The organism is Rubripirellula obstinata, assembly GCF_001642955.1.
Classification (GTDB): domain Bacteria; phylum Planctomycetota; class Planctomycetia; order Pirellulales; family Pirellulaceae; genus Rubripirellula; species Rubripirellula obstinata.
In genome coordinates this window covers 1-57,671 of record NZ_LWSK01000023.1, presented here as the reverse complement: position 1 = coordinate 57,671, position 57,671 = coordinate 1, and the positions used below count along the sequence as shown (strand labels likewise).

Below are 57,671 nucleotides of genomic sequence, written 5' to 3'. Positions count from 1 at the left end.
CCTAACTTTGCCGACGCGATGCAACAGCTTGGCCGATTCGCTGACCGACTGTTTGTTTTGGATCGGGAATACTTGCTCGATGCGATCGGCATCAAAACCGGCCACCAAATCAATCGCAGAATCGGCAAGCGAAACTGACGCGATAGCCAAAGAAGCAAGTGCCAATAGGGAACTGTCCCGAAATAACTTCCCGGTTTTCCCGTAGCTGGTCCCGCCAGGGTTCAGTTCACTGCTAGCTGTACCCGACTGAACCCTGGCGGGCCCAGCTACGAAAGATTTCGCCAAATACGGAACTTGTTTCAGGACAGTTCCTAAGTTAAATCGCATGGGCAACGCCGAACGCCGTGAAGGGTTTCTAAATTGTTTAACCGCGTGGGCATCGCCCCGCGCGTCCACGCGGGGCGAAACTCGCGGAACGAAACTCGCGGGGCGATGCCCACGCGGCTTAACAAATCAATGGTTTTTGCTGGACCAAATCTCTTCACGGCGTCGGGCAACGCCCCACGCGTCATCCGCTGCCAAACGCGCGGGGCGTTGCCCACGCGGTTAAACAAACCGGCCCAGTATCTTGAAGGATGGAAATGCTTCACAGCGTTGACCTGGGCCTAGGGGTGGTTTGATTTTACGACTGGATCTTCGAGGTTCAGATCTTGAAGTTTTGGCGGAACAATCAAGACATCGGAATCGCGATCGTGCCTGACCAGCCGCGCACGTTTGGCCGACGCCGCGGTCCGCCAAACGACCAAGCCCGCCAAAACGATTCCGACGAAAATCGCTCCAAGTATGACGACAAACGGGCGGATCGTTCCGACCTCGTTGGCGTTTTTGGATTGACCGACCGATGCAGCCGCCATGGATTCAGGTTGCCAGAGTTTTCCAACGACCACCGGTGCCAAGTCAGCGCCGATCGAAGACTGATAAGCTAGCCGTTTGAAAAACGATCCTTGGACAACAACGCGTGGAGCATCATTTTGAGAACCACCTTCTTGAAAACGCTTTAGCTTGTGAAAACGCTTTAGCTTGTCGGGCAGAGACGTCACCAGAGCCACCACAGGCCGATCGGCTCCGCTGGAAGGTCGAATCCAAAGCTGCCAGTAATCTGGCAACGGATCGTTTTTGTTAGAACCTTCACTGATCAACTGAACCCTTGCCACTTGGCCGTGGATTCGGACCGCTTGCCCACGGAACGCTTCGGGTTGCTGCAACAGCGACAAGACGCCAACGATCGCGGCGGGCGGAGTGTTCGCAGCGACAATTTCTTGCCCGATCATCAACAAACGCAGTCGCAATGCGTCACGATCCCCGCTGCGCCAAACCGCTCCATCGACGACTCGTTTTTCGGCCTCGACGATCAAAGACCGGATCAGCAACTTGGTCATCGAATCCAGCGGAATCTCGGCTCGATCAATCGGGATTTGGTCGAACTGTTTGGCTAACGACGGATTGGGTTCGTTGTTCTGGAATCGATCCAGTGAGCGAATCAGCGATCGAGCCAAACTGATTTGTTCGTCCGCGGAAAGCGATGCTGCGTATTCGGCTGACTGTTGTCGAACCTGTTCAGGGATTTCGACCTCGGGTTTGCTGGCCTTCGATGGATCCAACAACGAAGCCTGATTCAAACTCGCTGGATCGACAGCAGGCGGAACAAAGAACGGCTGATAGAATTCGGGCTTAGCGGCTGCGTTGATGACGACCATCACCAGAACGAGTGCTAAGATCATGCGGACGACCTGGCGATGTTGATTTCCGAGCCAACCGCTTTTCTTTAGCCGCGTTTTCTTCAGCCGACTCGACGCACCCCCCGCTTCGGGACGATCCTGTCGCTGGCTGTAAAGGTTACCGTCGTTAAATTGAGAAGGGATACGCACGTGCGCTCACTTTTGATGGACTGAAACACCGGATTCATCAACAGATCGCTTGAAGGGCGACATCCACCACTCTAACCTTAGGACATCTCCTTTGAGAGTTCAGCAGTTATTCAGCACTCAAACTTAATCGCCAACAGTTTTGATTGCCCACCATGATAACGGACGACGCCCATGCTTAGCACCCTGATTCGTTTTGCGATCAGTTGTTTCATCGTTGTCGCATGGCATGGCACCGTTGTTCATGCCGCTGGCGAGCCGGCCGAAGCATTCTTGAAGCAACTGCGTGCTTCTGGGTACTTCGAGATGGCGGACAAGTATCTGGATCGACTGGAACAGTATCCCGGCGTGCCGGCGAAGTTAATCAAAGCAGTCGAATTGGAACGGGCGCAAACGTTCATCGATGCCGCATCGTCGACTCGCAATTCAAAAACTCAGGACGAGTACTTCAAAAAAGCCGAAGAGTCGCTTGAGAAGTTTTTGAAAGCAGGAACTTCGCCGAGACAGTCCGAGGCTCAACTGCGACTGGGGAAAATTCAAATGATCCGGGCCGCTCAATTGATGAGCGGAGAACCATCGAAAGAAAAACGCGAAGCAGCACGAGAATCCTACGTTCGTGCGTCGGGAACCTTTGAATCGATCGTTGAATCACTGCGTCAAAAATTGAAAGAGATGCGTGGGGCAAAGATCGACGCCAAGAACAATCCCGAACAAGCGGCTCTTCGGGATCAACACAAAGCCGAATTCCTGGAAGCGATGATGCGAGCGGGCGAAGCGTTTCGCTACGCGGCATCGACCTACGACAATCCGGGCAAACAAGCCAAGCCGCTGCTCAACAAGGCCCTCGCTCAACTAACCGACCTGAGCGAAAAGTACGACGGATACATGCAAGGTGCTTTGGCACTTTTATACCGCGGTTTGGTCGAAGAAGAATTGGGAAAGCGGGACCGAGCACTCGATAGCTTCACGCGAATGATGGAAGCGGTTGACGCGCCGGAACTACGTGATGCCAAGACGCAAGCCACCAGCGGGCTGATTCGCTTAGCTTTGTCCGACAAACCGCCTCGCTTTCAAGAAGCGATTGATCGCGGTGCGCCGATGCTGAAAGATCTGCGACCCGACGAACGCCGTTCCACTTCGGCGGGCGAATTGCAACTGCAACTCGCAAAGGCTTACCTCGCGAAGTCAAAGGACAAGAAAAATCAAAAGCCAGCCGAGATCAAGCGATCCCAAACGGAAACACGATCGTTGTTGCTGGCCGCATCCAAGGTTCCGGGATCGCATGCTGAAGAAGTCAAGAAGATGTTAGCGTCGATTGGGATCGACAAAACCGCGGTCGTCGAACCGCTGATAAGTTCAGCGGAATCAAAGACGTTTGAGGAAGCTCTGCAGAAATCACAACAGCTCTACCAAGCTGCCGAGCAGTTGAACCAATCAATCGCAGCGATCAAAAAACAAAAGGACGACAAACAAAAAGAAAATTTGCAAAAGCAACTGCGCGAAACGCGAACGATGGCAATCGAAACGTTGCGTCGTGGTCTGGGCATGGTAACTCAGCGATCCGAAGACAACCTTGTCAATCAAGCGAGGCAATTGTTGGCTTATCTTCTGTACCAGAGCGAGCGTTATCGCGAGTCTTCGGTCGTCGGCAATTTCCTGGCCAGGAATGCACCGGCGTCCGATATGGGATTGCGTGGCGGACTTTTGTCACTGAACTCATTGCAATCTTTGCTTCGAGATAATCCCGGGGCCGCTGGTTTGATCGACCAGTTGAAAACGCTCGGTGATTATTTGTCACAAACGTGGCCGGACGATCCGCAAGCCTCCGCCGCCAAGAATGTTCTGATCGGATTGGCACTTGAATCAGAGAACTGGAATGAAGCTCGACGATTGATCGGGGAATTGAGCAACGATGCCAGCAGGTCGCAGTCACGAACGTTGCTCGGGCAATTTCTTTGGGCAGAAGCGATCAAGAAAATACGAGCGGAAGAGCCAGATCAAGCCACGGAGCTGATGAAGGAAGCACGTGAGGATTTGCAGGCCGGGCTGGATGGAATCCAGGGTGCGTTGGCGGACGAGCGTGCCATGAAAGCCTCGCTGGTGCTAGCCAAAATTTTGCTTCGCTTGGACCAGGTTGACGAAGCGGCAAAAACGCTGAAGCATCCGGTTTATGGTGCATCGACGCTGTACCCAACATTCGGCATGTCGGATGCCTCGTTCGCCAGCGATCTGCACGGTACCGAATTGCAGATCATTGTCGCGCAGATGACGGACGATGGCGTGGACATGGACGCGTCGCTGAAACGTGCCAGTCAGACGATGGATAAACTTCGCGAGAGCGTCAAAGGCGAAGGGGCTGATAAAAAACTCGCTGCGATCTATCTGAGGCTAGCGAAAAACATTCGTGATCAATTGAATGTTGCGACGCCGGTTAAAAAGACAAAACTGACTCAAGCATTTCGCGTGTTCTTAGAACGTGTTTCGGCAACGACAAAGGACGATGCAACGTTGCAGTGGATCGGACAAACGTTGATGGAATTATCTGAATCGTCGCTGGAACCGGGGCAAACGAAAGCCACCGGTCAGGCAGCCGATTTGTTGACAACTGCGGTGGAGACATTTGACCGCTTGTCGGATGAGAAGAAGAGTTCGGCGATTGTCACCTACCAAATTGGTCGTGCCCAACGGTTGCTTGGTGAATATGGCAACGCAGTCAAAACCTTCGCGTCGCTGCTAAAGACCAAAGAAACCATGATCGATGCTCAGGTTGAAGCAGCTTTGGCTTACGAGCAGTGGGCGCAAACGCTGCCGCCCAAGTTTGCCGCGAAGTCTTTTGGCAGGGCGATCGGAGGAGCCAAACCGCAAAATGGCAAGAACGTGATTTGGGGTTGGGGCAAGATCAGCCAGTTGACCAGTCGCAATGCCGACAACCGAGACACCTTTTTTGACGCACGCTACCACTTAGCTCTTTGCCGTTACCAATGGGGAAAAGCGGTGAAGGATAAGGATCTGATTCGCCGATCTTCCGGTGACATTACCAAGGTTGCCGCGTTGTACCCCAAGTTGGGCGGACCGGCTCAATTGCGAAAGTTCGATACGTTGCTGAAACAAATCCAAAAAGACTTAGGTGAGCGTCCGACGGGGCTCGACAAATGAACGGCCCATCAAATGACTCCGATGCTCGCATGACTCAAACTCCTTCCTCTCAATCAATGTCATTGATGATCCTTTCGCAATGTTCAAAACGTTTTCCCTGCTTCGCCATCCGGTGCCTGCTGCTAGGCGTGTTTGTTTTTGGCGCTGGAATTTTTGGCGCCCAGACGGCGTCGGCAGTCGATCGGTTGTATGAAAAGTCTGGTGGAAACGTCACGGGGGAAGTGACCGCGACGGACAAGAAAGGAGTTCAACTCAAAAAAGGTAGCAGCACGAAGACCTACCTTTCAGGCGAGATCCTAAAAATCCTTTTCGAGGGCGATCCGTCGGGTCTAACCAAGGGCCGCGAATTTGCACTCGATGGTCAGTATGACCAAGCACTCGAAGAACTCAAAAAGGTCGATTCGGACAGCATCAAACGGGAAGTCATCAAGGCTGACTGGGTTTTCTACACTGCGATGAGTCAAGCAAAATTGGCGCTCGCCGGCAAAGGTGCAAAAGATGCTGCCGCCACGGCGATGGTTTCTTTTGCCGGCAAGTTTCGAGATTCCTGGCACATCTTCGATGCCGCCAAGTTGCTTGGTGACCTGGCGTTGGCTCTGAACAAGCCCGAGAATGCGATGTCGTACTACAAGTTGCTTTCGCAGTCACAATCGCCCGACACCAAAGTCGAATCCGTTTACCTGCAAGGCCGGGTGAACTTGATCGAAGGCGATGACAAAGAAGCATTGGACAAGTTCGATAAAATCATTGGCATCGCTGCGGGAACCACCTCGATCGCTCGCATTCAAACATTAGCCAAGGCAGGCAAGGCCGTCGCATTGACGAAGTCCGGCAAGTCGGGCGAAGGACTAAAACTTGTTAAAGAATTGATTGCGGAATTGAACCCAGACGACATTGAAATGGCGGCGCGGATCTACAATGCCCAAGGAGCCAGCTATGAAGCAAGCGGCGATAAAGAGGGCGCGATCCTGGCATACCTGCACACTCACTTGATGTTTTCGTCGCAGCCAGACGCTCACGCGGAAGCTCTGTTGCGATTGATTGAATTGTGGCCGCAAGTTGGCCAACCCCAACGCGCAGCCGAGGCTCGCGGCGAATTGCAACAACGCTATCCTGGCGTGAAATAGGTACAACCAAAACGAAAATACTCTAAGCTAGCGATCAAACCAAACAGTATGAAGTTGGCGACAACTGACGCTGGAGTCTAGCCTTTAGGCGATTTCCCGAGGGCGCGGAAGCGGCTAAAGCCTGGACTCCAACATTTAGATTACCCCAAACCTTTCTCCACTCTCCTACTCGCAAGAGTCCATTTGATGATCATCGCTCGCGGCCCGCTGGCCAAATTCCTTCACGCTGGCGTTTTTCTCGTCGCCCTGATGGCCTGCTTCTCAGCGTCCCCCATTGCCTACGCGCAAGACGATGACGCCATGGCAGAATTCGCAGACGATCCCATGCCCGAAGCGATGGATGAACCGGCGGCGGATGCAGGTGACGAAAACGCGGATGCCGGAAACGATCCGGGTGGTGCGGCACCGGCCAAGAAAGACAACATGTTGATGTGGGTCATCAACTCGCTCGGCTACGGTTACCTGTTCATTTTCCTCGCGCTTTCGGTCACGCTGGTGGCATTGTTTGTCACCAACATGTTGGCGGCTCGGCGAGACACGCTTTGCCCGCAAGAGCTAGTGGACAGTTTTGAAGAACGCCTGAACGAAAAAGATTTCCAAGGGGCCTACGATCTAGCCAGGACTGATGAATCGGTTTTGGGCCAGGTTCTTTCGGCCGGACTAGCCAAATTGTCGCGAGGCTACAACAAAGCACTCGAGGGAATGCAGGAAGTCGGCGAAGAGGAAAGCATGAAGCTGGAACATCGCTTGTCGTACATGGCTTTGATCGGAAACCTGTCGCCGATGATTGGTTTGTTTGGAACCGTGCAGGGGATGATTGCGTCGTTCCAAGTCATTGCAACCGGCGGATCAACCCCCAAGCCATCGGACTTGGCTGCTGGTATCTCAACCGCGTTGTTCACCACATTGGTCGGCTTAGCTGTGGCGATTCCAGCGATCGCGGCCTACAACATTTTGCGAAATCGCGTCTCGCGTTTGCTGTTAGAAGTTGGCGTGACTAGCGAAGATTTGATGAGCCGTTTTGAAGACGTTCAACCCAAAGCGACCAAGAAATAATGCGAGTCAAACAAAAAAAGCCGGACATGCACGAAGGCGACATGACGCCGATGATCGACATGACTTTTCAGTTGATCGCGTTCTTCATGGTGCTGATTAACTTCGCGCAAACCGAAGCAAACGATCACGTCAAACTGCCCAGCAGCCAATTGGTCAAACCGCCCGAGGTGGCGTTGGAATTTCCAATCGTGTTGCATGTCGGCATCGATGGAGCGATCTACTTGGGCGGTGACGACTACACCCCTGAAACGCTGTTGGTTGGATTGCGACAAGAACTTAGCGTGATCAAAGCCGAAGGCAAAACACCGGCGGACGCCAACGTCGTCATCCGAGCTCACAAAGACGCGGCGGCTGGTGATGTGCAAGAAGTGATTCGCGTTGCCCAGGAACAACAGCTTGAAAACTTTGCCCTGCGTGTGAAGGAGGATCGATCATGAAGATCCGCAATCACCAGGACGCCGAGGGCAGCGAGCTGAACATGACCAGCATGATTGACATCGTCTTTCTGCTGCTGATCTTTTTCGTGATGACATTCAAGATCGTTGAAATGGAGGGCGACTTCAGCGTCCGCATGCCGCTGGCCGGCGGCGGAGCGGCATCGGATCCCACCGACTTACCGCTGAAATTGCGATTGCGAGCCGACGAAAATGGCAAGCTGACTGGAATGGCGATGAACGAAATTAGCTTGGGAACGGATTTCGACAAACTCCGCGGACAAGTGGTCTCGCTGATCGGATCCACCACTCCCGGCGACGCCGAAGACGGCCCCGAACTAGAAATCGACACCGATTACAACCTTCGCTACGCCTATGTCATCGAAGCCATCACCGCCGTATCGGGCTACAAAGACGGCGACCAAGTCGTCAAGCTGATCGAAAAGATCAAGTTCGCAAAGCCTAGGCGCTAGCCCTTCACAGGCTCATTCGTTGCTTAGGCACCATCACGCCATAGCGGCGGCAGCTTGTCCTTAATTTCGATTGCCGACGGGCAATGCGTTGGAGTCGGGATTTCATTCTCGGTTACGTGCTGCACCGTCGCCTTCAGACCTGCTTGAATTGACACGGGCGAGCGATGTATTTCGGGGAAAAGTTGATGGGCTTTCTTGTGATCCGCATGAGCATGCAAAACCTCTTGGCGGGGTGCTAGATGTTGGATGTTTTCATCCACGCCAACCGTTTCGCAAACGCGTTTGGCTAACTCGATCACACTCATCGGTTCATCGCCGCCAACATTGAATGTTTGGTTTTTTGCCGCCTCCGTCCAACCGCTAGCTGCAATGCACTGGGCAACAGAATCGATGTACGAGAACGAGCGTGTTTGCTGGCCATCACCAAAGATCGTCATGGGCTGCCCCGAAATCGCTTGCCGTATAAAAATACCGACGACGTTGCGATACGGATCGGAAACGTTTTGCTTTGGCCCAAAGACGTTGTGTGGGCGAATGATCGTATAGGTCGGTCCACCGTAGTAATCAAAAAACGCTTGTATGTGATGCTCACAAGCGAGCTTTGCAATTCCATAGGGATCACAAGGGCTGCAAACATCGTCTTCGGTCAGTCGTTCGCGTTGTGGGCCGCCTGCATCACTGTTCGATTTGCGAGGGTGTCCATAAGCCGCGATCGAGGAAGTGAACACAAAGTGCTTGGCTCCGTGGCGATAAGCTGACGCGAGCACGTTTGCAGTGGCGACAATGTTGTTTTGGTAGTTGAATACAGGAATATGGTGACTCAAACCTTCGGCGGCGTAGGCGGCTAAATGATAGACCACCTTTGGCTGAAACTCAGCCATCAAATCATCCAGATCTAATCCAACATCGCGATTGATAAATTTAGCATCCTTTGGAACATTCACCATCGTTCCGCCCGATAGATCATCAATGCCCATCACGTCCCAGCCCTGACGCAATAATCCGTCGGCGACATGAGACCCGATAAAGCCTGCGACTCCGGTAACCAAGGCACGCATAGAAAGTCCTTTGAAAACAACTTGATCGCCCGATTCGGTTCAAGCGAAAACTAACTTATGATAGTTGGTAAATACGATAGCTGTCCCACGATGTAGAGCAATCCACCGTTGGATTCCGCGATGCTCTCAGCTTTCCCCCCAGGTCAAACGGCGTTTCATGCGTTTTCTGTTCATCGCCTCTGGCCGACGAATGCCATCGACGCGTTTCCGCATTGATCCCTTCATTGATCCGCTTCAATCCGCTGGCCATCGCTGTGATGTTTTCTACAGTTTTCCTGAAAAGTACGATTCACTTCCGTGGCTAGGATGGCGTCTCAGCCAAAGACTCAAGCGAACAGTTCGTCATTGGCACGCATTCTTGGCGGCTCGTCGCCATTACGACGCGATCTTGATCGAGCGAGAAGTGTTTGATGATGACACTTCGGAGTTAGAAGAAAAATTTCGCCAAGCGACGCCACGGTTGATTCTAGATGTCGATGATGGAGTCTTCCTTCGACATCGCGAGAAATTTCATCGAATTGCGGGGCTTTGTGACGTTGCGATCGCTGGCAATAGATTCTTGGCAGAGTACATGGAACCGTTGTGTCAGAGCATTGAACTAATCCCGACCTGTATCCATCTAGCGGAGTATCCGCTGCGTCCCGACACCAGTCCCGACCGTAAACCGACGATTGGATGGATGGGGACCACCCACAACGTCCCGTTCCTCGAAGTCGCCGCTCCAGCTTTGCGACGAATCGCCAGCGAAGTTCCGTATCGATTACTGGTCGTTGCCAACACCGACGAACGGCTCAAAGAACTGGAACTTACAGGCGTCGATGTCGAATTTCGTCGCTGGAGCCCCGATCGCGAGATTGCTGATTTGCACGAAATGGATATTGGCCTGATGCCATTGCCGCCGGATCAAGAATGGATGAAGTACAAATGCGGGTTAAAACTGTTGCAGTATCTAGCGGTAGGAACTCCTGGGATTGCGTCGCCGATTGGGGTCAATGCCGAGATCATTGGTGATGGCCTTGTTGGTCGGATCGCTAGTGATGAAACACAATGGTACGAATCCATCAAAAAGCTGCTTTTGGACACCGAGTTGAGGAAAGAACTTGGGCGAACCGGGCGGCAGTTGGTAGCAGATCAATACAGCATCGAGGCGAATTGGCGTAAACTCCTGGAAGTGCTCGCTGGTTGACGCCGATCGCTTGAAAAACTTCACTGCTAAATTTCCGTATCATTATTTTGATCCTTCTGCTCGACAACCAAGATTCTTTTGTCCACAACCTGGCGCGGTATTTTCGGCGACTGGGGTTGGAGACAGCGGTGGTTCGCAGCGATGCGATTGATCTGGACCGATGCCGTGAATTGGAACCTGACGCGATCGTGATTTCGCCGGGACCGCGCAGGCCCGAGGATGCTGGATGCAGCTTAGATGTGCTTCGCAGTTTTGATTCCCATGTTCCGATGCTAGGCGTTTGCCTGGGGCACCAAGCAATCGCGGTCGCCTTTGGCGGACGGGTGATTCAATGCGAACCGGTGCATGGAATGGCCAGCCAGATCAGTCACGATGGCCAGGGTGTGTTTGCGAACTGCCCGGCATTGATGAATGTCGGCCGCTATCATTCGCTGGCGATTGACCGCGAATCTTTGCCTGATGAACTGATCGTCACTGCGTCCGATGCCAGCGGTTTAATCATGGGGGTTCGGCATCGCACCAGGCCGATCTTTGGCGTTCAGTTTCATCCTGAATCGATTCTGTCGTCCGACGGCGAGCAGATTATCGAAAATTTTGCCACGATTGCGTCGTCCACGAAATCAAGAGCGGCATCGTGATCTTGGAATCGATCGTTACGACTGTCGATGGCAACGGTCGGGTCAACATCGCGCCGATGGGCCCAACCGTCCAGGGAAACGGTCCGGGTGATTTGATCGCTGAGATTACCCTGCGTCCGTTCGGTTCATCAACGACTTATGCCAACTTAAAACCGGGCAACCACCAAAACAGTGGCAAAGCCGTCGTCCATGTCACGGACGATGCAATGCTGTTCGCTCGTGGTGCAGCCGGTGACATCGCGCCTGAACAGGCAGCCAAACTGGTCACGTCGATCGATCATCATGGCTACCGACGCTTGATCGATTGCCATCGTTGGTTCGCCGTGGAAGCTGATCATTTCAGCGAAGATGACCTGCGAGCGACGGTCATCTGCCGAATCATTGATTCCGGTGTCGTGCGACCGTTCTTTGGATTCAATCGAGCAAAACATGCCGTGATTGAGGCAGCGATTTTGGCAACGCGAACTCATTTGATTGCAGCGGAGAAAATCGATCAAGAATTAGAGCGATTGCGACCGCTGGTTGACAAAACCTGCGGCCCGCAAGAACGAGAAGCATTTGATTTCTTAGTTCGCACGATCGAGAAGCGATGCAGTCGGGAACGGACATCCGGTCATGGATAAAAACGATCACGGTTGCATCACTGTCACGACCGGTTCGCGACTACATTTTGGGTTGCTTCGCACCGGTTCGCCGTTTGGTGGGTTGGGGGTGATGATCGATCAACCACAAAACGTGATCAGCATTGAACCGTCGGATTATTGGCAATGCGATCGACAACACAGTGACCGCGTGATGCCGATCGCTCGGCGACTGGCCGAACATCTTGAATCGGATCAATTGCCTGATTGCAAATTGAGAATTCAGCAGGGACTTAATTCGCATTGCGGACTTGGCAGCGGCACTCAGTTGTCGCTTGCGGTTGCCGAAGGCCTGTGCCGGTTTGCCAACATTGAAATTCCTCCCTTGGAAATTGCCATCGACATTGCTGAGCGTGGAAAACGTTCGGCGGTGGGTGTCCATGGATACTTTTCAGGTGGTTTGATTTACGAATCACCATCACTTCAAGATCAATCATCCGAAAGATCACTCAATCGTTTGATACAACGGATCGAGCTTCCTGATTCATGGCGAATCGCGTTCTTGCTGCCTCCACTTAGCGATGAATCCATCAGCGGCGAAGATGAAGCAGAGTGCTTTGCGCGGTTGGGGAACGAAGAAGCAAAGCAAACCAATCAACTGAGACAGGCGATCGAAGAACAAATTATCCCGGCTGCCAGGACATCAGACTTTGAAATGTTTTGCGATGCGGTCACCGACTACAACCAGCGAAGCGGAAAACTGTTTGCCGACGTCCAAGGCGGTTCGTACAACGGCGAAGAAGTCACAACGCTGATCCAAACACTTCAAGGCCTGGGTTTGAAAGGTGTCGGACAGAGCAGTTGGGGGCCGGGGGTGTTCACGTGGTTTGATTCACAGGGCTCACTGGAACAATTTCAGCATCAATCACCCGGCGATCGCTATCGAATCATGGCGACGTCAAGAGTCAAGAACGTCGGCCGAACATTGGTTGATTCTCGCTAGGCCCAAGTTTTCCGAAGCCTATCGGCAGACTACAATGCAGAACGGGATGTCAAAACACGCTTCATTTTTCGGGACCGCGAAGATGTCATCATCACAGATACCTGACGCGATCGACTGCAATCCTACATGGGCGGTCGCTCACTTGTTCCCGTCGCAGGGTGAATGGACCGAGAGCGATTTTTTTGCTCTGCATGCCAATCGTATGATCGAGCTTGTTGATGGAAACTTGGAGGTTTTGCCGATGCCGACTTGGTTGCACCAGTTGATCGTTGATTTCTTAAGTGATGTCGTCAAACAAACCGTTTGCTCGCCTTCCGGAGGCCGCGTTCTGCAAGCCCCGCTTCCGATTCGTTTGTTCGCGAACCACATCCGCGAGCCGGATCTGATGTACTTCGCACCTGGAAGTGAACCGAACGATCCTCGCGGATATCCGACCCGAGTCGACCTTGCGATGGAAGTTGTTAGCGACGGTGCTGAAGCCCGACGACGAGACTACGAAGACAAGCGACGTGACTACGCACGAGCCGGGATCCCAGAATACTGGATCGTAGATCCCGAGGATCGTCGCATCACAGTACTAACGCTTGAATCAGACGCGTACCGGGTTCATGGCGAATTTGTTCCCGGCCAAATTGCCTCGGGGTTATTGCTGCCGAAATTGTGCGTCGGCGTCAACGAGGTCATGCGTTTGGCGGACCCGGCAAACTAAGCCTTCATTCCTCGCTTCCGAAATGGTGACCGGTTGCTTCATCTGTTTCATCGTCTTCAATCGGCGGGCCAACCGTGGGCAAGAACGACCAGGCGAAAAGCATGACTGATACGACGACGTAACCGCAGACGAATTCCAACACCATTTTACGGTTGCCCGCATCAAGCACGAGGTCGCCCCAGCTTTCGGGTCCGAAAGGCAAGAACAGGCGGTTGCCCGCCAGCGGCGAATGCATGACTCCGAAAAGCGTTAACACGGCTGCCAACAAAAAGATTTTGCCGGCCAACACGAGCTTGCGATCGATGCACGATGCTAAGGCCCAAGCCCACAGAAGACTGGTCAAAACAAAACCGCTGCTCAACATGCCAAGCGTGCGAAGGTTGTCTTTGAGTCCTTCGTCGGCCAGCGTATCGATATTGATTCCAGCGGACAGCAGCGCCGGGTCGCCGAACAGACGTCCGGGCAAATTGATTGCCAAGAATGCGAGCGCCGGAAAGCAGGCAATCGCAACCGCGGTGTAGTGACGTTTTGGCGTTGCAAGAAAACTCTGGGCGGTGATTTCCAGTCCGATGAAAACCAAAATGGGATAGACCGCTGGCGCGGGAATGTACGCGTTGAGCCAACCAAAGTAGCCGACCAAGCCGGCGGAACCGACTAGCAGTGCCGTCCCGAGCGTGTAGCCGGCGCGACCGCCCATCGCCTTGTAAGCTGGATGGCCGATGTAAGGCGTCGTTTGAATCACTCCGCCGGAAAGCCCCGCGATCAACGTCGCGACGGCTTCGACACCGATGACGGTTCGCGTGTCGTAATCGTCGCCCGCTGCTGCGGCACTCTCGGTGCAATCAATTCCGCCCACGACCGTCACAATGGCGAACGGCAAAGCGATCGGCAGGTAAGGCAGGGCGTCACCAAAGTTTTCTAGCCATCCGAATTGCCAGGCTTCTAACCACTGGCTAGGAAACCACATCACTTCCATGGGTTCAGGAAAGTGATAGCCGGTTCCGTCAAACATGCACATCAAATAATACGCTGCACCGGCGATCACCAACGCCCCCAACGTGCCCGGTGTTCGACCAGGCAAAGGGATGCGAGCGACCAGCGTGACCAGCACAATCACAAGTGCCAACATGCCCGGCAGCGGATGACCCATGATTTCCAGCAGCGGCAAAAAGCTGATCAAGACCAATGCGATCGCTCCCAACGATCCCAGCAAGCCCGCGCGGGGCACACTGCGGCGGACCCAATCGGTCAATGGCGATAACATTAACTTAAGCACGCCGCTCAACACGATGCACCAAATTCCGATATGCCAAGTTCGGTAAGCCGCTGCGGTTTGGTCGAGCCCCATTTCCAGGCCCTGCAAATACGAAGGCCCCAGCACAAATAACACGATCCCGAAAGTCGATGGCGTGTCCAAACCAAGCGGCATCGCCGTGACATCGTTGCGACCAGTTTGCCGCGCCAAACGAAACGCGTAATAAAAGAAAAGCAAATCACCAATCAGCACACCCAACGCTGTGCCGGGAACCATCGCTGAAACCGCAAATTCGACCGGAAATCCAAAGCCTGCCAGCAAACCGACCATCAAGATCAGGCCGGCAATGTTGTCCAGCATCAACCCAAAAAACGCATTGATGTCGCCAGGAGCCAGCCAGTCATACTTCGTCGTCGAGTCGGTGTTTGCCGGTTCCAAAACGCGATTCCCCATACGAAAACCCCTCTAAAGAGTGATTGCATTGCCAGTTTCTTTGCATCGCAGTTGATTTGTGCGATCCGCCCGCTCTGCTACAATAACGAAAAGAAGTGGTGGAAGGCTTTGCTTGCTTACGCGTTCTTCTACGGACAATTTATTAACCTTTATTCTCGTCTCTGGTCCCTTATTCCGCTTTTCTAGGTGGAGACAATCGCCATGAAAACATCCAAATCAACAGACCCGAGCAAGACGAAGACTCGTGTTGCGAAGATACAGAAGATGCAAGGGAACCAGACCTCTGATTCGCTGGTGAGCGATGTTGCTGACGAAAGTTTGATCGTGCAGTATCGCGATTCGGGCGACCGAGCGTTGTACGAGACTTTGATCGCGCGTTACGAACGAGAGATCTACAATTATCTGCGGCGATACATCGGTGATGCCGAACTGGCCGAAGATGCGTTCCAGGGCACGTTTTTACAGGTCCATCTGAAGTGCCAACAATTTGATTCTTCGCGTCGTTTTCGCCCTTGGCTCTATGCGATCGCCACCAATCAGGCGATTGACATTCAGCGTCGAAACAAACGCCACCGCATGATCAGCATGGACCGAACTTCGGGTGCCGATCTCGGTGAACATGGTGGCTGGTCGGACAGCCTCGTCGGCGACTGCCCCGATCCTCTTTTGGTTGCTAGCGAGCAGGAAAACAGCCGCTGGGTCCATCAATCGGTGGATTCACTGGGCGAATCGCTCAAACAGGTCGTGCATTTGGTTTATTACCAGGGCATGAAATACCGCGAAGCCGCCGAAACACTGAACATTCCCGTCGGAACCGTGAAAAGCCGGCTGCATGCTGCGGTTGGACGATTAGGATTGATGTGGGACGAAAGCCATTCGCCTGATCACGATGCGTAACATTTGTTCGATGCGTTGAACCATTGCGACAGATACGGCGTAACATTCAGAAGACGGAGTCGCTGAACGAATCAGCGGTCACTTCTTTTCGACGGATGGTTCCGCCAGTCTTTCAATCAATCGGTCACGCATGCACGAAGACCTTCTCGGATATCTGCTGGGGGCACTTGAGCCCCATGAGATGGAACGAGTTTCGGCGCTTTTGAAGCAAGATCCAGAGGCTCGCCGCCAACTGATCGAGATCCAGCGTTCGTTGAAGCCGCTTGAGGATTCTTACGAACCCGGTCAATCGCCACCGTCGGATCTGATAGCCCGGACGTTGGATCAAATCGGACCGTTGGACCAGGTTGGGCCCCTGGACCAGGTTGGACCTCTGGGCGAACCTGAACCAAGCTTGCCCGCGATGCATGCGAGCAATCATCGACCACGAACTCGCAGCGTCACTTGGTTGGACATGGCTGCGCTTTCTGCCGCCGCCGCGATTTTGTTGGCGTTGTTGGTTCCGGCAATCGCCAATGGAAGATTTGAAGCACGGCGGGCGGCATGCCAAGATCAATTACGCGGGTGGGGAATAGCGATCACGACGTTTGTCAATCGTAACGAGCAACATCGTTTGCCGGCCGTTGCCGAATCAGGACCGGAAGCTTTCGCTGGTGTCTACTCGATACGCCTGAGCGATCTTGGGTTGCTGGAAGACATTAACACGCGGTGGTGCCCATCGCTTGATGCACCGGGCGACGACCAATTGCAGTTTGCCGCTTTGAACAAATTACCGACCACCCAGCAATTGCACGAATCGTCCGCTGACTTGCTCCGGCGTTTCCAGAAGTTTTCCGGTGGACACTACGCCTACACGCTTGGCGTTGTCGACAAAGACCGCTTTGAATCACCTCGATTTGAATCGCGTGCATCATTTGCGGTCATGTCCGACGCCCCGATGGCGGGCACCCCGAACGAGGCGAACGTCCGCGAATCGATCGGCCATGACGGCCGCGGCATCAACGTGTTGTATGAAGACGGGCGTGTACGTTTCATCAACGTCAGCTCATTGGACGTGCTGCCCGATCATCCGTTTTTCAACCACCGCGGACAGGCAGAAGCCGGCGTCAACGTCGATGACGCTTCGCTGGCACCGAGTTGGCGACCGCCGTTCGTTGAAGTGTTTCAGCGATAGTGGACACTTGCTCTTGAGTGTTTGGTTACGGTAGACTGTTCGCCCAGACGTAGCTGATCCCGCCAGGGTTCAGGCTCAATTGATTTCGCAACAACTAAACCCTGACCACTGACCACTGACCACTGACCACTGACCACTGACCACTGGGGAACGAGCGGGAAATTAGTGTCGCCTTTCGCTCCGCGAAAGTAGCGAATCCGCTGCTTTCGCGGAGCGAAAGGCGACTATAAAAAGTCGCACGTTCCTAAACCCTGGCGGGATCAGCGACGCAACTTGCTCCACCAGCCGATTGCCCCTGAAGGCGAACCGATGTCCGATCTCTCACAACCGAACCGTCGAGAATTCATTGCGACTTCCGCTGCCGCCGGCCTGGCGATTCCGGCGTCAGCAACGGCCACCGATACGACCGAACTTTCAGATTCTTCGATGAAGCCAGCGGCGACCTCTACGTCTGCGGAGAGCCTCGCCTGTCAGCTTTTCCAAATGCTAAACGACCGCCAACAGCGTGACGCCTCGCTTTCGATGGCACCGAAAGAACATGAAATTCAATTTCGGGGGCAGCAATCGATTCCTGGTTTACCGGTGACGGACATGACACCTGACCAGAAAGAATATCTGCAAGCGGTCCTGGTAACGCTGGTGGAAATGTATCGACCGACCGACCAGACCGACGCAGTTGCCTGCTTGGCGAACCAGGGAGGACTTGACGCTTGTTTCTTGTCGTTCTTTCGCGACGAAGACATTGGCTGCGACAAGGTTTGGGACAACTGGCGACTCGAGGGCCCATCGTTCGTTTGGCATTATCGCGGAGCACCTCACGTCGACGTCTGGGTCAACATCGCCAACGATGCGGGCGTAAAGACAAACTCTCATCTAGTGGGATAGGCTTGCAGTCGGTCAATCTGCAACAATGACGACGTTCGGTTCCACCAATTGATTCACCTGGGAAATCCAATATGCGACGTTGTCTCCTGACCATTCTTTCCATCGCAGCCGCAAACGCCGCGTACGCTCACCCTGGCCACGGTACCGGCGAATCGGCCAGCGGTACAACTTGGTGGCACTTCATCAGCGAACCCGTTCACATGCTTCCGTTGTTAGCTGTCGTCGTGCTTGCGATCGCAGGCATCAAGCTTGCTAAACACTTCGGTGCATTCGAATCCAAATCGCATGTTGGCTAGCTTCGGACACACTATGATGATGGCTGACCGCTAACGAGAAGAACTCACACTGTTCTTCTAATTCGTTTCACCGGGAAGGCATCAGTGATGAAAGACGACTCGGCGGAAACACTTCCTCAGAAACCGCTGCCACGCTTTTCGATACGCTGGCTGATCGGCTTGATCACCGTCGTCGCGTTATTCTTTACTGTTTGCCAATTGGCGTTCAGCGGTGTCCATTGGGCTCAGGTCATCGTGCTGTTGGTGGGCATCGGCATTGCCACGTTTTTCGCGTACGCGGCTTTTTTCCTGATCGGGATGGTTTTGGATTCAGCGTTTGTACGACGTAGTCTGGTGATCAATCCAGACGACAAAAACACGCCCGCGAAAAACCAGAATTCAAAGACCGGGACGACCCCGATTGTCGCCTGGCTTGCGGCAACTATCTTTTTTGCCTCGGCGTCGAACGTTTCAGCCGATGTGACTTGGCTGGGGACCTATCCCACCGGCCCCAACACTCTGGATTATCGGCTGCAGGTCGGCGCTGAAAATCAATTTGGTCCGGGTGGCTATGTCAATTTGCATTTGCAATTCAAGCCGACGGGCAGAACGTTTGCTACGGATCATGATTTGACGGTCACCGTTTCTGGCCACGACAATTACAAATCTAACTTAGCAGCGACAACATCCCAATCGTTCAGATTGAATCAGTCGTCGGCTTCGGCTATGCATCAGATGTTGATACCGCACTTTGCGGCGACAAAATTGTTACGAGTTTGGGTCACGGAAGACGGCAAGGAAGTCGCTCGCAACCGACTGCGAGTGAACTTCGCGACTCGCCCGCAGATCTATTCCGGCCAACGCTGGACGATCGGAATCGTTGATCCCGAAACTGATTTCAAAACCAATCCCGGAAACCCCAATCCCGGAAACCAGGGTTCGCCGTTCCCGGATGTGCGATCGATGACGACCATCTTTGGCGAAAACGGGGCGGCCGCGGCACCTATTCCCGAAGATGCTGACAGACTTCCTTTGTCCGCAAGAGAATTGCGGCGTTTGGCCGAACAACCTCAACCAGCGTTCGTTCAGTATCGCGTTTTTCAGAAACCCGATTTACCCATGCAGTGGTTGGCCTACAGCGACCTGGACTTAATCATCATCGACGGTGCGACGTGGTCCGACCTGAACCAGAACAACACTCTCGTTGTCGATCCGATTCAAAAATTCGTGGCGGCTGGTGGTTTGCTGTTGCTGTACGGCAAAGATTCAGATTTGGAAGTCGCCAAGAAATCATTTGGTTCGCCGAACCAGGCTAAAAACAGCGCAAGGTTCAAAGCGTTACCAAAAAACTCGGTACCGAAATCGCAAGATGTAATCAAGCAATTGCGGCTAAGCGGCGTCAATGATACGTCCTTGATCACCGCCCGCACCTGGAATGGCGAATTCATCAAAGAGTCTGAGCAAACGGGAAATAGCACCTTCCGTGGTCGCCAAAACGTCTACGATGATTTGGTGAAAGCGGATAGCGAGATGACTAAGACGCTACCCAACAATGAACTGGCTGCAAAAATTGAAACGGCCTCGCTTGGACTGGGGAAAGTCGCGGTCATTCATGACGAAGATCCTTTTCCCGGATCGTTTCAGCTTTGGATGACTTTGGAATCTGCTTTGCTGGAAACCTCCACCTCGTCACCGTGGATCGAGCGTCACGGTTTGGATTACAACGTTGGCAACACGAACTATTGGCGATGGTTGATCGAGTCCGTTGGCGGCCCGCCGGTTAAGTCGTTCTTGACGCTCAACACGTTATTTGTGTTGACCGTAGGTCCGATCGCTTACTTTCTGCTTCGTCGGTTTGATCGGCTGTACTTGCTGTATTTTGGTGCGCCCGCGATGGCGGTTTTGTTTACGGGCGGATTGTTTGGTTTTGCAGTCTTCTCCGACGGTATCGGGACAAAGCTGCGCAGCCATCAATGGACTTGGGTGGATGCGGCCAGCGGTGTCGTCGTTCATCAAGACCGGTCAACGATCTTTTCGTCTTTCGGGACCGACTCTCTGCGGTTCGACCGGCAAGCGTTGGTGCTTCCAGTGCTCCCAACCGGCGTCCTGGACTACAGTCGATATCAAAACGATGCCCCAGCGAATGGACGGGTGCTGTGGCGAGATGACGCGCAGATCTGGTCCGGCGAATTTCTTCCCACACGTTCTCAGGTGCAATACCAAGTCACGCGACCGTTCACGGGCACTGCATCGCCGGTCGAGTTCGACGTCAATCCTGACGACGGCCGAACCATCGTTTTCAATCGGTCTGAATTGGCGATCAGTCCGCTGATTTATCGCGACTCAAAATCTGCTTATCATTTTGTGGCTTCCGTAGGATCCGGCGCATCGGCAACCATGCAGCCTTCGTCTCAACAAGCTGTTCAAGATTTGATAGGCGACAAAGAGCTTCCTCCGCCGGGATTCGTTCCGAACGTGCGCAGCAGTTGGTCGAGTTTCTACAACCCTCGATACCCGACCGAAGATCGACCAAAGCCAGAGTGGTTGTTGTCACAATGGATGCGAACTCTGCCAAAAAATTGCTTTGTCGGTTTATCAGAAGTCGATCCGTCACGCTTCCCGTCTGAAAATCCTCAGGTATCAACGGCAACGCACATCGTCATGGGGCGGGAAAAGGGGCGGGAAATGGGGCGGGCAGAATGAATAAAGCCGACGTGGCAACTGCCCCGATCACCACGCCTCACACATCGTGGGATGGACCGGTCATCGAACTTCAAAACGTTTCGCGGTATTTCGATACGACCTGCGCGGTTGATAACGTTTCGTTTAGCGTCCCCCGCGGCAAAGTGTTCGGTTACATCGGTCCCAACGGCGCTGGAAAAACAACCAGCATGCGAATCTTGGCAACCTTGGAAATCCCCAGCCAAGGTGACGCCCGGGTTGAAGGGCTTTCTTCGGTCAACGATCCTGATCGCGTTCGGACTCGCCTGGGATTTATGCCAGACGCATTTGGAACCTACCGCAACACCAACTGTGCCGAATACCTCGATTTCTACGCACGGTCGCACGGATTAATCGGCCGACAACGAACCGCTCGGATGCGTTGGGTGATGGACTTCACCGGGCTAAGACCGCTTGCGGATAAACCGATCCGCGGGCTTAGCAAAGGGATGCGACAGAGGCTTTGCTTGGGCCGTGCTTTGATTCACGATCCCTCGGTGCTGATTCTGGATGAACCCGCAGCCGGCCTTGATCCTCGCGCCCGAATCGAACTCCGAAAAATCATTCGCACCTTGGCCGCCGACGGTAAAACGATTTTGGTCAGCAGTCATATTCTGACGGAGCTTGCCGAGATGTGCGATAGCGTCGGCATCATCGAACAGGGACATCTGCTCGCGACCGGATCGGTGGATGAAATTCGTGGCGATGCGAAAACCCATCGTCACGTTTGCATTGAAATGATCGGAGAAACACAATCGCTGGTCACACGATTGGAAGCGAAGGAATTCGTTACCAAGCTTCGTGTTGACGGTAGCCGCGTTTTCGTTTCGATGACTGGGGACCAGGATACGCAGGCGGATCTGCTGAAGGAATTGTTGGACGCCGGTATTAGGGTCTTGCAATACCGAAGCGATGACCGTTCGCTGGAAGATGTGTTCCTGTCCGTCACCAAGGGGCAAGTTCAGTGAAAAAAATTGGCGATAACCATGACATCGCGGCGCTCGGACCGACGGTCGAAATCCCACATCATCCGCTGGCCTGTGATCCAGAGGGCGACGGGTTTCTGAATTGGATCGACCGAATCACGTTCGGAGTTACCGATCGGCTGAACCCGATTTTGATCAAGGAAGCACGCGAGTCGCTGAAGAGTCGGCAATTCTTGGTGACGTTTTGTTTGCTGTTGGTCGCCACGTTGGTGTGGACGGTTCTGGGCATCGTTTTCAATGCTCCCGAGGTCTATTACTTACCCACCGGCAGCTCGATGCTGTACGGGTATTACTTTGTGATGGCCATCCCGATCTTTGGGTTGGTTCCGCTGGCCGCCTATCGATCGTTGTCCAGCGAAATTGACAACGACACGTTTGAATTGCTTTCGATCACGCAACTTGCCAGTCGTGAAATTATTCGCGGAAAATTCGCGAGCGCCGTGTTGCAAATGATGCTGTACTTTGCCGCGGTCGTGCCCAGCTTGGCGTTCACGTATTTGCTTCGAGGTATCGGGCTAGCGGAGATCAGCATGGTGTTGATCGCGGTGTTGATGGCCGGACTTTTCTTGAGTTCGTTTGCGTTGATGATCGCGCCGATGATGACGGGGTTCGTGGGGCAATCATTCGCGATGGTTGGCTTGCTGGCTGTCATCGTCTTTGTGCAATTCATCGTTGCGATCATCTGCTTGGCTGGAATTATCAGTTCAGGTGTCGCTGCCACGGCGGACGCTTGGATGTTCACGGGGCTGGTTTCGTTAATGACCTTGTCGTTTGTCGTGCTGTTTTCAAAAGCGGCAGCAGCTCAAATCGCCCCGATCACCGAGAACCGCAGCACTTCGATTCGGTACTGGATGCTGCTGCAGCAGGCGATGTGGATCATCGCCATCGTCAGCATTTCGTTTTCCTACAACGACTTTGAACCAATCAACTTTGGCAGCATGGTTTTGGCCGGGTTTTGGTTGTTAATGGGAACGGTCTTCTTGGTGGAATCGCGTGAACTGAGTCCGCGGGTTCGGCGTGATCTGCCGTCTACTTTCTTGACACGTGTTTTCTTGACCGCTTTGTCACCTGGACCATCGAGCGGTTATGCGTTTGCGGTGTGTTCGGGCAGCGTGGCGATTTTCAGCCTCGGTCTGTTCGGTTCCCTTGCGGCGTCCAGCAACGTGACAACCGACCCAATTTTGTACTCGCTTACCATGGTTGGTTACCTGGCAGGTTACCTGGGCGTCGTGCGTTTATTGACATTGCCGTTTGCCAGGCGATCGAAGTTATCACTTCCACTTGTACTGATTGTCTTGGCCTTTGTAATGATCGGAGCTGCCTTCGCCCCATCGGTCATCCACGTTGCCATCAACGGCGACCTGCCGTCGCGGTATAACGACCTGGAAATTATCAACTGGGCGTGGACATCGGTACGTGGTTTTGAAAGCTCAGGAATCCCCATTCACTTGGCGTATATCTCGGCATCCGTTGGTGGCCTGATCACACTTATCAACAGCTTTGTGCTGCGAGACCTGTACGCCTACCGAAAAGTCGCCGTTCCTTCGCGTGTAACCGAGGACAGGGAGGCGATGTAGGCCGGAACAAGCTCCGCGCAGTTCCGGCAATCCAAGGGAGCTTAATGCAATTGCCGGAACTGCGCTTCGCTTGTTCCGGCCTACGTTAGCTGAGCTTGGCAATCCAGTCGGCGACGCTTGGTGTCGTTGAAGCTTGAATCTTACCGAGCGGTAGCGTCACGGTTGAGTCTCCGCGAATGACTGCGTCGATGTGATCGATGCCGGGCGTGGAAGCGGGCAGGTAAACCTTCGCTTGCTTTGGCCCGGGATCGGTGCCTCCGATTTGGATGTCGGCCGCTGGCTGATTAGCGGTTGGCTTGCCGATCCGAATCGTTGCGTGATCAAAATCGGACTCTTTGACCTCAGACAATCGCTTGCCGTCGGTCCATGCCGACGTGCAACGCAGCGAGGCCAACGGATCGAGCGAAAGAAGCACGGCGCGTTGGTGTGTTGGTCGGTCAGCCGAATTCATCCAGATGACCGTTTTGATAAGCAACTCGACCGCCACGTCGGCTTGGCTGGCATCAAACGCATTTGAAACCAAGATGAATGCGATATAAGCATCGCCTGCGAACAGTTTTCCTTGGCGAATATCAGTAGCTAGTTTCGCGATTGAATCCGCATCGGGTTTCGGCAGGTGGCATCGGCTTCCAGCCTGTGATGTTGTCTTCACAGGCTGGAAGCCTATGCCACCGTTTTTCATCAACCGTGGCACCGACGAATCGATATCCCCAAGCACGACAATGGCATCGGCGTGCTGTTTGATGTCTGCCAGCGTTGCGGTAACGGTGCCACAGCGTGCGATGGCTTTGGACACGGCAATTAGCGTGGGCGTCGTTTCCGTTGCAACGGTGACCCTTGAACCTGCGATTGCTTTGGCTTGACCAAGCGTTGCCGATCGTACCAACAGCAACACCTTTTCAGATTTGCTGATGATTGCTTTGGCGGCGACCCAGGCCTCGTCGAGCGTTCGACTCTGATTGCCAACTCGAGCTTGAACTGAGCCAAAATTCAATCTCGCCAGTTCGCTTTCCAAGATGGAACACTTCGGCGGCTCGCTGATTTGCACATCGTCACAGTGAAGCGGACAAAACGGGCAAACAATCCTCAGGCCAATCTCCGAATCATTCATTTTGCCGACAATTCTTTCACGGCCTTGACCAATTCAATCACGTGATCGACTGGCGTTTCTTTTAGCACGCCATGACCGAGATTGAAGATATGTCCGGGACGTCCGCCAGCGGTTTCCAGCAACTCGGCTGCCGCGGCGCGAATCGTGTCGGGTGGCCCGAGCAAAACCGATGGATCCAGGTTTCCTTGAACGCTGCAATCGTGACCGATACGTTGCCAAGCTGTATCGAGCGAGATTCGCCAATCGACTCCGACGACCGTTCGCCGATCGCCTCGCAGCAGTGGCAACAATTCTGGATTGCCGGTCGCAAAATTGATCAACGGAATGCCGGGTGTGATGCCAGCGATGATTTGCTTCATCCACGGTAAAACGAAATTCGCATAGTCGGCGGCCGACAGGCATCCTGCCCAACTATCAAACAATTGAACGCACTGGGCACCGGCGGCGATTTGGTGATTCAGGTAAACCGTGATCGCCGATGACAGCTTGCCCATCAACGCGTCCCACGCACCGCGGTCGGACCGCATCAGTTTTTTGGTGTGCGTGTATTGCCGACTGCCGCCGCCTTCGATGGCGTAGCTGGCAAGCGTAAACGGTGAACCTGCGAACCCGATCAGCGGAATGTTTTCAGGTAAATCAGCGCGGGTTTGTCGAACGGTTTCGTAGACAAAATCCAGTGACGAAGGATCCTCCAAATCGGCGACTCGCGACAAGTCCGCGCCTTCGCGAACTGGGTTGTGAATCACGGGGCCATCACCGGCGACGAACTCCAAATCGAAACCCAGCGGTACCAAGATCGGCAGCAGGTCTGAAAAAATGATCGCCGCATCGACGCCTAAACGATCCACGGCGGTACACATCACTTCGCTGCACAGCGTTGGATTGGCGCAGAGTTCTAAGAATGATTGCTTCGCACGTACTTCGCGGTATTCGGACATGTAACGACCGGCTTGCCGCATCAACCAGATCGGCGTCCGCTCGGTCGCTTCGCCGCGACAGGCTTTCATGAAAAGGCTGTCAACCGACGGGTGCGCGTTCTTATCGACAGAGACTTTGGGGGAACTGGCCATGGTGATTCGCTTGGACTTGATCAGGGGGACACCGCGAGCAGCGGCTTCGGTCACCAAGTGTCCCATTTTGGGATGACTTGGTTCAAGGTCCACATGAATATCACACTCGTGCAACATTTGGGATGTGGTGGGTCCGATCGACGCAATCACGGTGCGATGCAAACCGTCACGCAGATCATCGACAATGCCAAGCTGATCGGCCATTCGCAGCATGTTGACGATTTGATGGGCGCTGGTCAGCAACAGCATGTCTCGTTTGCCCGCTGCCAGGGCTTGAACGTTCTCTTTCAACGGAGCCGTGTCTTCTGGAAATTCCCAACCGTAGACTCGCAGCGGTTCAACGGTCGCCCCACGAGCTTCCAGCCCAGCGATTAGCGAGGCGTTGGTCACACCGTATTCCTGCAGCCCAACGGTTTGATTGGCGATCGAGACATTGCCATCGATCGTTTGCAGCAATTCTCGCCACGTGTTGGGCTCGGGCACCCGATGCGTCGGCGTCAAACCGACTTCACGCATCGCGGCGGTGGGTTTGGGGCCGCGGCAAATCGTGACAATGTCCGACAGCGATTCGAGAAACCGTTTTTGATCGACGTGCCGCTCGATTGCTCGAAGCAGATAGCGAAATCCAACGCCTGTCATCAGTACAACAACGTGAATTTCGCCGGTCATGACTCGGTGAGCAAAGTCGATTGCCCCGCGATTGGGTTCGATCGGAACTTCTTGCATCGATGGGCTGACGAAGGCCTTGCCACCAAACCGCTCGATCATCCGCTGCATATCATCGGCCCGCCGACTTTCGAGTGCGGCGATCGAGAATCCTTCGTAATCATTTTCAGGCTTGGACATGAATGCTTCGACGACCTTCAGTGGTGATGGGAACAGAACGCTCGTATTGTAGAGAAATCCCTCCACGATACGATTGCAGGTCAATTTCGCTCATTTCATCCTTCACCCATCACTCTTCCAGCTTCCACAATGCCTCGCCATACGATCCGCCAACCCAAGTCCGACACTGACCTCAGTGGTTTGTATTGCGAAAAGGAAGATTTGCCTGAGACGATTAGCAGCGAATCACTGTTCGGAAACGACCGTCCGTTGGAGATTGAAATTGGTTCAGGCAAAGGGCTTTTTTTAGCGGCTGAGTCGATTGCCAACCCGGATCGAAATTTCTTTGGCATCGAGATCATCGATAAATACGCCAAACACTCCGCGGCAAGGTTGCTGCGTGCCGGGTCGCGCGATCACGGAAACGCTCGGATGCTTGCGGGCAACGCTGAACCGCTATTCGAGTCGCGAATTCCAGAACAGAGCCTGGAAGCGGTTCATGTTTACTTCCCAGATCCGTGGTGGAAAAAGAAGCATCGGAAACGACGCGTGGTGAATGAAAAGAGCATTGTCAATTACGCCAAGTCGCTGCGAATCGGCGGTCGTCTGCATTTCTGGACAGACGTGCTGGACTACTTCGAAGACACCGTCGAGATGATCGCAGTGTTGGCACCAGGACTGGGCGTTCCGGTTCCCGAAGAAGAAATCGAAGCCGAGCATGACTTGGACTATCGAACGCACTTTGAACGGCGAAGCCGCAAGTACCGAATTCCGGTTTACCGCGTTCGGTACGAGAAGCGAAGTTAAGAATTTGTCAAACGGCGTTGGGCATCGCGCCGCGAACTTATTCGACAAAAAATTGCAGACGAAAAAAATCATGGTGGCCGAGCACAAGAGATTTTTTTGACAACAATTTTTTTGTCGAAATCCTCTTGCTAATACGAACCAAAATATCAACGGTAATTTGACAAAAACATTGTTGTCAAAAAAATGGGTGCGTGCGAGTGACGACGCCCACGTGGTTTAACGATTGATACTTACGCGGCTAGTTTCTTAGGCCTGAACTTAGCAAGCCGGCCAAGTCTTTGCCGGCTTCTTCGACTTGCTCTTTCGTGTCCTCCAAACCCTCGTTCATGCTGTCTTCTGATTCAGAGTCCATTGCATCAGACGGGCTTTCCGGCGACACGGGGTCGTTGATCATGTCGAACGTTGCCGGTTGCGATTCGATGTAAGTTGTCGCTTGAGCTTGGGCGGGATCGAATGGGCCGGACGTGATGGGGCGAGTCATGTCGATGCTGCCGGGATTTTCACGCGGTTCCAGGAAGCGACCAATCCGCTGAGCGTCGCTGTAGGCTTTGGCTGCCCAAGGGCCTTCGGCCAATTGGACTTGGTTGTAAGCCAGCAGTGATCCTTTTTCCTGATGGAAGTCACGAATCGCCAAGTTGTAATCGAACAACGATGTGTAGAAAGCAGTTTCGCTGGTCACGACCTGACGTTGAGCCTGTAATAGGAAGTTGATGTTGTCATTGCCATCGACATAACGCCGACGGAGTACTTCGACCTGCTTCAAATCGGCTTGGTAGCGATTGAAATTGGTTTCCAGCAATTGATACGTCAGTGCAATTCGCCGAGCGGCGTCCGAAAGATCGTGGCTGATCCGCAATTCGGTTTCTGCCAAAATCGCTCGTTCGCGTTTGATGTTTAACTTTGCCGAAGCAATCGCGACGCCAGCGAGTCGAAACCCAACCGGGAACGACATCTCGATCCCTGCTTGGCCTTCTTGGAAATTACCGCTGGTGATTGAACCATACAGGTTGTCAAATTGTGCACCGTCACTGTCGCCGATCAACTGATCGCCGAGGCCTCGCCATCGGTATTGGGCCAACAAGTCCAAACGCGGACGGTAGTTCAATCGGGCGGCGGTGAGTTCCAGTTCGCGTCGTTTGACATTGAACCGTTGACGACGAACCTCGACACGTCTTTCCACAGCTTGGCCGAGTGCGCTTTGCCAATCAAACACGACGCGAACGTCACTGGGCTGCGTTGTTGGCTTGATCAGGCGACCATCGGTTGCGGGCAAACCGATCAGATAACGAAGTCGTTGTTCCAACGCGTACAGTCCAGTGTCACCGCCGAGCGCGGATTCGACTTGGGCTTGGAATTGATAGAACTGTGATCGGGCTTGTGCCTCTTCGTCACTGCGACCGGCACCAACATCCAAACGAACTTCTTGATACTGAAATGTTTGCTGCGCTGCTTCTCGGCCTTTGACCGTCGCATCTAAAACTCGGTAGGCCTGCGCGAGCCCCCAATAGGCTTCTTCGACGTCGGACACTAAGCCGACGACACCGGATTCGAAATCGGCCAGCGCGACGTCTTCGTTGATTCGAGCAATCAGCACACCGTTGTATTGACCGACTGCGAGACCAAAGTTTTGGCCGACGATTTGGTTGTAAAGTGTGCCGCTGCCTTGAAGCAAAGGTTGACGCCATTCGGCTTCGACCCAGCCGGTGAACGCACTTGGGAATTGTTGCTGGGCCGCCGACGGGTCTTGCGTGTTGAGGTAGTTCACCACGTGACGCAGAGCGAAAGTCGCACCGGTCATCGTTTGCTTGGACAGCTCGTTGGTAAACGTTGCACCACGTGACTGCGCGAACGCTGGGACCACAAACGGTGAACCCGGAATCGCGAAAGCTTGGCGGTTGAGTGGTTGATCGTTGTTGTTCCAAAACAACTGCTGAGTGTACTGGGCATCGAACGCGGCAAGCGCCGCTTCGGTACCCTGGTTGGGACTCGATGCGACCAAGCCGGGGCTGTAAGTTGTTTGAGTCGTTGCTGGTGCAGAAACGATCGTTCCACCAATACTGCGAAGCACGGGGCTCTGCTGAACCGCCAACTGAACAGCTTCTTCGAGCGTTAATTCCAGCGACGGCATTTGCGACGGATCTTCCAACGACATCGGCTCGGTCGTTTGTTTTGCCGCATCGCTGACCGGCGTGTTGCACTCGCATACTTCCGGGTACTCGATCTGCATTCCGTAGTTGTCGTGATACGACGGAGTGTTGTCGTGCGGACCAGGCTTGACCTTGTCCAGTAATCCGCAACCGGTGGTGCTGGCGATCATGGCCGCGACAAGAACTTGTTTCAGCCGACCGCTTCCGCGGTTGCGTCGTTTAGTCGTTCTCGCCAGATTTTTGCGTGTCATAGGATCGTTATTCTTGGAACGGCAGGCAGGATATGTGCAATCGTTATCGGCCCTTGCAGCGTCACAACTAGAACAACCCGTCCACAAACTTGGCCGTCATGACCGGCGAAGACGTCAAAGCCGGAAAAGTCATGTCAAGCTTTAACGGTTGTGACGAAGGGCAACGCACTTTTTCAATCTGGGTTGAGCACTGAAATCCTAACCGGTAGCGTTAACATGCGATTTACGATGTCCCTCGCTTACGCTGCTACGTAGTGAAGTTATCTCATTCTTAAACTTAAACTTAAACTTAAACCTTCGCCGCGAGAGTTGAGGTTTAAGAAAAAGTTGAAGTACAAGTTTTGGGATTGCTCACTTATTCACAGCCTATGCGGGTTGCGAAAAATCCCCAGCTTCAAAAAGTGAGATACCCTGGCTATCTAACTGCCCACGTTGATTCGGTCGTCTCGATCGAATACGCTCACGCGAGACGATGCAATCCTTCATTCGATCTTAGCGCACCCCACACAGAGCGTTCTCTGTCCATGTCCGACGCCGCCCAACTTGGAATCACCGTTCCCGCCGCCTGGACTCGTCGGCATTTGTTGGATTTGGAGGGTTTGAATGGCGACGAGATTCTCGCGTTGCTTGATGTTGCCGATCAGTTAAAAACAGCGACCGGTGGATGCCGTCACAAAATTTCGGTGCTAGCCGGCAAGACTTGTGCGAACTTGTTTTTTGAAAACAGCACGCGGACTCGCAACAGCTTTTCCCTAGCGGCCAAACGATTAGGTGCCGACACGGTTGAATTTAGCAGCACGGGTTCTTCGGTAGCCAAAGGCGAAACCTTTGTCGACACCGCGAAAACGATCGAGGCGATGGGCGTTGATTGGGTCGTCACGCGGCACCGAACTCCAGGCACGCCACACCTGCTGGCCCGTGAATTGGGATGCAGTGTTCTCAACGCTGGCGATGGCCCCCATGATCATCCAACGCAGGGCTTGCTGGACATGCTGACGATTCGACAACATCGCGGCAGCATCGAAGGGCTGACCGTGGCGCTTGTCGGCGACATCGCCCACAGCCGAACCGCTAGGGCTAACCTTTGGGGACTCAGCAAGCTAGGTGCCCACGTCATTGTCTGCGGTCCGCCAACTTTGGTATCGCAGCGCTGGGCTGAACTCGGATTTGAGGTTGCCCACGATTTGGACGAAATCCTGCCGCGATGCGATGTGCTGAACTTGCTGCGCATTCAGTTTGAACGCCAAGCCGCTCGGCCGTTTCCCAGTGTCCACGAATACGCCAATCTGTACGCCATGAATGTCGCTCGGATGAAACGTGCCAAGGACAACATTCTGATTATGGCACCCGGCCCGATCAATCGAGGTGTTGAAATTACGCCCGAAGTTGCCGACGGACCGCATAGTGTGATCTTGGAACAAGTCACCAATGGAATCGCTGTTCGCATGGCAGCCTTGTATCTGACGGCCAATGCGGGAAATCATTCGATCGCTGACGATAAAGCAGGTACACGATGACTGCGCCCATCTTGATCACCGGCGGTCGGATCATCGATCCCGCTAACCAAACCGATCGTGTTGCCGACTTGCTAATCGTTGATGGCCAAATTTCGGCAATCGATCCTGCGAAGGAATCGATTCCCGACGGCGCTGAGAAGATCGATGCGTCAGGAAAAATTGTCTCGCCCGGGTTTGTCGATCTTGGCGTGGAATTGCGCGAGCCTGGTTTCAATGAAGACGAAACCATCGCCACCGGATCCGCTGCGGCGCTTGCTGGTGGATTCACCTCGATCCTGTGTTGCAGCAGCACGATGCCCTGCATTGATTCGCCAGGTGCGGTTGAATTTGTCCGTCAAAAAGCGGTCCAGGCCGACGGTGTTCGAGTTCACGTGATCGGTTGCCTCAGCAAGAACCGAGACTGCGAACAGCTCGCCGAATTTGGGTTGCTGCACGAAGCCGGTGCGATCGCGTATTCCGACGCGCCCAGACCGATCACCAACGACGCGTTGTTAAAGCGGGCACTTGAATACGCTCGGATGTTTAACCTGCCGATCATCAATCGCCCCAACGTCATGTCGCTGTCCGAAGGCGGCGTGATGCACGATGGCCAAGTCGCATTGGTGTTGGGCTTGAAGGGCTTGCCGACCGAAGCAGAAGACCTTGCCGTTGCCCGCGATGTGCGGATCGCCGAAGCAACCAGCGGCCGATTGCACATTGGTCCGATCAGCACGATGGGCGCGGTCGACCTGGTACGCCGAGTCAAGGACCGCGGCATTCCGATCACCGCTTCGGTCTGTCCACATAACCTTTGCCTGGATGATTCGAACCTGCGTTCTTTCGATTCGCGATTCAAAGTCCATCCACCGCTCCGTTCACCCGGACATATCAGCACTTTGAAAGCGGCGGTCGCCGATGGCACCATCGATGCGATTCAAAGCGGTCACATGCCGCGGGCACGCGAGAAGAAAATGGACGACCTGGATGCGTCGCCATTCGGTCTGGCATCGCTTGAAACAACATTATCAACGCTGGTGACTTACATGGTTGTGCCAGGACTGATGGACTGGTCCGCCGTGATCGATCGGCTATCGACGGCACCCGCACGGATCGCGGGCGTGGGAGGCGGATGCTTATCGGTTGGCTACCCTGCCGACGTGACCATCATCGACCCAGACGCGAAGTGGACCGTCAATCCACTCAAATTCAAATCTCGCTGCGTCAGCACTCCGCTGGACGGATTAACGTTAGACGCGGTCGTTGATTCAACTATTGTTGGCGGACGCGTTCGCTACCAACGCGGCGATGATTCGGCGAAATAGCGAGAAGTGTCAGTTTGTTTTGCGTTTTGCGTGAACGTCTTTTAACTCGACTTTGCTGGGGATTGATTGGTCCGAAAGCGGTGCCAAACCATGAACACGGTGGGCAAGGTGATGAATCCGTAAACAAGAGTTATCGAAGCACCCAGCGCGATCGCCCCAAACTGAATTTCACCCAGAACCACTGCAAGGGTTAGCAACAGATTGCTCGCGATCGTAATCCGCCACAACGGATCGACCTTGTGCGACCGAAGGTAAATTGCAAAGCACTGCATCAAATGGATTGGCAGCGTGGCAATCGCAATGCCGAGGGCTAATTGAACTGGTAAGAAACGGCTAGCAAGCTTCACCAATAACTCATGGTCAGCGTTACCCATCAAGAAAAGCGTTGAACAGAATAGTGTCATCAGTGCTACCAGCGCGGCCGTAGAAGAAATCGTCACCTTCCTGAAAACTTGATCCAAGGTTGACCGTTTTTCCTGCGCGATCAATTCGCCAAATTGAGGAGCCCGAGTGCGAATCCACATCGAAGCAACACCTAGCAGTTGAAGCAGCGTCGATAGTGTCATCCCGGCTTGACCAGCGACAACCGGGCCGTGCCAGTGATATAGCACTGGGATCATCGGAGTGAATGCGAATTGGTGAACAAAGCCTTGAAGACCAAGTTTCCATTGCAATGGCCATATCTCTTGTCGCCAGTTCAGGTCGGTATCCGATGCTTTTAGAATCTTCAACATCAGTTTTCGGTTACCGAACGCAATCAGTTTCATCTCCCAAATGAGTTGTGTTGCAAGCGATGCAGGAATTGCCCAAAGCGTTCCACCTGTGGCAATGACCACCCAGACAACAAAACTGCCGCAGACGACTTGCCCTAATCGGTTGCGATTGACAGCGACCACTTGGTTACAGCCTTCCAGAATTGCGACCAGCCCGGCCGAGACCAGCGACGCGGCTGAGAGCAAAACAGAGCAGAGCAGAACAAATCCGATATTCGATTCATCTGAACCGCGAAAGATCAACAACCCCCAAACCAATGCGATGATGGCAAACAGAACGCCACATCCGAGCAAGCACTTCACACCGCCCCGTGTTAGCGAAGCGATCCGCCCGATTGCATCCGGTGTACCTGTTAGGTTTCCGTCGCCGCTGATTTGAACGCGAGCCGATTCGTGACTTACGGCGTGCATCAGCACTGACGTTAGCCCCGCTTCGGCCATGTTCTGCAATCCTAGGATTCCAAAAATCGTGTAGTAGACGCCTTGGGTTTCCGGATCAAAGAAGAAGGCAATCATCAGCATCGTGACAACACCCGACGGGATCTGCCAACACTTCATCAAAATGCCGTACAGAACAGCGCGATCTAAACCGGTCTTTAAAAAGATCGGTCGTAGCGGATCAAGGAACACTGGTGAGATCGCGATCTGGGCTAGTTGGTGATATTGAAAACAATGCCTTGTCCAGTCGGCAACGCGATAATCGACCGTTGCTGTTCTGCAAAGAAGCGTTCGACGCCGGCGCGTTGATCTTCGTAACCATCCCAAAGATAGTCATCCAGCAGACAGATTCCACCGGATGCCCAACGCGGGAACGCCCATTGAATTGCCTGTAGCGTCGGTTTTACCAGATTTAAATCAACGTGCATCATGGCAATGTTTGTGGGACCGGGTTGGTTCAATGTGTCTGGGATGAGTCCCTCGCGGATATGAATTCGGTCGGCAAAAGTTGACAAGTTTTCTCGGACAAAGTCAGCGGATGTATCCTGAAAAGATCCTAGAAGCCCCACGGCTCGTTCGTGATCTGTAACACCATGTTCCGGAATTCCGCTGAACGTGTCGTAAAGATAAATCGATTTTTCTTTCGTTGCATTGAGCATGCAATACGCCGTTGCCCCTCGAAACGTTCCGAACTCGACCAAATCGCCTTCGATTCCCATTGATAGTCGGGCAAGTTGACCGGCAAGGTGCAACCGGTGCATCGTCGTCTCGCCTCGGACCGCTTGATCGAGCCCCAGAAAAGCATTCCGTTGGCATAGGTGTTGGATCGCTCGTTTGAAATCAGCATCATCCAAGGCGGGCGAGCGGTGTTTTGACACCACGCCGTCAATCGAACCGTCATACCATTGGCCGTCCACAACGATGCTTCCAAACGGTGCTAACTTCCATCCAGCGGTGGTGAGTCCGCGATTGATCATGCGTTTGAGCAGATCTTTTATTGAATTCGGAATCAGTCTTTTCAATGTTTTGAAGCTCAAAGGGATGTTGCCAAAAGCACGAATTTGAACGAAGCTCGCTTTCCATGAATTCCTCATCTTCACCACAATCGACAGCCAAAGTTATTCCAGTAAAGGAAATTTGTTGTCCACTTTGCGACGCGGATGACTTTCAGAATGTAATCGAAACAAGAGACTTCATTTATCACATTGGTCAGCAATTTCAATTTGTTCAATGCAAAGCATGCCAACATTTTTATTTGAATCCTAGGCCCACCGATGATTCGTTGGCGGCATGCTACCCCAAGTCCTATGGTCCTCATCAGGGCTCCGTCGCTGGTCGCGAAACATCCACGTCTGATAGTCTGGCGCGAACTGAAAACTCGAAAAAGAATTCGTTCTTACGAAGAGTTTTAAGCCAAGTTCCGTTGCTGCGAAGATTCTTGTTTTGGTTGGGCCAGCAGCACGGCACGATCATGCCACCTTTACCAGCGGAATCACCCGAGCTTATTCCCGGTCAGCCTACACGCAACGGTCCTAGACTGCTTGAAATCGGATGTGCTTACGGTGGTTTTCTGGAACAGGCCAAAGTGGCGGGATGGCTAGTTGATGGGCTAGAACCGAATTCAGACGCCGCCAGGAAGGCCCAATCTCGTGGTTTTGATGTGCAAACAAAGACGCTTTCCGAAGCCGAGATTCCTAGCGAAAGCATGGATGCCATCGTGGCTTGGATGGTGCTAGAGCATGTTCCAGATCCGGGCTTCTTCACGAAAGAGACTTTTAGAATTCTGAAACGCAACGGGCTGCTCGCGGTCAGCATTCCCAATGCCAGCGCTCCCGAGCGATGGATCTTTGGTAAGCATTGGCTCGGCTATGACGCTCCCAGGCATTTGCAGCTTTTTACTGAGTTCCGAATTCGCCGACTGCTTACTGAATCAGGATTCACGGATGTAAAGATCATCCACCAAGCAAGTTTGCGATACTGGTGGGGAAGTGTTGCCGCATGGGCAATGGACAACTATCCCGATGCGAAATGGCCAACGCGATGGATGGCTTGCTTTGTGGGCGAACCTAGCGAAATGGCAAGGAGATTTTTATTAGTCCCCGAGAAAATCATCTCGTTGTTGCGATTGTCGGGCCGAATCACCGTGACGGCAAAAAAGCCCGACTAAAATGTTGCGAGTCGCACTGATCGGTGGATTCACGCTCGATATGGGCCAGCAATTCCAGCTTAAGCTTCGCGTGCGAAACGTGGCATCCATTGCAAACGGAAACCTGCTTCGGTTGCGTCGGTACCGTCGCCAGAGTTTTGTGGTGCCTTCAGTTCAGGTGCCGGTAAATCTTCGGCATCTTGGCTGTCGAAGATATCGCTTGATGATTCTTCGGTGGGGCCGGTTTCAATCTTCTGCATCCGGGTGCTTGGCACGTCGTCGAGTGTTTGTGGCCCTTGCAAGACAGAATCGCCCAGCGTTTCAAAAGGCTGTGCCACCGCAGGAGCCGGTGCGTATCCGCTTTGGTACGGTGCCGAAACCACGGGTGCTGGACTGATCACAGTCGAGCTGATTGGGGGCGAGCTGATTGGGGGCGAGAACGAAGAGTAACCGCTGGTGATCGCGGGACTGAACGGATCGTAGTAGGACAGCGGAACTCGTTGGACGACTTGCCGTGGAACCATGATCGTTTCGTTGTAAGGAACGTAGACCTGTTTGGTCACTGGCTTGCGAACCGTTTGCACGACCGCTTCTTGTTCGTAGTAAGAAACTTGAACAGGTTCCTTTTTGGTTTCATAAACCATGCGAGTTTGCTGAACCGGAACCTTACGAACCTTTTCTTCGGTTACCCAGCGTTGCTGTTGAACCGGTACTTTGCGAGTCAAGGTTTGCGTCACTGGTTTGGTGACGACATAAGGAACCTTGCGAACTTCGGTCGTGGCAACCATGCGAGTCGTTTGGACTGGCACTTGTTGGTTGACCATTTCCGTTTGCATCCGCGTTGTCTGAACGGGCACCTGGCGATCGACGTATTCGGTCTGCATCCGTTGGACTTGCACGGGCACTTGGACGGCCTGCGTTTGCGGGACGTACTGAGTCTGTGCGACTTGCTGGGTGATGTAGTTTGGTCGGTAAGCGTATTGCGTTTGAACGGTTGGTGCGGTGACCGTCGGCGTGACCGCGTAGGATCCGCGAACGCGTGCGAACAGACCAAACGGTCCCGGTGTTGCGTGAGTACGAGGAATGTATTGTGTTCCGTATTGAACTTGGCCGGGAATCACAGTTTGCTGAGCGACGTAGCCGCCGGCATCGACCGTTCGGTTTTGCATGGTCGTGACGGGGCGAAGCGATGTGTACTGCTGAGTCTGCATCAGCGTTTCGGTGACGGGACGCTGGACGGCATAACGCTGGTTGTAGTACTGCGTTTCGGTGACAGGTCGCTGAACGGCGTATTGTTGGTTGTAATACTGAGTTTCAACGACTGGCTTGTAGGTCGTGTACTGCTCTTCGCGTTCGGCTGTTTCGTTGACGTAAGTCGTCTGCTGAACGGTCTCGTCCCGATAAGACGTTTCAACGACTGGCTTCCAAACGGTAAACCGCTCTTCTCGATACGAGGTTTCCACGACAGGACGAGCAACTTTGTACTCGCGTTCTTCCGTGCGTGTTCTTAGCACTGGCCGAAAGCTAGTGACCTGCTCATCAACGTATTCGGTCTGCGTGCTCAAACGCATTCGCTGAACGACTTGCGGTTCCATGACGGTTTCGCATTCCATGCGATAAGCAGGCTCGAAGCAGCAACCGTCTTGTGCCTGCATGTCTCCGATCATCGAAACGCTAAAAGCCACCGTGGTGGCCGACATGATGGACGCTTGGCGAATGTTCGATTTTAAGTTGATAAGCGATATCATTTTCAACAGGTTCTCTTGATGAGGCAGTGATGACAGCGATCGATAAAATCGTTGCAATCCTTCTAGTCCGGACGACCCGCAAAAGGGCACGCGCATCGGTTGATCGACGCGAATGCGTGGACCACATTCAAGGGTACGCAAGGCTTAAGGGAAATGTAAGAAAAAGAGGTGAAAAAGGCACAAATTTGGCGCCCTTCAACCCGCAAAACTCACCATTTTACCTGATCTGCTTATCTGACAATGTCAAAGGGCGTAGGCGGCGGATTGACCGACGTTTCGCTGCCGGTCTCGGACACTTCGCCCAACTGTCGAATTGAGCCGAATTCGGTGCGGGACCGGCTAGCAGCCAAGTTGCAAAACAGATGTAGGCCGGAACAAGCTCCGCGAAGTTCCGGCAATTGCATGGTACGACGTTGGCTTGCCGGAACTGCGCGGAACTTGTTCCTGCCTAAATTGGCATTAAAGCAGTAGGAAAGAGAAACCGGCGATCGCGGCAGTTTGGACCGCTGCCGAATGCAGATCGATCGGAAAGCAGTCCATCGCAATTGGATTGGATTGACCGAGGCTTTGGCCGCACCGGCAATCGCCGCCAGCATGAACGGGACAACTTGGGTGCTGCTTGGTCATTTTACAGGGAAGTACCGCAACCGAACTAACAAAACGCATCGCCGAAAACGCATTGGTCAAGCAACCGTGGCCGTTTCCGCAGCGTTCCAGATTTTCTTGTTCAAAGTACAGCGGGCGATGCGAAAAACAAACGGTTCGGCGCTCGTAACGCGGAATCACTGCACCACTGTCGCTAATCAAATTGCCCGCGATTTCGTGTTCGCCTGTTTGCGAAACTGAGCTACTGGGCCCATCTGGATCGCCAAGTGAATCGACAACACGAATTTGTTGAATCGGTTTACGAAGGCGGGCAAATGCCGATTCAACGGCAAGTCGCTTGGACGTGGCAACTTCAAGTGCCTCGTCTTTGTCTTCGTCGTCACTGTCTTCGTCGCCATTATCTTCGTCGCCGTCCGAAAGATCGTCAGAGTCTTCGCTACCTTCTTCCAACAGATCTCGCAGGGAATCCGTCGAGGCCTCATCGGCAGATTCGTCTTCATCGTCCAGCAGATCCCGCAACGACAGCTCATCATCGTCGACCGCCTTTGATCCTGATCCGGCTTGCAATAAAGCGGCCAGTGATTCGCTGGGGTCGGCGGCAACGATTGGGGTTGTTTGCGAACCCCAAAACAAGGCGGTGATCACGAGCATGACCAAACCGGGCCAAATGGAATCGGCGTTGATGAGGTTTCGTCGCATGTTGAATCACAATCGCCAAGAATCGGTATTTGGGCCTGAATTGACCGCTTTTAATCCTTATCGACCAAAGTCCGCTGCCTAGGGCCGCTAAATCAGGTCCACCGACAGGAATTACCCGACCAGATTTCTTTTTCTAAGCGTCAGAATCAGAACATTTTGCCAGGCTTAACGACACGTCGATTACTATACAAAAGGTTTCATCGCTGCAATTTTTCCGGTGCTTTCGTCCGAACTTAATCCCGGTTTTCTTCCTCTTCCAACGCGTCTTCCATGGCATTTTCGTTTCTCAGGTCGCGCAGCCGCTGGATTAAAAGCCGCCGGATTCAAAAACAAAACCGACGCACCGCCATCGAAGCTTGGGCACCGAGTGTCCGTCGGCTGGAACCGCGATTGGTGCTCAACGCCAGTGCCGAACTGAATCCCCTGGGGCAACTGGTTTTACTGGGCACCGAGTTTGGTGATTCGCTTCGCATTGAGTTTGATTCCGACCAGGCGCTACAGATTTTTGATGACACCGATCCTGGAAACCCCAACCAAGTTGTTCCGATCAGCGGTCATCCTGACGGGATCGCTGGCGAACTCAATCCACTTTCTGCCGACGCCATCACGTCGGGTCAAGTGTTCGTTGCGCTCGGTTCGGGCAACGATTCAATTTCAACGCCGCTGTTGGGCAACCTGGAAGTCTTTGTGTCGGGCGATGGCGGCAACGACACGACAACGTTGCAGTTAAACGAATCAGTAGTTCCGGCAAGCGGTTCGCTGTTCGCCGAGTCTGAACAAATCACACTTTCATCGTCTGGAAATTCTCTGTCATTGGGGCAAGCCGACGTCCAGCTTGTCGGTGCCGTCCGATTCGATGCTGCCCTAACTTCACCGCAGTTGCAAATTGACAACCAACTTGTCATCGATGGCCCAACAACTCTTTCGTCTGACACAACGCTGGTAGGGGCGGGCCGAATTGATTTGAGTGATTCTACGCTCAGCACCGACGCGTCCGACGTAGATCTGCGGATCGCGATGGGTGGAGGAAATGTCTTGCTGGGCGAAGTCGATGGCAGCGGTGGTCAATTGCTCAACACCCTAACCGTGCAGTCCGCTTCGGAAACCATCTTTGCAGGAAGTCAGGTGTTGCTCGAAAGCGAATTGATCGTGGAGGACGTCTCGGCCATTCATATCGAATCCATGATCTTCGCATCCGATGTCTCGCTTAGCGGAGGCAACGTGACAGTCATCAATGACATCACGTCTGCCAGCGGCGATATTCAAGTAGAAGCATCCCAGGGGTTTATTCTCGGGGGTCAAGCTGAAATTTTTTCCGGTAACGACCGCATTCTGATCAGCGGAAACAACAGCGACTTCGACGCGAGTGCGGGCACGCTGCGCAGTAATTCTAGCAGCGATGCCATTGTGATTTCCGGTTTTGACCAAGTGAATCTCGGTGACACTTTTGCAACCGACGGTCAGTTGGTGCTTGGCACAACTGGCAATGAACTCAACAGCGTTTTCCAAGAACCAGGAACGACAATCGAAGCGGATCGTCTTGCGGGCGTTGTGACGAGCGAGGTCCGGTTGGCGAACAACGCGAACCAATTCAGAGTGATCACTGACCTGGTCGCAGGCGACGGCATTGATTTGGTTGATTCAGCAGATGACCTGTTGGTGGAATCATTAATTTCAAATTCCGGGGACGTTGACGTGATGGCTGCGGGGGCCCTGGCGATCGGCAACGTCCAAGCGGCTGGCAATTCAATCAACCTGCACGCCGACCGAATTGATGATGCCGAAAATGATGATGCCGAAAATGATAATAATAAGGACACAGACTTGAGCGCCGCGAATGTCACGTTGACGGCGACGAATGGGATTGGCGATCAGCAAGTCTTGGAACTTGATGGAACGGATAAGCTAATCGCAAACAGCGATGCCGGAGATGTGAACCTCGTTTTCCTGGGGGATCAGTCTGTTGGAATTCAACAAGTCACCACATCGGACAGCAATATCTCGCTGCGAACGACCGGCGTAGCATCGGACCTGTCGATTGACGAAATCACGGTTGGCGGAGAAGGACTGGTGACGCTGATTTCCTCCGATGACATCCTTGGACCCGACGACAACAGTCTTGTTTCAGCAACACAGTTAAGCGTGACTGCTGCAAATCTTTCTGGCGATCAGGACGCGTCGATTCGTCTGCGAACCGATGTTAATGACTTGGCCGCCAGTGTCCTTGGAAGCAATCGCGGTGATTTGATTATCGATCATGTCGATACGATCGACCCGCTACGATTGGGCGGATTGGCGAATCAAGCAGGGCAATCGATCACCCCGATTCAAACTGGAAACGGTCAGATTATCATTCGAAGCGATTCCGAAATTGAAGTCGTCGATCTCACCACGGGCGATGCTGGACCAGACCAGCAAGCCGATCCTGAAATTGATGCACTCGGTGAATTTGGCCGCGTTGACTTGGAAGCCCCAACGATCCGCTTGCAAGACGATGTGCAAATCCACGGTGAAAAGCTTTTCCAAGATCTTGACCAAGCATCACAACCGCGGCCCCTTGGTGATCTGACTCAGCCAGGTGGCAATAGAACCGAGCGGACAATTTTTCTAGCGACCAATGAGTTCTATGTCGGTGAAAACGTGGAACTGTTTACCGGCGAAGGCCAAGGTACTGCTCGTCAATTTCTTCCACGTCCGGGTGGTGATCAAGCGACCGCTGCGATCGACGCTGCGATCGACGCCGGAATCGACCATGCGTTCTTTGATCCCGCCAGTGTTCGCACCAACGTGTTGACTCAAGCATTGCAAAACGACGCAACGGGAATTTTGACTGTCAATGTTGGCACGCCCGGGGAACGCGGTCTGACCGTTACGATCGACTGGGGCGATTCGGACCCTCGCCGCTTTCAGCAAGTTGACAACCTGCATTCCAATCAGAATGCGTTTGTGGGAGTTGATCCAGCGCGCGATGGCCAGCCCACTGTGACTCAATACTCACCGACCGGCGATGGAACGGCTCGTTTCACGCATTTGTATCTCGAAGGCGACACTCTCGACAGCCGATCCAATGGTCGAACCGCTGCCACGGAACCTTACAACGTTCGTTTCTCTGTTCGGCATCATGATTCAATCGTGGTTCAGAGTCTGGTCGAAGGCGAGACCGCCGGCGTCTTTCAAACAGGCTCATCGATCACTCCCGAAGCCGAACTGGTTCCCGTTGCTGGTGGGCTACTCTCATCGACCGACAATCCGACCACCAACCTGGATTCAGGCATGGGACCACAATTGGAAACAGGAACCGCGACTTTTATTATTCCAAACCTGACCATTCCCGTCGCCTTCTTCCCGGTTCGCGATGTGATCCCCGAATTTGAACCTGTCAACCAAATTGTCAGCACCGACCAGACGGTCGAAGTGTTGACTTCGACCTTAGAAGTCGCCGAAGTCCCGACGACCTCGATTGTTAGCCGCGAGGAGTATTTTCAACTGCGAGTTCTTTCTCCTGATCCGGATGGCGAAGATTTGGTAGCACCAGAAAAACTGCCCGCGGATATTTTTGATGGTGATCAACTGCGTAAGTTGTTTTCGCAACTTCCCGACGGAGCTTATGAAATTGAAAAGGTGGTCGGGGATGGAAACGAACGCTCCATTTTACGAGTCGAAGTTCGTCAGGGCGAAGCCACGATTCCCGATGATGAACTTGACGAAGGTGTGCTTCGACTGAGGCCGCTAGATCTGCCAACGAATCCGGACGAGCAATTAGATGACGGCAATGATGATCAAGAGTCAGATCAAGAAACTGATCTCGATCTCGCGTACCTGCCCGGCGCGGCCGTCATGGCGGTAACGGGGACTGTTGTCGCCAAACGTCAACGACGTTCCGCGGTCGTGTCCGAGAATGCCGGACAGATTGAATCCGCCGTGTGGCAACGACATCGACGCTCAACTAAAAACCGATCGCGTTTGTCGCGAAGTAGCCGATTTGGAAAGCGACGCAATGGTTGACCCAAACAAAGATAACAACGCCGACGATCCATCGGATCTTGAGAAGACGACGGAAATCAATTCCAACGAATTGACGACGCCGATTGAACCGTCGTCAGGTGCAGACACGCCCAGTCCTGATCATTCGCGCGATAGCTCGGCGATTGATCGTTCGCAGGAACAACGCAAAACAACGGTGCGACGGGGAACCAGTCGAGCGTCATCTTCGGCCGCCAATTTTCCATCTCGTAAAGACGGTGGCTCATCGGGAACCGTCAAGATGAAATCATCGCTGATGGCGGGCGATGATATTGGGGCAACGATCAACGCTCGTGAATTGACCGGGAAAGATGCTGAAATCTGGGCAACCGTTGTCGCTGATATTCCAGTCGATCAAGTGGTTGGTGGAAAAACGGCTGGTGGGATGGAAACAGAGGAAACGATCGACGGTTTGCAGATGGAGTCCACTTCCGCCACAGCGTTTTCTGCTGGGGTTTCTGCAGGCGTATCCGCCGGTGGTCAAACGGACGAAACCCCAGCGATCGACAAGACGGTTTCGGATCGCAATTTCGATCGATTGCGAGTCTGTGAACTCGCACCCCTAAAGACTGACCCAAAAACCAATAGCGATTACCGGTTGATTCGTAAACTCGGCCAAGGCGGCATGGGGGACGTCTTTGTCGCACGCCAAGGCTCACTCGATCGTCTGCTTGCGTTAAAGTTGATCAAGCCGATCGATGGCAAACGCCGTCAAAAGTTGATGCAGACGGGACGGTTAAAGGAAGTCGAGCAAGAACGACGGTTGCAATTTTTGTCAGAAGCGATCGTCACCGGTGACTTGGATCATCCCAACATTGTTCCGATCCATGATGTCGCGATGACGCCCGAGGGTGACCTGTTCTATTCCATGAAGCGGGTCATCGGAACGCCTTGGTCTGAACAGATCAAATCCATGTCGGTCGACGACAACTTAGAAGTCTTGATGCGAGTTTGCGACGCAATCGCTCAAGCACACACTCGCGGCGTGGTTCATCGCGACATCAAACCCGAGAACATCATGCTGGGTGAATTCGGTGTGGTGATGGTGATGGATTGGGGGCTGGCATTGCCGACGGCTCGCTACACCGAAAAACGAGACTCGGCATTGTTGACGTCCACTGGTTTAGGAGGAACGCCAGCGTTTATGTCGCCTGAAATGGCAACCGGTCCGATCGAACGAATCGGCAATGCTGCCGACGTGTATTTGTTGGGCGCGACCTTGTTCATGATCGTTACCGGCAAAGCACCACACCATGCGTCAACGGTAACTGAATGTTTGCAAGCCGTTCGCGAAAACAAAATTCGCGAAGTCGATGCAGAACACCGTGGCGAACTGCTGGACATTGCTTACCGCGCGATGGAAACCGATCCGGCGGACCGCTACGAAAGCGTGACTGAATTTCACGACGCGATTCGTGATTTTGTTCGTCATGCCGGAAGCATCCAACAGAGTTGGCAAGCGTCACAGTCCTTGGAAATCGGCATCCGAGATTCTTCTTACGAAGAGTTTTCAAAAGCACGGTATCAGTACGAAGCCGCGCTGCGTCAATGGAGCGAAAACGTTCCGGCCGCGGAAGGCTTAGACAAAACGCTGATCTATCACGCCGACGCGGCGCTAGCCAAAGAAGATTTTGACCTCGGCCTTTCGCTGCTTGATGAAAACCGCAGTGACCATCAAGAACTCATCCACGATTTGCGGGAAGGCAAGAAACAGCGAGCTTCACGAGAAGCAGGTTTGCGTTTGATGAAAAAGGTGGCCGCAGCAATGTTGCTGTTCATCATCGTCGGTGGTGGCATCGGGCTATGGTTCATCAACCAAAAACGAAATTTAGCGAATGATGCGTTGGAAATCGCTCAGCAGCAGAGAGCCATCGCGGTAAAGCAGACAGGTCTCGCTGAAGAGCAAACGAAGATCGCCGAAGCGGAGAAAATCGAGGCGGACCAACAACGCAAATTTGCTGAAAGTGAAACACTTCGAGCCAGCAAGCTTGCCGCAGCGGAGGCGAAAGCAAAACAAAATGCAGTCGATGAAGCAAGGAAGGCACTTGCCGCCGAAAAACAAGCGGTGCTCGCAAAACAAATTGCCGAAGAGGCCCGCGAAGATGCAGATCAAAAACGTCTCGAAGCAATCGCTGCCACCAAACGTGCCAACTACGAAGAGTATGTGTCAAAGATTGGCTTGGCCAAAGCTCGCCTGGAAAAAAATGAATCGGAAGTCGCACGCCAAATTCTACAAGAACTCAAACAGAAATCTCCCTACGCAACGGGCTGGGAATGGCGTTGGTTGTGGCGACAGGCAGACGGAGCCGAGAACGAAACCAAGCTAGACGATGCGGTGATCGATTTGTCTAGCTCAGCCAATGGTGATTTTGGTGCAGTGTTGTTGGAAGGCGGCGAAGTCAAACGATGGAGTGCTTCCAAAAACGGCTTGCCCGTAATGAGAGCAGACGTCACGCCCGACCAGTTCGTTGATTCGGCCGTTCGCGATCCTGCCACTGCTGTCGCCGTGTCGAGCGATCCCGGGCGATTGGCAACTGGTCACCAAAGCGGCCAAGTCGTGATCATCGACGGCGATCAGACCTACCAAATCGGTGCGCATGATACGACGGTTAGCGATCTGAAATTCGTTGGCGCACGTTACCTGATCAGCGGTTCTACCGATCGCACGGTTCGCGTTTGGGATGTCCAACAAAAGCGTGAACTGACAAAACCAGGCTGGCACGCTTCACCCGTCGTCCGCGTTGATGCCGTTCGTCAAGGCGATGGTCTGATGATTGCCGCGGCGACTTCGACCGATACGACTGGCAGCGTTGAGTTGTGGAAGGTGCCGGTTTCCTCGCCGGGTGCAATGTTGGCGAAGCCAACGAAGCTGGGTGGATTTCGAGGTCACGACCATCCCGTTTCTTCGGTCACCTTTAGCCCGCAAGGTTTGCTCGTGGCGTCAGGCGATATCGATGGCAATGTACTCGTTTGGAATCCAATGAAGGTGAAGCCCATCGATTATGAATCAGCGATCGCCAGCGCTCTTTCAAATGTGTCGGATAAGCGAAAGAGGCCAAGCGAAGTCAAACAGAATTCATCGACGAAGTTTGCTCGTTTGATTGATCGCGACATCGTGGAAAGTGAACTGGATAACAACCGCAAGGGTGTAGCAAAGAATACTTTGGTCTCTGTTCGATCAAGTTCCGCTGAAAGGGCTCATCGCGACATCGTTCGCGCGATCGCTTTTGACCAAAGTGGACAGTCGATCGTCACCGCATCAAATGATTACACGCTAAAGAAATGGAACGTCGATGATGGCCAGCTAATGAAGAAGATGCGAGGGCATGGTGGCTGGGTCACCGCAGTTCAGTTCGTGCCAAATCTGGACGTCAAAGGATCCGAAGAGCGAATCATTTCGGCATCGCGGGACCAATCGATTCGCGTTTGGAATCCAACGACGTACGTGGGCGAATCGGTCGAGCCAGAATTGCCGACCACTGCGATGCCGCACGAAGCCGACATTTCGTCTGCCACATTTTCGCCTGACGGCACCCGTGTTTTGACCGCCAGTGCTGACCACACCGCTGCGGTGATGACGATTGATCCCAAAACACTTTCGTTTCGCGATGTCGTTCGGTTGCAACCAGACCGACTCGTCGAAGGCACCGCTTACGTTGCAATGTCAATGGCGACTGATGACCAGGACAAGTACTTGTTTATTGGCAGCGCTGATTCAACGGTTCGCATTTGGGATATCGGTCGCGGCATTCAACAAGCTGAAGTCTTTGGAACTGGATTGAACGATACGATCGCGGTGTCCGGCGATGGGACTTTGTTGTTATCAGGATCAACGTCACCGAAAATCAAAGCGGTCCTGTGGAAAGTTGATCCGACAGGAAAAAACAAAGCGAAACGCTTGCGCCAGTTGCGTGGGCATGATCAAGCTGTCACTGCGATGGCCGTTTCCAGCGATGGTAAATTGCTGTTTACCGGTGACAGTATCGGTTACGGGATCCTTTGGGATGCCACGACGGGTCAACCGATCGGACCGCCGATTGAAAATGTTCGCGGATTTCGGATCGGTGCGGCACAGTTTGCGAGCGATTCGAGATCGCTTTGGTTGGGAGCCGACGATGGTCAGTTGACTCAAGTTGATCTGACAAGCCGAAAGAGCATCCGCCGACTCAACCACGACGGGTTCGTAACTGAGATTTCGCTCTCACGAGATCAGCAACATGCCGTCACTGTTAGCGAATTGCTGACCGAATCACAATTGAAATCCCGAGCAACGCTTTGGGATCTGAAAACAATGCGACCAGTAACGCTGGCTAGAAGTGAACGTAACTTATCAAAGTCACCCGGAACTGGCAGTCGTCGCCGCAACCGGGTAACCGCGGCAGCATTTGGCAAGTCGGGTCACAGCGTCGTTGTTTGCCAATCCGTTGATGGCGAAAAGTCGGCGATTAAGGTTTGGAGGAATGTATCAAAGGCGGTTGCCGGAAAGCCGGACCAAGCCTTTGCGATTCCCAATCGTTTGGGTGTCGCTCAATCAGCGTTTCCGCTCGCCGATGGACGGTGCATGACGCTAAGCAAGAACGCAGCATTCAACTGGAAGCTGAAAACAGGCAAACTGCTGCACAGCTATCGAGCGCATGCGGGACTTACCGAAGCTGCATTTTCGCTAGACGGGAAATGGGTTGCCACCGCAAGCCGGTCAGTCAAGTTGTGGGATTCAAGTACCGGCCAGTCCGTCGCGAAAATTGAATCGCCGCATCGGGGGCCCGTTCGGTCGATTACTTTTCAGCCCAACGCCAACCAAGCCGATGGTTACCGATTTGCCACCAGTGGTGATGACGGTTTCGTGCGTTTTTGGAAATGGAAGCCTGGTCAGTCTGCGGTTCAGGTACGCGAATACGACACGGATTCCGGTCGAAATCTCAATTTTGTTCGATACTCCAGCGACGGAAAACGTTTGTTGCTAGGCGGAGACGGCGGCGTCGCTCGAATCCTTGATCTGCGTCAAGCTGACTCTAAGAAATCGAAGAATGCAGTTCAATCATTGGACATCGCTGATCGGGGCGTCAATCTTCGCTGCGGCGATTTTAGTGACGACGGAAGCCACGTTGCGGTTGGCGGCGACGATGACATTGCGAGGGTTTGGAAGCTCGGCCAACCATCCCAGGCTTCGCAGGTGTCAGACCAGTGGGTCAAGTTAGAAGGCCATGCGGATTCAATCGAAGACATCAAGATTGCTGGCGACGCTGAAGGTGGCTACCGAGTCTTTACGGCATCCGCTGACGACTCCGTCAAAGTCTGGGATCCAAGAACCGCCGTCGAAAACAATTCAAGACAAGGCCGCGAAATCTTGTCGCTCGAAAAACATCGCAGCGACGTGACCGCAATCGATCTTTCCGACGATGGCCGACTGATGATGACCGCAGGCAAAAAAGGGCAAGTGATTCTCTGGCCTGCCCAACCCAACGAAGACATCAGCGACCGTCTGTTTGAATAGTCAGAAATCATCGGTCCGTATCATAAGACAAAGACTGACGGCAACCTGCGTGAGAGAAGGCTTCACTGGTTGGACGAACAAATGTAGGCCGGAACAAGCTCCGCGCAGTTCCGGCATTCCAACACCTTGCATTGCCATTGCCGGAACTGCGCTGAGCTTGTTCCGGCCTACCTCTAACCAAACGTTTGACTGATGAGGCGAAAGAGACGCTGGGTGATCGATTCGGGGCTTGCTTGAATCTTGGCGCGACCGACGCGATGGACCACCAAGTCATCGCCAGACGATTCCAGTCGTACTCGGACGCGATAAACGTTTTCGCTGGTTGCCGAAAGGCCGCTTACCAAAAGTGATTCTGGGAAATGCTGGCAGGGTGATGCGTCGATCGAGATAACGGTGCCGACCACCGATCCTTTCGCTGCATCGCCTATCATCAGCGACACGCTTTGGCCCAATTCAATCCGCGACACTTCGCGATCGGGCAAGTAGAGGATTGCTTCTCGGCGATGTTCGTCGCCGATCATTCCGATGGGGGTTCCAGCGTTGATCCATGCTCCAACTTTGCTCACACGATTGTCGCCAGCATTTTTGACAAGCGAAACCGTTGGCTGACTTTGACTGTTCATCGGAGGATAGAGTTTGCCAGCAGAGCCGGGAACAATGTTCAAACGCTGAAGTTCTTTGTTGTGGAAATCAACCAAGACATCGGCTTGTTCCAGATCCTTTTCTAGCGATGGGATCATCGCCTGTGATTGTGATTGACTGCCGCGAGAGCGTTGGTACGACTGCAACAGGGTTTCTATTCGATCGCGACTGGCTACTGCGGCTGCGTGCTGTCGTAATAAGACAGGGTTGGACAATGACGAAACGATATCCAGTGCATCTAGCTGCTTTCCATATTCAGGTTTCGTCTGCAAGAAGCCTGGCTCGGTTACATAGATCTGCTTCGCATTGGCCGGGACGATTGTCATCGGTGCAACGACGCTGCGAGGAAGCGGATACCACAAGGCCGCGAAAAAGATCGATCCTGCCAGTACAAGTCGTGTGAGTTGAGTCTGACGAAAAGATTTTGCTTGGTTCAAAAGAATGACGGCCATGATGGTTGTCAGGAACAAAATTCCGATCAATTCGGAATCATTGGCTTGTAAGAATCGGAAGATGATCGTCGTCACTGAAACCAGCACCACGCCGCGATAGACGTAGCTGGCAGAAGCAAAAACTGACATCCAAAATGGTTCATCGGTTCGTGCAGGCTTGCCAAGCATGGATTGGAAACGTGCGGTCAACGACGCCTTGGAACGGGACGCTAGATTGGCGATGCCGGTGAAATCGGACAGTAGATAGTAGCCGTCATATCGAAGTAGCGGATTTCCGTTGATCAGGATCGTGGAAACTGAGCAGACGACCATTAACGTTACGGCAAGATCATGAATGGGCCCTGGATTCGAGGTCATCCAGACCAACGTTGCCAGGATTGCAATCCAGCATTCAACGTACATTCCCGCGGCAGAAATCAGCATTCGATGGCTGCGTTTTTTCAACATCCAAGCATCCGAAACATCGGCGTACAGGCATGGGATTCCGAATAGAAGCATCACACCGATCGCTGGGCATTCGCATTCCAGATGGCGACAGGCAAGTGCGTGTCCAAGTTCATGCAAGACTTTGGATACAGCAATGGCAATCGCGATCCAAACCAGTGAACCAAAAGGATTCGCGGTGATGCCAGAAAAGTCAGATGCGAAATGATCAAACTTCATCAGAACAGCGATAACGCACAACGGTGCAGCGATGACCGAAGCAATCAAAACAGGTTTCGCAAAAACCAATCTGCCAAGCGGTGAAATCGCGTCCAGAAATGTTCTTGGATTCACACCCGGAAACCGAATCGCCAACAGAGAGAGCCAATTCCATTTTTTTCGAGACGCACTTGGCAATGATGCGTTTTCAGACTCCAACAAACCTTGTTGCCAGGCTTGTGCAAAGAATCGCTGGACCGCGTCTGATTCAATTAAAGAAGATGGATAACACTGTTTCAGTTCCGCCGAAATTTCAGGGACCGACCGATGTCCATTGGCGAGACGCAGCAGTTCATACTCGCTTTGCGTGAAGTGATGGTACGCTCGCGAAAGAGGATCCTTGCAAACCACCATCGGTTCCTGTCCCATTTCGATGGTTCGATGAATCAGGTCACCACGAAGCTTGGGCCGATGGGCGCTCGCCGGAGGGACGCCATTCATAACCGAATCCTTGCACTCGCTCGCATACCCGGCAGGATCGTTTTGTCCGCATTTTCAAAGTCGATCCAATAACGGAACTCGCCCGATACGGGATCAATTTCAGGATCGATAAAGACGACTTTCCCCGTTCGCTGAATCGTTTCGCCCCCAACGAAGACTTCGATTTCTACATCCATCGCCGCATCGGCCCGAAATTGATTCAGTTGTTCCACCGGCGCAAAACCTTCGATTCGCAAGCGATCCAGCAGAACAATTCGTGCGATCGACTCACCTTCGTTGGCCCAGGCTCCTGTCGATTTATAGACCCTAGTAATCCGTCCATCGATGGGAGCGATGATTCGGTGATCGTCCATGCTGGCTTTTGCAAGTTCCAATTGAATCTGTCGATTTTTTGTTTGTAGCTTTGCGATAGCGTTCTCGGTTTTCGCTGCACTGACTTCGGCTTCGGCGTGATTGATTTCCAAAGCTTGTCTGCGAGCAGCTTCGGTTTCAGCTTTGACCTCTAAGCCTGCGACTTGTTTTTCAAACTGAGCCTGCTTGGATTCCAGGCGACTCTTATCGACGACCAGCTTTAGTGATTCGATCTCGGATTTCGAGATGCTCTGTGCATACTGTTTTCGAGAATCCGCGGCTCGGCGGTATTCATTTTCCGCTACCGCTTCTGACTTCTTTGCCGCCAACACACGCAAATCATTTTCGGCTTTCAATTTGGCGATATCACGCGTGATCAATAATTGTCGCGCGGCTTGCTTTTCGCTTTGCAGTTGTGAGTCTGCCGCGTTGATCGCCGCCGCTGATCCAGAGAGTTCTTGTGCAACTTGCAGTTCGCTTTCTGCCAACTCGATTGCAAGCGACGCATGGCGATGATCCATCGAACCAATCAGTTCACCGCGACTCACTTCGTCACCCGGCTTCGCTTGCATGTCCGTGATTCGACCGCTGCGCGTCGCGGGAACTTCAACCGATTCGATCGGCACGATGACTAAATCGTCTGCCCGATATTCATCGGCTGCTACTGCTTGGCTGAATAGTGCCAGTGCAATGAAAACGGTCGCCAACCGATGATTGTATTTTAAGTTTTTGCTCATCATTAAATCCAATCCTGGGTTCGCCACCATTGCACCAGTCCGCGAAACACGACAAAGGCGGCTGATCGCTGACCGCAATCGACTTTGGCGACAACGCTGGCTCCGCGGCGAAAGCGATTCGCTTGGTCCGTGTCGATCGATACCTCTGCACGAACAATCGAATGTCCCGCCTCGTTTAGCTGAGCTGCCTGATCGATATGATTCAAAACGCCTTCGTGGACTTCAGTCGGCGACGAGAGGACTCGAAAGGAGCAAGTCGGCTTTGCTTTTTGTTGATCGTCTAGGTAGCCAACCTGATCATCGGGAATGTCGAGTTCAACATTCCAACCGGCGGCTGGGTCAATGATTTCCAAAAGTGGTTGGCCGATAACGACGACGCGACCAGCAAGTGATTCCTTGGCATCCCATTGTCGGACGATGCCGGCGATGGTGCTTCGCAGCACAAGTGATTCTTGTTCTTGACGCACAAGTTCCAGTTGTCGCTGAATTCCATCGGCTTCCGTTTGCAGAACCATCCGCTCAGCCGATGTTTGGTTGTCGCCTGCATTCCGCTTAACCGATTTCAGCGTATCTATCTTGGTCGTTGTCGTCGCCAATTCACTCGAAAGACGTTGAGCGACGAGTTCAAGTTCGGGTGAGTGCAGTTGCAGCAGCGGCATGCCTTTCGTAACCCGATCGCCATCAGCCACATGGACTTTGGTGACAAACCCGTTGGTTGGCGAATGCTTCGTGACAATCGCCGCTGCAGCGATTCGACCGGGAACCGAAAGCCTCAATGGAACTTTGACCAACCACATCGCCAAAAATACGACGGCGGCTACCGCCAGGATCTGTGCCCAACGAATCGGTGTGACGGTGGCGAGGGTTTTGGCAGCGGAACGAGGTCCAGCGATTTCGCGAGCGATGGCGTTTTTGACTGCTCGGTGAGCGAGGTCTTGATGCGGCGCGAAACGAATCGCGATCGGAGCAATTGCTGTTTCCGTGTCGTCGTACTGCTCGAAAACAACCCACGCCAAAACCTGGTTGTCGTGATCGGCAATGGGTTCGACATATATTTGCTGTACTGCGTTTTCTTGGATGTATTGATCGCGTGTGTGATCGTCTTGGATCAATCGCACCAAATCCTGTGCTTGTCGAGCACGAGGGTCGATGTCGGTTGGAACCGACGATGCAACAAGCCGTCCGATACTGTGTTTTCGGTGGTTCGCGCGAACGATGCAAACCCGGTCAGTGTGCGTCAACGTGGCGAGAGTTTTGGCAATTGAATGATACGTTTCGTTGACCGTTGATCCGGCAAAGAGTGATTCCACCAGTTGGTGGTCGCGATCAAGGCTTTGCATTGCATCGGAAACAACGCTGATTTCGCGCCGCAAAACAACGGGAATCAGGATGTTAGTCAGCGCACGCATGGTTTCCGTGAAAACACGTTTTTGCTGTGTCGTGACTGGCTTCTCAAAACACAACTGAGTTTCAAGATCGGTTGTCTCCGTCAGACTTTGGCTGACGATCAAATGCCTGGATGGATCGCGGGCTAGTTCATCGCCCTGGAAAATAGAAATCCCCGACTTTGCAACGACCAGCGATTCATTCTGGCATCGCTTTTGAATTGAAACGCCGCTGCAAGAACTGAATTTCCGAAGTGCTTCGGCCACTTCCTGTTCAAATTGGGACTGGTCATCGCAATGACGCGATCGGCGATCCATACGATCAATCAGATCTTCAGCGTCCCGCCACATTTCGTCGTGGTCGTCGCGATTTTGGCTAGCGAAGGAGTCGGGTGAAAGCATTGGAAAAGGCGATTCAGGCGAACGCGAACAAGCGAGTCTTCAGTTTAGCTGCGACGTGGGCGAGTTCGCTTTTCAGACTCCCAGTTTCACGCAGAAGTTCCAAATCTGTCACACCAGCCGCACTGTAACGATTATTCCGAATGAATTGATTGGATCGGTTGCCCGGGTTGGTTCGACAATAAGAACAGTGCGCTTGAACAAGCGTGGCCGCCGACAATCCGCGCAATGAGATTCTGAAGCCGTGTTTCGACTCCTTCCGACCCGCAAAAACTCGCAGCGACGGCATCCGCTGCGCCGATTGATGCTGGGTTGGTCAAAGCGGGGTTGGCGGTCTGACTTCAATTCTGAGGTAGTGGATCTTGTTAAAGATCCTAATCTGGTTGGATCTTTAACAAAATCCGCTACGGGGAAACTGCTCGGCCTGCGTCTATTGCTTTCAGCGACGGTGTTGCTGGCTCCGTCCGTCGGATGCCATCAAGCTCGCAAAAACGGCTACCACGATCTGGCCAGCACGATCGGCAACGACACAGCCTGCATCGACGCGCTGATGTGCAATGTGGATGCGGGAGCACCGCCGGAAACGTTTAGCGAGTACTCATCGCCACCGAAAACACTTCGCAGTGTGGATTGGGACGACCAGACTTATCGTGAACTGACGCTTGGCGAATCGGTCGAACTCGCACTGACTCATTCGCAGGTACTTCGCGATCTTGGGGCACGCGTTTTGCGAAACCCTGACGCGACCGCGACACGCGAAAATCGAGCATTGGTGGAAACGGATCCTCAGACGAGTGTTGATGCCGCTTTGTCAGCTTTCGACGCCCAGTTCTATGCGCTTGGAAAGTGGCAAAACAACGACCGCCAATTCAACAACCGGTTCTTTGGCGGTGGATCCAATGCGTTCCAACAAGACACGCATGATTACGTTGCACAAATTTCAAAGCGAACCGCCACGGGTGCCCAGTTCGCGCTTCGCAGCGTCACCGACTACGACGCCAACAACGCGACCGGCAACGAATTTCCGAGTGCTTGGCAAAGTCAATTGCATGCGGAGGCGAGACAGCCGCTGATGCAAGGTGGCGGTTTGGCGTTCAACCGTATTGCCGGTCCAGGAGCGGAACCAGGCGTTTACAACGGAGTCCTGATCGCCAAAGTCAACAACGACATCACGGCATCAGAGTTTCGACAACAGACACGCGATTATCTAAGCAACGTCATCAACGCGTACTGGGATCTGTACTTTGCCTATCGCGATCTGGATGCCAAGCGACAATCGCTCGATCGTGCTCGCGAGACATGGAAGAGCTACGAAGCTCAGAAAACAAGCAACCGTCGAACGGGTGCCGCCGAAGCGCTGGCACGCGAACAGTACTTTCGGTTTGAGTCCGAATTGCAAGATGCGATCGCGGGTAAGGTTGTTCAGCGAACTTCGGCGGGCAACGCCAGCACCGGCGGCAGCTTTGCGGGCGCAGGCGGAGTGTTGGCCGCGGAACGCCGATTGCGTTTGTTGATCGGATTGCCGATTACTGAATCCGACTTAATTCGACCCGCTGATGAACCGCACGAAGCACCGATGATCTTTGATTGGGATTCGATTTCGGCGGAAGCTGTTCGGATGAGAAGCGAATTGCAGCAACAACGGTTGCTGGTGAAACGTCGCGAGATGGAACTGTTGGCGGCTCGGAATTTCCTGATGCCAACCCTTGATCTTGTCACGATCTACCGCATTCGTGGGCTCGATCAAAACCTCGCCGGCGACAACAGTGCGTTGGGTGAAATCGGCACGATGGACTTCCAAGAATATGAAGCCAACTTAGAGATGCGAATGCCGGTCGGTTTTCGGCAAGCTCATGCAGCCGTGCGGCACGCTAAGTTTCAGATCTCGCGGGCCGAAGCGATCCTGCAAGAACAGCAGCGACAGATTCTGCACGATCTCGCGTCGGTCGTTGCGGAATGTGATCGAGCGCTCGTGCAATCGCAAACCAACCTCAGCCGTTACTTGGCTGCAAGCGAGGCTTTGCAAGTTCTGGAGGCCAACCGAAACGCGGGTCTGCCGGTCAACCTGGAACAACTGCTTGATTCGCAACGTCGGATCAGTGAAGCTCAAACGCGGTACTACCAGTCTTTGGTTGAGTACACGGTCGCGGCTAAAAATGTGCAGGTCGAAAAGGGCACACTGCTGGAAACGCTGAACATGCTGATCGCCAAAGAACCGGTTCTGGCTGCCAGCAGCCCGTAGATCGCCGTCAAACGACTAGTTCTATGTTTGCGTGGGTTACGCACACTGGTCAGCAAGACATAATAGCCCATGGCAATCCAAGAAGATCAGAGTCCGCGGAAACGCGTCTTAGTTTGTGGTTCAACGGGCTACGTGGGCGGAAGGTTGGTTCCTCGTCTGCTTGATCGCGGATACGAGGTGATCTGTCTGGTCCGCAGCCCGCAAAAGCTGGAAGTTCATGCGTGGCACGATCATCCAAGCTTGACCGTCGTTCGGGGCGAACTGGATCCTGATGATCAGGCCAGCATTGATCGACTGGGCAAAGCCGCCGTCGGCACCGATGCTGCTTACTACTTGATCCATTCGATGATCTCGGCTGGTGAGGATTACGCATCGCGTGACCGGAAACTTGCCAAAGCGTTTGCCGACGCGATGCAGCAGGCGGATTGCAAACGCATCATCTACCTGGGCGGCCTGGGAGAATGGGGGCCTGACCTTAGTCGCCATTTGCAGAGTCGCCGCGAGGTCGCCGAGATTCTGCAAATGGGAACCGTTCCCGTGACTGTTTTTCGCGCCGCGATGATTATCGGATCAGGTTCGGCCTCGTTTGAAATCCTGCGTTATTTGGTCGATCGATTGCCGATCATGATCACGCCCAAATGGGTGCGAATTGAGACCCAGCCGATCGCGATCCGAGATGTGCTTCGATACTTGGTCGAGACGCTTGATGTGCCCGAGACCGTTGGCCGCATCATCGATATTGGTGGCACGGATGTTTTGTCTTATCGAGACATGATGCAGATGGCTGCCAAGGCCGAGGGACTGTCGCGCCGAATCATTTTGCCGGTGCCTGTTCTAACACCAAAGCTTAGTTCTGGTTGGATCTCGTTGGTCACGCCGGTCAGCGCCGATATCGCCAGACCGCTTGCCGAGGGGTTGCGGAATCGAACGGTTTGTAAAAACGATTTGGCAACACGATTGATGCCGGGCCCATTGTTTTCAGTCCAGCAGGCGATTGATGCCGCGTTCGGTAAGATGCAAAACAGAGAGGTTGAAACGCGTTGGTCAACCGCAGGCGAAATGCCGGGCGACCCAGAATGGTCCGGCGGAACCGTTTTTGACGATCGCCGTGAATGCGTGATCGATGCATCACCCAAGGATGTCTTTGCCGCGGTTTGTAAGATCGGCGGTAAGTATGGCTATTGGGGTGCCGATTGGTTGTGGTGGTTGCGAGGCGTGATGGACCAAGTCATCGGTGGCCCCGGTTTGCGTCGAGGCCGACGGCATCCGGAAGTGTTGAGTTACGGAGAGGCGGTCGATTTTTGGCGAGTCAGCGGTTTTGTTCGCGACCGGCAATTGACGCTGCGGGCGGAAATGAGATTGCCAGGCGACGCTGAACTTGACTTTACGATTGAAGCCATCGACGGCGACGCATCCAAGGCACGCCTAATCCAAACCGCTCGTTTTCGGCCGCTGGGATTGTTGGGGATCGCATACTGGTACGCGGTCTTACCCATGCACTTTTTCGTCTTCCCGACAATGCTTCGCGGGATTCGTCGCGATGCGTTGAAGATTGCTTAAAGCATTTTCTAAAGATAAATGCTGTCTAGCTGCGGAGCGGCGACAGCCCTTTGCCGGGTGCGTCACGGCTTGTCGATTAACGTGAGCCGCGACGCGTGAGCGGCCTGGCCGTAAGGCCTCGGGCTGGCGCGGTAGGTCCGGCTGCCCACGCGGTTAGGAACGCACGATTTTTTATAGTCGCCTTTCGCTCGGGACGTCGCATCAGTTACTGCGCAATAGGCCCGGAGGGCCGGCAGCTCCCTGCCGGGTGCGCGAGCACCCGGATGGCTGCCCCACATCAATTCTCTGGCTCGGT

Annotated in this window: 39 protein-coding genes (1 of these 39 running past the window's edge); 25 read left to right on the top strand and 14 right to left on the bottom strand. The window is 53.4% G+C overall.

What is annotated here, in order from left to right; all coding sequences use genetic code 11:
• Together RC85_RS08775 and RC85_RS08770 are read right to left on the bottom strand one after the other, a co-directional pair.
• Positions 1–165, bottom strand: the beginning of a protein-coding gene (locus RC85_RS08775) for a hypothetical protein (RefSeq protein ID WP_068261276.1). The gene continues 1,155 nt to the left of window position 1, outside the view; only the first 165 of its 1,320 coding nucleotides appear in the window; it begins with the start codon at positions 163–165; its stop codon lies beyond the left edge, outside the window.
• A gap of 440 nt (positions 166–605) precedes the next feature.
• Positions 606–1,868 carry a hypothetical protein gene (locus RC85_RS08770; protein ID WP_068261274.1) on the bottom strand — a complete coding sequence of 421 codons (1,263 nt, stop codon included), beginning with the start codon at positions 1,866–1,868 and terminating at the stop codon, positions 606–608.
• A 171-nt stretch (positions 1,869–2,039) separates the two neighbouring features.
• On the opposite strand from RC85_RS08770, the gene RC85_RS08765 reads away from it, so the two are divergent.
• From RC85_RS08765 to RC85_RS08745, 5 genes are all read left to right on the top strand, one after another.
• Positions 2,040–5,021, top strand: a complete 2,982-nt coding sequence (locus RC85_RS08765; protein ID WP_068261271.1) for a hypothetical protein — start codon at positions 2,040–2,042, stop codon at positions 5,019–5,021.
• Between the two features lie 29 nt (positions 5,022–5,050).
• Positions 5,051–6,148 (top strand): tetratricopeptide repeat protein, encoded by a 1,098-nt coding sequence (locus RC85_RS08760; RefSeq protein ID WP_157593904.1) that lies wholly within the window; start codon positions 5,051–5,053, stop codon positions 6,146–6,148.
• Positions 6,149–6,334: 186 nt separating this feature from the next.
• Positions 6,335–7,204 carry a MotA/TolQ/ExbB proton channel family protein gene (locus tag RC85_RS08755; RefSeq protein WP_068261309.1) on the top strand — a complete coding sequence of 290 codons (870 nt, stop codon included), beginning with the start codon at positions 6,335–6,337 and terminating at the stop codon, positions 7,202–7,204.
• Positions 7,204–7,641: an ExbD/TolR family protein gene (locus RC85_RS08750; protein WP_068261268.1), complete on the top strand. Its 438-nt coding sequence runs from the start codon at positions 7,204–7,206 to the stop codon at positions 7,639–7,641. The genes RC85_RS08755 and RC85_RS08750 overlap by 1 nt, the downstream gene beginning before the upstream one ends.
• On the top strand, positions 7,638–8,111 hold the full coding sequence (locus tag RC85_RS08745; RefSeq protein WP_068261265.1) for an ExbD/TolR family protein: 474 nt from the start codon (positions 7,638–7,640) through the stop codon (positions 8,109–8,111). Before RC85_RS08750 ends, RC85_RS08745 begins: the two co-directional genes overlap by 4 nt.
• A 23-nt stretch (positions 8,112–8,134) precedes the next feature.
• On the opposite strand, the gene RC85_RS08740 is transcribed toward RC85_RS08745, so the two are convergent.
• Positions 8,135–9,169 (bottom strand): NAD-dependent epimerase/dehydratase family protein, encoded by a 1,035-nt coding sequence (locus RC85_RS08740; RefSeq protein WP_068261262.1) that lies wholly within the window; start codon positions 9,167–9,169, stop codon positions 8,135–8,137.
• Between the two features lie 157 nt (positions 9,170–9,326).
• On the opposite strand from RC85_RS08740, the gene RC85_RS08735 reads away from it, so the two are divergent.
• The 5 genes from RC85_RS08735 (at position 9,327) to RC85_RS08715 (ending at position 13,286) form a co-directional block, all read left to right on the top strand.
• Entirely contained in the window at positions 9,327–10,355 is a 1,029-nt protein-coding gene (locus tag RC85_RS08735; RefSeq protein ID WP_068261255.1) for a glycosyltransferase family 4 protein, read from the top strand.
• A 47-nt stretch (positions 10,356–10,402) separates the two neighbouring features.
• Positions 10,403–10,993, top strand: a complete 591-nt coding sequence (locus RC85_RS08730; RefSeq protein WP_068261253.1) for an anthranilate synthase component II — start codon at positions 10,403–10,405, stop codon at positions 10,991–10,993.
• On the top strand, positions 10,990–11,616 hold the full coding sequence (locus RC85_RS08725) for a DUF447 domain-containing protein (protein ID WP_068261250.1): 627 nt from the start codon (positions 10,990–10,992) through the stop codon (positions 11,614–11,616). Before RC85_RS08730 ends, RC85_RS08725 begins: the two co-directional genes overlap by 4 nt.
• Entirely contained in the window at positions 11,609–12,577 is a 969-nt protein-coding gene (locus RC85_RS08720) for a GHMP family kinase ATP-binding protein (protein WP_068261247.1), read from the top strand. Before RC85_RS08725 ends, RC85_RS08720 begins: the two co-directional genes overlap by 8 nt.
• A gap of 82 nt (positions 12,578–12,659) precedes the next feature.
• Complete coding sequence (locus tag RC85_RS08715; protein WP_160148111.1) at positions 12,660–13,286, top strand: Uma2 family endonuclease; 627 nt, start codon at positions 12,660–12,662, stop codon at positions 13,284–13,286.
• Between the two features lie 4 nt (positions 13,287–13,290).
• Here RC85_RS08715 and RC85_RS08710 read toward each other — a convergent pair whose 3' ends face one another.
• Entirely contained in the window at positions 13,291–14,994 is a 1,704-nt protein-coding gene (locus RC85_RS08710) for a permease (protein WP_420821377.1), read from the bottom strand.
• 201 nt (positions 14,995–15,195) lie between these two features.
• Here RC85_RS08710 and RC85_RS08705 point away from each other — a divergent pair, with 201 nt between their 5' ends.
• The 7 genes from RC85_RS08705 (at position 15,196) to RC85_RS08675 (ending at position 23,509) form a co-directional block, all read left to right on the top strand.
• Positions 15,196–15,891 carry an RNA polymerase sigma factor gene (locus tag RC85_RS08705; protein ID WP_420821376.1) on the top strand — a complete coding sequence of 232 codons (696 nt, stop codon included), beginning with the start codon at positions 15,196–15,198 and terminating at the stop codon, positions 15,889–15,891.
• A 130-nt stretch (positions 15,892–16,021) separates the two neighbouring features.
• Positions 16,022–17,065 carry an anti-sigma factor family protein gene (locus RC85_RS08700; RefSeq protein ID WP_068261245.1) on the top strand — a complete coding sequence of 348 codons (1,044 nt, stop codon included), beginning with the start codon at positions 16,022–16,024 and terminating at the stop codon, positions 17,063–17,065.
• Positions 17,066–17,374: 309 nt separating this feature from the next.
• Complete coding sequence (locus tag RC85_RS08695) at positions 17,375–17,950, top strand: hypothetical protein (protein WP_068261242.1); 576 nt, start codon at positions 17,375–17,377, stop codon at positions 17,948–17,950.
• Between the two features lie 71 nt (positions 17,951–18,021).
• Entirely contained in the window at positions 18,022–18,246 is a 225-nt protein-coding gene (locus tag RC85_RS08690) for a hypothetical protein (protein WP_068261239.1), read from the top strand.
• An 87-nt stretch (positions 18,247–18,333) separates the two neighbouring features.
• A complete protein-coding gene (locus RC85_RS08685) occupies positions 18,334–20,928 on the top strand; it encodes a hypothetical protein (RefSeq protein ID WP_068261236.1) in 2,595 nt (864 codons plus the stop codon).
• Positions 20,925–21,914, top strand: a complete 990-nt coding sequence (locus RC85_RS08680) for an ABC transporter ATP-binding protein (RefSeq protein ID WP_084422491.1) — start codon at positions 20,925–20,927, stop codon at positions 21,912–21,914. The genes RC85_RS08685 and RC85_RS08680 overlap by 4 nt, the downstream gene beginning before the upstream one ends.
• On the top strand, positions 21,911–23,509 hold the full coding sequence (locus RC85_RS08675) for an ABC transporter permease (RefSeq protein WP_068261233.1): 1,599 nt from the start codon (positions 21,911–21,913) through the stop codon (positions 23,507–23,509). Before RC85_RS08680 ends, RC85_RS08675 begins: the two co-directional genes overlap by 4 nt.
• Positions 23,510–23,594: 85 nt before the next feature.
• On the opposite strand, the gene RC85_RS08670 is transcribed toward RC85_RS08675, so the two are convergent.
• Entirely contained in the window at positions 23,595–24,620 is a 1,026-nt protein-coding gene (locus tag RC85_RS08670; protein WP_068261232.1) for a molybdopterin-binding domain-containing protein, read from the bottom strand.
• Positions 24,617–26,536: a uroporphyrinogen decarboxylase gene (hemE, locus tag RC85_RS08665; RefSeq protein ID WP_068261295.1), complete on the bottom strand. Its 1,920-nt coding sequence runs from the start codon at positions 26,534–26,536 to the stop codon at positions 24,617–24,619. The genes RC85_RS08670 and hemE overlap by 4 nt, the downstream gene beginning before the upstream one ends.
• A gap of 129 nt (positions 26,537–26,665) precedes the next feature.
• On the opposite strand from hemE, the gene trmB reads away from it, so the two are divergent.
• A complete protein-coding gene (trmB, locus tag RC85_RS08660; protein ID WP_068261231.1) occupies positions 26,666–27,322 on the top strand; it encodes a tRNA (guanosine(46)-N7)-methyltransferase TrmB in 657 nt (218 codons plus the stop codon).
• 238 nt (positions 27,323–27,560) lie between these two features.
• On the opposite strand, the gene RC85_RS08655 is transcribed toward trmB, so the two are convergent.
• The gene (locus RC85_RS08655) at positions 27,561–29,720 is read right to left on the bottom strand and encodes a TolC family protein (RefSeq protein WP_068261230.1); all 2,160 of its coding nucleotides are present in this window, start codon (positions 29,718–29,720) and stop codon (positions 27,561–27,563) included.
• 524 nt (positions 29,721–30,244) lie between these two features.
• On the opposite strand from RC85_RS08655, the gene RC85_RS08650 reads away from it, so the two are divergent.
• Together RC85_RS08650 and RC85_RS08645 are read left to right on the top strand one after the other, a co-directional pair.
• A complete protein-coding gene (locus RC85_RS08650; RefSeq protein ID WP_068261225.1) occupies positions 30,245–31,237 on the top strand; it encodes an aspartate carbamoyltransferase catalytic subunit in 993 nt (330 codons plus the stop codon).
• Positions 31,234–32,538 carry a dihydroorotase gene (locus RC85_RS08645; RefSeq protein ID WP_068261222.1) on the top strand — a complete coding sequence of 435 codons (1,305 nt, stop codon included), beginning with the start codon at positions 31,234–31,236 and terminating at the stop codon, positions 32,536–32,538. The genes RC85_RS08650 and RC85_RS08645 overlap by 4 nt, the downstream gene beginning before the upstream one ends.
• Before the next feature lie 41 nt (positions 32,539–32,579).
• Here RC85_RS08645 and RC85_RS08640 read toward each other — a convergent pair whose 3' ends face one another.
• Positions 32,580–33,941 (bottom strand): hypothetical protein, encoded by a 1,362-nt coding sequence (locus RC85_RS08640; RefSeq protein ID WP_068261220.1) that lies wholly within the window; start codon positions 33,939–33,941, stop codon positions 32,580–32,582.
• Between the two features lie 20 nt (positions 33,942–33,961).
• Entirely contained in the window at positions 33,962–34,771 is an 810-nt protein-coding gene (locus RC85_RS08635) for a TylF/MycF/NovP-related O-methyltransferase (RefSeq protein ID WP_162273192.1), read from the bottom strand.
• Positions 34,772–34,830: 59 nt separating this feature from the next.
• Here RC85_RS08635 and RC85_RS08630 point away from each other — a divergent pair, with 59 nt between their 5' ends.
• On the top strand, positions 34,831–35,916 hold the full coding sequence (locus RC85_RS08630; RefSeq protein ID WP_068261210.1) for a class I SAM-dependent methyltransferase: 1,086 nt from the start codon (positions 34,831–34,833) through the stop codon (positions 35,914–35,916).
• A gap of 59 nt (positions 35,917–35,975) precedes the next feature.
• Here RC85_RS08630 and RC85_RS08625 read toward each other — a convergent pair whose 3' ends face one another.
• Both RC85_RS08625 and RC85_RS08620 read right to left on the bottom strand, forming a co-directional pair.
• Positions 35,976–37,643, bottom strand: a complete 1,668-nt coding sequence (locus tag RC85_RS08625; protein WP_235033261.1) for a hypothetical protein — start codon at positions 37,641–37,643, stop codon at positions 35,976–35,978.
• A gap of 459 nt (positions 37,644–38,102) precedes the next feature.
• Positions 38,103–38,948 carry a hypothetical protein gene (locus RC85_RS08620; RefSeq protein ID WP_068261205.1) on the bottom strand — a complete coding sequence of 282 codons (846 nt, stop codon included), beginning with the start codon at positions 38,946–38,948 and terminating at the stop codon, positions 38,103–38,105.
• Positions 38,949–39,218: 270 nt separating this feature from the next.
• Between RC85_RS08620 and RC85_RS08615 the strand changes: the two genes are divergently transcribed.
• Positions 39,219–42,953: a hypothetical protein gene (locus tag RC85_RS08615; RefSeq protein ID WP_068261202.1), complete on the top strand. Its 3,735-nt coding sequence runs from the start codon at positions 39,219–39,221 to the stop codon at positions 42,951–42,953.
• A complete protein-coding gene (locus RC85_RS08610) occupies positions 42,847–48,465 on the top strand; it encodes a protein kinase domain-containing protein (RefSeq protein ID WP_068261200.1) in 5,619 nt (1,872 codons plus the stop codon). Before RC85_RS08615 ends, RC85_RS08610 begins: the two co-directional genes overlap by 107 nt.
• A gap of 173 nt (positions 48,466–48,638) precedes the next feature.
• Here the strand turns inward: RC85_RS08610 and RC85_RS08605 are convergent, their stop codons facing one another.
• The 3 genes from RC85_RS08605 to RC85_RS08595 are packed head-to-tail and all read right to left on the bottom strand — an operon-like array spanning position 48,639 to position 53,577.
• On the bottom strand, positions 48,639–50,702 hold the full coding sequence (locus RC85_RS08605) for an HlyD family efflux transporter periplasmic adaptor subunit (RefSeq protein WP_068261197.1): 2,064 nt from the start codon (positions 50,700–50,702) through the stop codon (positions 48,639–48,641).
• On the bottom strand, positions 50,699–51,790 hold the full coding sequence (locus tag RC85_RS08600) for an efflux RND transporter periplasmic adaptor subunit (RefSeq protein ID WP_068261194.1): 1,092 nt from the start codon (positions 51,788–51,790) through the stop codon (positions 50,699–50,701). The genes RC85_RS08605 and RC85_RS08600 overlap by 4 nt, the downstream gene beginning before the upstream one ends.
• A gap of 2 nt (positions 51,791–51,792) precedes the next feature.
• Complete coding sequence (locus RC85_RS08595) at positions 51,793–53,577, bottom strand: efflux RND transporter periplasmic adaptor subunit (RefSeq protein ID WP_068261191.1); 1,785 nt, start codon at positions 53,575–53,577, stop codon at positions 51,793–51,795.
• A gap of 241 nt (positions 53,578–53,818) precedes the next feature.
• Between RC85_RS08595 and RC85_RS08585 the strand changes: the two genes are divergently transcribed.
• Together RC85_RS08585 and RC85_RS08580 are read left to right on the top strand one after the other, a co-directional pair.
• Positions 53,819–55,816 (top strand): TolC family protein, encoded by a 1,998-nt coding sequence (locus tag RC85_RS08585; RefSeq protein ID WP_238383110.1) that lies wholly within the window; start codon positions 53,819–53,821, stop codon positions 55,814–55,816.
• Between the two features lie 69 nt (positions 55,817–55,885).
• Positions 55,886–57,376, top strand: coding sequence for an SDR family oxidoreductase (locus tag RC85_RS08580; protein WP_068261184.1), 1,491 nt, complete (start codon positions 55,886–55,888; stop codon positions 57,374–57,376).
• The last annotated feature ends 295 nt before the right edge of the window (positions 57,377–57,671 follow it).

What these genes read in the sequence shown, in the direction of transcription:
- RC85_RS08765 (WP_068261271.1), top strand. Translation starts at nt 2,040, where the DNA reads ATGCTTAGCACCCTGATTCGTTTTGCGATCAGTTGTTTCATCGTTGTC.
- RC85_RS08760 (WP_157593904.1), top strand. Translation starts at nt 5,051, where the DNA reads ATGACTCAAACTCCTTCCTCTCAATCAATGTCATTGATGATCCTTTCG.
- RC85_RS08755 (WP_068261309.1), top strand. Translation starts at nt 6,335, where the DNA reads ATGATCATCGCTCGCGGCCCGCTGGCCAAATTCCTTCACGCTGGCGTT.
- RC85_RS08750 (WP_068261268.1), top strand. Translation starts at nt 7,204, where the DNA reads ATGCGAGTCAAACAAAAAAAGCCGGACATGCACGAAGGCGACATGACG.
- RC85_RS08745 (WP_068261265.1), top strand. Translation starts at nt 7,638, where the DNA reads ATGAAGATCCGCAATCACCAGGACGCCGAGGGCAGCGAGCTGAACATG.
- RC85_RS08740 (WP_068261262.1), bottom strand. Translation starts at nt 9,169, where the DNA reads ATGCGTGCCTTGGTTACCGGAGTCGCAGGCTTTATCGGGTCTCATGTC.
- RC85_RS08735 (WP_068261255.1), top strand. Translation starts at nt 9,327, where the DNA reads ATGCGTTTTCTGTTCATCGCCTCTGGCCGACGAATGCCATCGACGCGT.
- RC85_RS08720 (WP_068261247.1), top strand. Translation starts at nt 11,609, where the DNA reads ATGGATAAAAACGATCACGGTTGCATCACTGTCACGACCGGTTCGCGA.
- RC85_RS08715 (WP_160148111.1), top strand. Translation starts at nt 12,660, where the DNA reads ATGTCATCATCACAGATACCTGACGCGATCGACTGCAATCCTACATGG.
- RC85_RS08710 (WP_420821377.1), bottom strand. Translation starts at nt 14,994, where the DNA reads ATGGGGAATCGCGTTTTGGAACCGGCAAACACCGACTCGACGACGAAG.
- RC85_RS08705 (WP_420821376.1), top strand. Translation starts at nt 15,196, where the DNA reads ATGAAAACATCCAAATCAACAGACCCGAGCAAGACGAAGACTCGTGTT.
- RC85_RS08700 (WP_068261245.1), top strand. Translation starts at nt 16,022, where the DNA reads ATGCACGAAGACCTTCTCGGATATCTGCTGGGGGCACTTGAGCCCCAT.
- RC85_RS08695 (WP_068261242.1), top strand. Translation starts at nt 17,375, where the DNA reads ATGTCCGATCTCTCACAACCGAACCGTCGAGAATTCATTGCGACTTCC.
- RC85_RS08690 (WP_068261239.1), top strand. Translation starts at nt 18,022, where the DNA reads ATGCGACGTTGTCTCCTGACCATTCTTTCCATCGCAGCCGCAAACGCC.
- RC85_RS08685 (WP_068261236.1), top strand. Translation starts at nt 18,334, where the DNA reads ATGAAAGACGACTCGGCGGAAACACTTCCTCAGAAACCGCTGCCACGC.
- RC85_RS08680 (WP_084422491.1), top strand. Translation starts at nt 20,925, where the DNA reads ATGAATAAAGCCGACGTGGCAACTGCCCCGATCACCACGCCTCACACA.
- RC85_RS08670 (WP_068261232.1), bottom strand. Translation starts at nt 24,620, where the DNA reads ATGAATGATTCGGAGATTGGCCTGAGGATTGTTTGCCCGTTTTGTCCG.
- hemE (WP_068261295.1), bottom strand. Translation starts at nt 26,536, where the DNA reads ATGTCCAAGCCTGAAAATGATTACGAAGGATTCTCGATCGCCGCACTC.
- trmB (WP_068261231.1), top strand. Translation starts at nt 26,666, where the DNA reads ATGCCTCGCCATACGATCCGCCAACCCAAGTCCGACACTGACCTCAGT.
- RC85_RS08655 (WP_068261230.1), bottom strand. Translation starts at nt 29,720, where the DNA reads ATGACACGCAAAAATCTGGCGAGAACGACTAAACGACGCAACCGCGGA.
- RC85_RS08650 (WP_068261225.1), top strand. Translation starts at nt 30,245, where the DNA reads ATGTCCGACGCCGCCCAACTTGGAATCACCGTTCCCGCCGCCTGGACT.
- RC85_RS08645 (WP_068261222.1), top strand. Translation starts at nt 31,234, where the DNA reads ATGACTGCGCCCATCTTGATCACCGGCGGTCGGATCATCGATCCCGCT.
- RC85_RS08630 (WP_068261210.1), top strand. Translation starts at nt 34,831, where the DNA reads ATGAATTCCTCATCTTCACCACAATCGACAGCCAAAGTTATTCCAGTA.
- RC85_RS08625 (WP_235033261.1), bottom strand. Translation starts at nt 37,643, where the DNA reads ATGATATCGCTTATCAACTTAAAATCGAACATTCGCCAAGCGTCCATC.
- RC85_RS08620 (WP_068261205.1), bottom strand. Translation starts at nt 38,948, where the DNA reads ATGCGACGAAACCTCATCAACGCCGATTCCATTTGGCCCGGTTTGGTC.
- RC85_RS08615 (WP_068261202.1), top strand. Translation starts at nt 39,219, where the DNA reads ATGGCATTTTCGTTTCTCAGGTCGCGCAGCCGCTGGATTAAAAGCCGC.
- RC85_RS08610 (WP_068261200.1), top strand. Translation starts at nt 42,847, where the DNA reads ATGCCGGACAGATTGAATCCGCCGTGTGGCAACGACATCGACGCTCAA.
- RC85_RS08605 (WP_068261197.1), bottom strand. Translation starts at nt 50,702, where the DNA reads ATGAATGGCGTCCCTCCGGCGAGCGCCCATCGGCCCAAGCTTCGTGGT.
- RC85_RS08600 (WP_068261194.1), bottom strand. Translation starts at nt 51,790, where the DNA reads ATGAGCAAAAACTTAAAATACAATCATCGGTTGGCGACCGTTTTCATT.
- RC85_RS08595 (WP_068261191.1), bottom strand. Translation starts at nt 53,577, where the DNA reads ATGCTTTCACCCGACTCCTTCGCTAGCCAAAATCGCGACGACCACGAC.
- RC85_RS08580 (WP_068261184.1), top strand. Translation starts at nt 55,886, where the DNA reads ATGGCAATCCAAGAAGATCAGAGTCCGCGGAAACGCGTCTTAGTTTGT.